Source organism: Pseudomonas sp. Au-Pse12 (assembly GCF_021341665.1).
Classification (GTDB): domain Bacteria; phylum Pseudomonadota; class Gammaproteobacteria; order Pseudomonadales; family Pseudomonadaceae; genus Aquipseudomonas.
Genome location: NZ_JAJTTH010000016.1, coordinates 1 through 56324 on the forward strand (window position 1 = coordinate 1; position 56324 = coordinate 56324).

Consider the following 56324-nt stretch of genomic DNA (forward strand, 5'->3'; position numbering starts at 1 on the left):
TGCGCGGAAAAGAGCCTGGAGACTCATGTGTGCGGGATCGGGTTGTGGCGATGGCAGGGGATGCCGATCAGTTGGTGACACTGAAGCGTTAGTGGCGCGTTGGGCATGCAGTGCCGAGCATGTAGAGCGTTTCTCCAGTGATGCGCAGGGTGGATGCGCAGGGTGCTCATGCATGATCCCCTTTTGACTCCAGGAGGTCGTCGCGAAGATGGGCTCTTGGGTGTCATCTGTTGAGCGGTATGAGCGCAAGTGCAATTCGCTGCACTGGCTTTGCAATTGCCTTTGCAGGGGCTTGTGGGGCGCTTTGGGGCGCGTTCTCCCGTTCTAGGGTCTATATGCCCGTATGAGGTTGAACTCTTTCCATTTGGCCCTGTGGGCCATGCATGGTCGTAAGGCGGTCCAGGTGCAAGGGGAGGGCGGCCTTGGCAGATCGCTTTGGTTCAAAGGGATTTATGGTCATGCGCGGGCCGTTTGCTTCAAGTTCCAGCCTTGCAAGCGGGCATGTAGGGATCCTGCAGGCAAGTGGAGGCAGGAGCAAAAATAGGCAGGCACAAAAAAACCGGCTCAAGTGGCCGGTTTTCCTGGTTCTGAAAGCTTTATGGAGACTTTCAGATACTACTAGATGGTGCCCCGAGGGAGACTCGAACTCCCACTTCTTGCGAAAACGGATTTTGAATCCGCCGCGTCTACCAATTCCGCCATCAGGGCTCAATGGCGGCGAAGTATAGAGAGGTGATTACCGTTGGTCAATCGGCTTTAATGGTCAATTTTTAGTTATTCCGCTAAACTTTCCGGCCCTGCTAGACGAACCCCATCATGCGCGTTGCTGACTTTACCTTCGAGCTCCCTGATTCGCTGATCGCTCGCCATCCTCTGGCCGAGCGTCGCGGTAGTCGTTTGTTGACCCTGGATGGGCCAACCGGCGCCTTGGCCCACCGTCAATTTACCGATCTGTTGGAGCATTTGCGTCCCGGCGATCTGATGGTGTTCAACAATACCCGGGTGATTCCGGCCCGTCTGTTCGGTCAGAAGGCCTCTGGCGGCAAGCTGGAGATCCTCGTTGAGCGGGTGCTGGATAGTCATCGTGTGCTGGCCCATGTGCGTTCCAGCAAGTCGCCCAAGCCAGGCTCGAAGATCCTGATTGAGGGCGGTGGCGAGGCCGAGATGCTGGCTCGCCACGACACTCTGTTCGAGCTGGGCTTTGCCGAGGAGGTGCTGCCGCTGCTGGACCGGGTCGGGCACATGCCGTTGCCTCCTTATATAGACCGCCCGGATGAAGGCGCTGATCGTGAGCGCTATCAGACCGTGTATGCCCAGCGCCTGGGCGCTGTGGCTGCACCGACCGCCGGGCTGCATTTCGACCAGCCGCTGCTGGAGGCGATTGCCGCCAAGGGCGTGGAGACCGCGTTCGTCACCCTGCATGTAGGCGCCGGCACCTTCCAGCCGGTGCGGGTCGAGCGCATCGAAGATCACCACATGCATCACGAGTGGCTGGAAGTCGGCCAGGATGTGGTGGATGCGGTCGCCGCGTGCCGGGCTCGCGGTGGTCGAGTGGTCGCGGTGGGCACCACCAGCGTGCGCTCCCTGGAAAGTGCTGCTCGTGATGGTGTGCTCAAGCCGTTCAGCGGTGACACCGACATCTTTATCTATCCGGGCCGGCCGTTTCATGTGGTCGATGCCCTGGTGACCAACTTCCATTTGCCGGAATCCACGCTGTTGATGCTGGTCTCGGCGTTCGCCGGTTATCCAGAGACCATGGCTGCCTATCGCGCCGCGGTTGAAAATGGGTACCGCTTTTTCAGCTACGGTGATGCGATGTTCATCACCCGTAATCCCGCGCCGACCGCTCCCAAGGATCTGGCCCCCGAGGAAACTGTATGAGTCGCACTTGTCGTATGTCCTTCGAGCTCCTGGCCACTGATGGCAAGGCTCGTCGCGGTCGCCTGACCTTCCCCCGCGGTACGGTGGAAACCCCGGCTTTCATGCCAGTGGGCACCTACGGCACGGTCAAGGGCATGCTGCCGCGGGATATCGTCGCCACTGGCGCTGAGATCATTCTGGGCAACACCTTTCACCTGTGGCTGCGTCCGGGCACCGAAGTGATCAAGGCTCACGGCGATCTGCATGATTTCATGCAGTGGAACGGCCCTATTCTGACCGACTCTGGCGGTTTCCAAGTTTTCAGCCTGGGAGCAATGCGCAAGATCAAGGAGGAGGGTGTGACCTTCGCTTCGCCGGTGGACGGTGCCAAGGTGTTCATGGGCCCGGAGGAGTCGATGCAAGTGCAGCGCGACCTCGGGTCGGACATCGTGATGATCTTTGACGAATGCACGCCGTATCCGGCTGATGAGGATGTCGCGCGGATTTCCATGGAATTGTCCCTGCGTTGGGCTCAGCGCTCGAAGAACGCCCACGGCGACAACACGGCGGCGTTGTTCGGTATCGTCCAGGGTGGTATGCACCAGGACCTGCGCATGCGTTCCCTGGAAGGTCTGGACAAGATTGGTTTCGACGGCCTGGCCATCGGCGGTCTGTCGGTGGGCGAGCCCAAGCACGAAATGATCAAGGTTCTGGACTACCTGCCGGGACAGATGCCTGCCGACAAACCTCGTTACCTTATGGGAGTTGGCAAACCGGAAGATCTGGTTGAGGGTGTGCGCCGCGGTGTGGACATGTTCGATTGCGTGATGCCAACCCGCAATGCCCGCAACGGGCATCTGTTCATCGACACAGGCGTGCTGAAGATTCGTAACGCGTTCCATCGCCATGATGATTCGCCGCTCGACCCCGCTTGTGATTGCTATACCTGCCAGAACTTCTCCCGTGCCTATCTGCATCACTTGGACAAGTGCGGGGAAATGCTCGGGAGTATGCTCAATACCATCCATAATTTGCGCCATTACCAGCGTCTTATGGCTGGTTTGCGCGAGGCTATTCAACAAGGTACATTGGCCGCCTTTGTCGATTCCTTCTATGCCAAACGCGGGTTACCCGTGCCGCCTTTAGAATAAGTTCTAAAGACGTTAAGACACTAATTCTGAAATTATCGGAGTGTTATATGAGCTTTTTGATCCCTGCCGCGTATGCGGACGCCGCTGCACCTGCTGCTGCCGGTCCTGCTGGCACTGGTTTCGAGTGGATTTTCCTGGTCGGTTTCCTGGTCATCTTCTACCTGATGATCTGGCGTCCACAGGCCAAGCGCGCCAAAGAGCAGAAGAACCTGCTGGGTAGCCTGCAGAAAGGCGACGAAGTTGTGACCACCGGTGGTATCGCCGGCAAGATCAACAAAGTGACCGACGACTTCGTGGTTCTGGAAGTGTCGGACTCCGTTGAGCTGAAGTTCCAGAAGGGCGCGATCGCTGCCACGCTGCCAAAAGGCACGCTGAAAGCCATCTAAGTTTCATCTTTTACCAATCGACGGGGCGCGCAAGGCGCCCCGCGTCATAAACGGGCGGCGTGATGCTGAACAAATATCCTCTGTGGAAGTACCTACTGATCCTGGCGGTGCTGGCGATCGGTTTTATTTATTCCGCTCCCAATCTATACCCTGATGATCCGGCCATTCAGGTCAGCGGTGCGAGCACTGCGTTGCAGGTCACTCAGGCGGATCTGGATCGTGCGAGCAAAGCGCTCACCGACGCCGGCATCAACGTCAAGGCTTCCTCCATTGCCGCCAACGGCAAGGGCGGCCTTTTGCGCTTGATCAACAAGGAAGACCAGCTTCCGGCCAAGGATGTAGTGCGCAAGGCGCTGGGCGATGACTATGTGGTGGCGTTGAACCTGGCGCAAACCACCCCGCAATGGCTGCGCAACCTCGGTGCGCACCCGATGAAGCTGGGTCTGGACTTGTCTGGTGGTGTGCACTTCCTGCTGGAAGTGGACATGGACAAAGCCCTCGACGCCCGCCTGAAAGTCTATGAAGGTGACGTCAAGAGCCTGCTGCGCAAAGAGCGCCTGCGCTATCGCAGCCTGCCGCAGCTCAATGGTGCCATCCAGCTGGGCTTCAGCGATGAAGACAGCCGTGAACAGGCGCGTTCGCTGATCCGCAAGAACTTCAATGATTTCGATATCGTACCGGCCGACCTTAATGGCCAACCGGTGCTGCGACTGGCGATGACCCCGGCCAAGCTGGCGGAAATCCGCGAATACTCCATCAAGCAGAACTTGACCACCGTGCGTAACCGGGTCAACGAGCTGGGTGTGGCCGAGCCTCTGGTTCAGCGCCAGGGCGCGAACCGTATCGTGGTTGAGCTGCCGGGCGTCCAGGACACCGCGGAAGCCAAGCGGATCCTGGGCAAGACCGCCAACCTGGAGTTCCGTCTGGCTGCTGAGCCGGGTGCTTCCAAGGCGACTTCCGAGTCCTTCGAATTCCGCGAGGGCAACCGTCCTCCAGCGCTGATCGAGCGTGGCCTGATCATCACCGGTGACCAGGTGACCGATGCCCAGGCCGGCTACGACGAACACGGTCGTCCACAGGTGAACATCAAGCTTGATGGTCACGGTGGCGAACTGATGAACCGTTCGACCCGCAGCAACGTCGGCCGCAGCATGGCGGTGATCTTCATCGAGCAGAAGCCGATCACTACCTACACCAAGCAGATGGTCGACGGCGTCGAGAAAGACGTGCCGGTCCAGGCGTTCAAGGAAGAGAAGAAAATCATCAGCCTGGCGACCATCCAGTCGCCACTGGGCAGCCAGTTCCGTATCACTGGCCTGAACGGCCAGGGCGAGTCCTCCGAGTTGGCGTTGCTGCTGCGTGCCGGCGGTCTGGCGGCGCCGATGTACTTCGCCGAAGAGCGCACCATCGGTCCAAGTCTGGGTGCTGACAACATCACCAAGGGTATCGATGCGTCGCTGTGGGGCATGTTGTTCGTGTCGCTGTTTATTATCGCGATCTACCGTTTCTTCGGGGTGATTGCGACGGTGGCACTGGCGTTGAACATGGTCCTGCTGCTGGCTCTGATGTCCCTGTTGGGGGCTACGCTGACCCTCCCGGGTATTGCCGGTATCGTGCTGACCATGGGGATGGCGGTGGACGCCAACGTACTGATCTTCTCGCGGATACGTGAAGAGATCGCCGCTGGCATGACTGTGCAGCGGGCAATCAACGAAGGCTTCGGCCGGGCATTCACTGCGATTCTCGATGCCAACCTGACCACCTTGCTGGTGGGCGGCATCCTCTTTGCCATGGGCACCGGCCCGGTCAAGGGCTTTGCTGTGACCATGTCCCTCGGGATCTTTACCTCGATGTTCACGGCCATCTGGCTGACCCGCGCGATGGTCAACCTGATCTTCGGCGGTCGTGACTTCAAGAAGTTGTGGATTTAAGGGGCTGCCATGTTACGTACTATCAACTTCATGGGCGTCCGCAACTTTGCGTTCGGCGTCACTGTGCTCCTCACTGTTCTGGCGTTGTTCAGCTGGTTCCACAAGGGGTTGAACTACGGTCTGGACTTTACCGGCGGTACGCTCATCGAGCTGACCTACGAGCGTCCGGCAGACGTGATGAAGGTGCGTTCGCAACTGAACGACGCCGGTTATCACGAAGCCATCGTGCAGAGTTTCGGTGCTACCACCGACCTGCTGGTGCGGATGCCGGGTGAAGATCCGCAATTGGGCCATCAGGTGGCCGCGGCGCTGCAGAAAGCTGGTAGCGACAACCCGGCGCAGGTCAAGCGCGTCGAGTTCGTCGGCCCGCAAGTGGGTGAAGAGCTGCGCGACCAGGGCGGCCTGGGCATGCTCATGGCGCTGGGTGGCATCCTCATCTACCTGGCTTTCCGCTTCCAGTGGAAGTTCGCGGTGGGTGCCATCGTCTCGCTGATCCACGACGTGATCGTGACCGTGGGTATTCTCTCGTTCTTCCAGATCACCTTCGACCTGACGGTGCTGGCGGCGGTGCTGGCGATCATCGGTTACTCGCTCAACGACACCATCGTGGTGTTCGACCGGGTGCGTGAGAACTTCCGTGTGCTGCGCAAGGCCAGCCTGATCGAGAACATCAACATCTCGACCACTCAGACCCTGCTGCGGACCATGGCGACCTCGATCTCCACGTTGCTGGCGATCGTGGCTCTGCTGTTCTTCGGTGGTGACAACCTGCACGGTTTCTCCATCGCCCTGTTTGTCGGTGTTCTGGCGGGTACCTATTCGTCGATCTACATCGCCAACGTGGTGCTGATCTGGCTGAACCTGAACAGTGAAGACCTGATCCCTCCGGCTAACACCGAGAAGGAAGTGGACGACCGTCCTTGAGGATCTGACCTCTTCCGGTTGTCACTAAAAAGGCGCGAGTGTTGAACTCGCGCCTTTTTTGTTGCTCCAAGGCTGGGAGAAGCGCGGGCTTTGACCCGCATGTATGGTCAGGAGGTTCACGTGAACAAGTCGTTGCTGGTTGGTGCGGTATTGGGTGCTGTCGGTGTCACCGCCGGGGGTGCTGTTGCCACCTACAGCTTGGTTAAAAGCGGCCCTGAGTATGCGCAAGTGCTGGCTGTGCAGCCGGTCAAACAACAGATCAAGACCCCGCGGGAAGTCTGCAAGGACGTCGCAGTGACTCGCCAGCGTCCGGTCAAGGATGAGCATCAGATCCTGGGTACCGTGGCTGGTGCGGTGGGCGGTGGCCTGCTGGGCAGCATGATTGGCAGTGGTAACGGCAAGAAGCTTGCCACTGTGGCGGGTGCCGTTGGTGGTGGTTATGCGGGCAACAAGGTGCAGGAAGGCATGCAGGAGCGTGATACCTACACGACCACGCAGACTCGCTGTAACACGGTCAATGACATCAGCGACAAGATCGTCGGTTATGACGTGAAGTACGATCTGGGTGGCAAGCAGGGCCAGGTGCGTATGGATCGGGATCCGGGCAACCAGATTCCCGTGGATAAAGAAGGGCACCTGATTCTTGGTCAGAACCAGAATCAGCCCGGCCAATAACTCTCGCTTGTAGGCGTCGGCTTGCCGGCAAATGGGCCCTGGAGCCTCGCCGATAAGCCGGCTGCTACAGGTCGGGTTTGCAGGCATAAAAAAAGCACCCCTAGGGGTGCTTTTTTTGTCACTGGCGCTTAGCGCTTCAGTGAGGCCGGCAGGTGCGGCTGGATAGCCGTCAGTACCGCCTTGAAGCATTTGGTGTTGCCTGCCACCACGTGGCCTTTTTCCAGGAAGTCGTGACCGCCGGTGAAGTCGCTCACCAGGCCGCCGGCTTCTTGGATCAGCAGGGCGCCTGCTGCCATGTCCCATTCGGACAGGCCCGACTCCCAGAAGGCGTCGAAACGGCCGGCGGCGACGTAGGCCAGGTCCAGGCTCGCAGCACCGGCGCGGCGAATACCGGCAGTCTGGCCAACCAGGGCGCGGAACATGCCCAGATAGTTGTCAAGGTTGTCCATTTGGTCGTCACGGAACGGGAAGCCGGTGCCCAGCAGGGCGCCGTCGAGGCTGGTGCGACCGCTGACCCGCAGGCGACGGCCGTTCAGCTGTGCGCCACGGCCACGGCTGGCAGTGAATTCTTCCTGGCGAACCGGATCCAGGACCACGGCGTGTTCCAGGCGACCACGGTATTTGCACGCGATGCTTACGGCAAAGTGCGGGATGCCGCGCAGGAAGTTGGTGGTGCCGTCCAGTGGGTCAATGATCCACAGGTAGTCTTCGCCTTCGCCGCTGCCGGCGTGCAGGCCGGTTTCTTCGCCGAGGATGGCGTGGGTCGGATAGGCTTTGCGCAGCGCGTCGATGATCTTCTGCTCGGCAGCGCGATCAACTTCGGATACGTAGTCTTTGGCGTCTTTTTCGTCGACCTTGATGGTATCCAGGCGCTCGATGGAGCGGAAAATCAATTCACTGGCGCTGCGGGCGGCGCGCAGCGCGATATTCAGCATTGGCTGCATGGATAGGTCACCTAAGGTTGTTAAAGAAAGCCGAGCATTCTAGCAGAAAACTTTTGCAGATGAAGAACGCTGTTCGCTTTGATTGCATCGATCCGCTGTGTGGCGCGTTTTGTTGACGATGTTTTTCGGCTGTTAATGAGGGGGCTGATGAGTTCGCGAGATTTCTTCGTGGTTATTTTTGAGGCGAGGGCGCAGCCTGTTCTGTAAGATTTGCTCCCCCTTCCTGTGACCGAGAGCGCCTCCCTTGCTGCAGAACATTCGTGTCGTCCTGGTCAATACCAGTCATCCGGGCAATATCGGCGGGGCTGCGCGTGCCATGAAGAACATGGGCCTGTCGCGGCTGGTGCTGGTGGAGCCGCGAGTATTTCCGTCCCATGAAGCCGATGCGCGTGCTTCCGGTGCCACCGATATTCTGGAGGGCGCCGAGGTGGTTGCGACCCTTGAGGAGGCCCTGGCCGGTTGCACTCTGGTGTTCGGTACCAGTGCCCGTGATCGGCGTATTCCCTGGCCGCTGTTGGATCCTCGTGAGTCCGGCCTGAAAGTGGTGGAGGAGGCCGGGCAGGGCGCGCAGATCGCCCTGGTATTCGGTCGTGAAGATTCCGGCCTGACCAATGACGAGTTGCAGCGATGTCATTTCCACGTGCATATCCCGTCGGACCCTGAGTTCAGTTCGCTGAACCTGGCCACGGCGGTGCAGGTGCTGACTTATGAAGTGCGCATGTCCTGGTTGGCGGCCCAAGGCCAGCCAACCAAGGTCGAGAAGGAAGAAGTGGCTTCGCCGCGCAGTGAAGAGCTGGCGACCATGGATGAGTTGGAGCGGTTCTACGAGCATTTGCAGCAGACGCTGGTGGCCATCGACTTCCTCGATCCGGAAAAACCGCGGCACTTGATGGCGCGCCTGCGTCGGTTATACGGTCGCAGCTCGGTTAGCCGGGCGGAAATGAATATATTGCGTGGCATTCTCACGGAAACCCAGAAGGCGGCCCGTGGAGAGCTACAGAAGCGGAAGGATCAGTGATGTTCGAGCGTCTGCGTGAAGATATCCAAAGCGTATTTCATCGTGACCCGGCGGCGCGCAACGCCTTCGAGGTGCTGACCTGCTATCCGGGCATGCATGCGATCTGGATTCACCGCCTGTCCGGCGCCTTGTGGGGCATGGGCTGGAAATGGCTGGCGCGGTTGGTGTCGAATTTTGGTCGCTGGTTGACCGGAATCGAGATTCACCCGGGGGCCAAGGTCGGTCGTCGCTTCTTTATCGATCACGGCATGGGCATTGTGATTGGCGAGACCGCCGAGATTGGTGATGACGTGACGCTCTATCAAGGCGTAACCCTGGGCGGTACCAGTTGGAACAAAGGCAAGCGCCATCCGACCCTGGAAGATGGTGTGGTCGTGGGGGCTGGCGCCAAAGTGCTGGGGCCTTTCACAGTTGGCGCGGGGGCTAAGGTTGGTTCCAATGCCGTGGTTACCAAGGCGGTGCCGGCGGGCGCTACCGTGGTTGGCATACCTGGGCGGATCATCATGAAGTCCAATGATGAGCAGGAGGCCAAGCGCAAGGCGATGGCGGAAAAGCTCGGTTTCGATGCCTATGGTGTCAGCGAGGACATGCCGGATCCCGTGGCTCGGGCGATTGGTCAGTTGCTTGACCATCTGCAGGCGGTTGATGGTCGCCTGGAAGGGATGTGCGGCGCGTTGAAGGATCTGGGCAGTGATTACTGTGCCAAGGACCTGCCTGCCCTGAGGGCGGAAGACTTCGCTGAAGTCAAAGGCAAGGGCGACAGCCAGGTCGGCTGATAGCCCGGCAATCGGCTCCTCATGTAGGAGCCGGCTTGTCGGCGAAGGGGCGGCTTATGCCCTTGAGTGACCCGCAGGTCAGTTACCGGCAACCCGCTGTGCCATTACGTCGCAGACTTTGCTATGATTCGCGCGCTCTTTTGCGGGTAAATCCGACTAAAGTAGTTGGTCTTATAGTTGACCTGATTACTCGGGTATTGCATACTCGCCTCCATTCCGAAACTCCGTGGTACTTGTCCATGCGACTGACTACTAAAGGCCGATACGCCGTGACCGCCATGCTTGATCTGGCGTTGCACGCGCAACATGGCCCGGTCTCCCTGGCCGATATCTCTGAGCGCCAAGGCATTTCCCTGTCCTATCTCGAACAGCTTTTCGCCAAGTTGCGCCGCAGCAACCTGGTGTCCAGCGTCCGGGGTCCTGGTGGTGGCTATCAGCTGTCGCGCGACATGCAGGGAATTCAGGTGGCTCAGGTGATCGATGCGGTGAACGAATCGGTCGACGCTACCAAATGCCAGGGGCTGGGTGATTGCCATGCCGGCGACACCTGCCTGACTCATCACCTGTGGTGTGACCTGAGCCTGCAGATCCACGAATTTCTAAGCGGTATCAGCTTGGCTGACCTTGTCACTCGCCGTGAGGTGCAAGAAGTAGCCCAGCGTCAGGACCAGCGCCGTTGTAATGGCAAGGCGCCGCGCCTGGACAAGATTGAAGCGTCCGCCGTCGAATGACAGCCAAAGAGCTAGCGGCACGCCAGCCAGCCTGATTTAGGAGAGAGTTCATGAAATTGCCGATTTACCTTGATTACTCAGCGACCACCCCGGTTGATCCGCGTGTTGCGCAAAAGATGAGTGAATGCCTGCTGGTCGACGGAAACTTCGGTAACCCGGCGTCCCGTTCCCACGTGTTTGGCTGGAAAGCCGAAGAGTCGGTGGAGAATGCCCGTCGCCAAGTGGCAGACCTGGTCAACGCCGACCCGCGTGAAATCGTCTGGACTTCCGGTGCCACCGAGTCCGACAACCTGGCCATCAAGGGTGTCGCGCACTTCTACCACACCAAGGGCAAGCACCTGATCACCTCGAAGATCGAGCACAAGGCTGTCCTGGACACCATGCGCCAACTCGAGCGTGAAGGCTTCGAAGTGACCTACATCGAGCCGGGCGAAGATGGCTTGATCACTCCGGCCATGGTCGAGGCAGCCCTGCGTGACGACACCATCCTGGTTTCGATCATGCACGTGAACAACGAAATCGGCACCATCAACGACATCGCCGCCATCGGCGAGTTGACCCGCTCCAAGGGCATTCTGTTCCACGTCGACGGCGCCCAGTCCACCGGCAAGGTCGATATCGACCTGCAGGCCCTGAAAGTCGACCTGATGTCCTTCTCTGCCCACAAGACCTATGGTCCTAAAGGCATCGGCGCGCTGTACGTCAGCCGTAAGCCTCGCGTGCGCCTGGAGGCCACCATGCACGGCGGCGGTCACGAGCGCGGCATGCGTTCCGGTACCCTGGCGACTCACCAGATCGTCGGCATGGGCGAAGCCTTCCGCGTCGCCAAGGAAGACATGGTTGCCGAAAATGCGCGCATCAAGGCCCTGAGCGATCGCTTCTACAAGCAGGTTGAACACCTCGAAGAGCTGTACATCAACGGCAGCATGACGGCCCGTGTACCGCACAACCTGAACCTGAGCTTCAACTACGTTGAAGGCGAGTCGCTGATCATGGCCCTCAAGGACCTGGCAGTGTCTTCCGGTTCGGCCTGTACCTCGGCTTCGCTTGAGCCTTCGTACGTTCTGCGCGCCCTGGGCCGCAACGACGAACTGGCCCACAGCTCGATCCGCTTCACCTTCGGCCGCTTCACCACCGAAGAAGAAATCGATTACGCGGCGCAGAAAGTTTGCGAAGCCGTCACCAAGCTGCGCGCTCTATCGCCGCTGTGGGACATGTACAAAGATGGCGTCGATATCTCGAAGATCGAGTGGGCGGCGCACTGAATATAAGTCGCCGCACAGGGTTCTGTAGAGCGTACCGATAACGGCGATTTGCAGAACCCCAAGAGCGACTCTCTGATGAGTGAGGATTAAGAATCATGGCTTACAGCGAAAAGGTCATCGACCACTACGAGAACCCGCGCAACGTTGGCAAGATGAACGCGGAAGATCCTGATGTCGGCACCGGCATGGTCGGCGCTCCGGCCTGCGGCGACGTGATGCGCCTGCAGATCAAGGTCAACGAGCAGGGCATCATCGAAGACGCCAAGTTCAAGACCTACGGCTGCGGTTCCGCCATTGCTTCCAGCTCCCTGGCCACTGAGTGGATGAAGGGCAAGACGCTGGATGAGGCCGAGACCATCAAGAACACCCAGCTGGCTGAAGAACTGGCCCTGCCTCCAGTGAAGATCCACTGCTCGGTACTCGCCGAAGACGCCATCAAGGCTGCCGTTCGCGACTACAAGCAGAAGAAAGGCCTGATCTGATCGATCGGCTTTCACAGATTTGGCGACAAGTAAGGAGTCACGATGGCTATCAGCATGACAGAAGCGGCTGCTCAACACGTGCGACGCTCCCTCAACGGGCGCGGCAAGGGTGATGGGATTCGTCTGGGTGTTCGCACCACGGGCTGTTCCGGCCTTGCCTATGTGCTGGAGTTCGTCGACGAGATTGGCGAGGACGATCAGGTGTTCGAAAGTCACGGCGAGAAAGTGATCATCGACCCGAAAAGCCTGACCTATCTGGACGGCACCGAGCTTGATTTCGTCAAGGAAGGGTTGAACGAAGGCTTCAAGTTCAACAACCCCAACGTACGCGGTGAATGTGGCTGCGGCGAAAGCTTCAACATCTGAGGCTTCTCGTGGGTACTCCTTGTCATTTCGCTTTATTTGAGCTGCAACCGAGCTTCCGTCTGGATCTCGAGCAGCTGGCCGCGCGCTACCGTGAGTTGGCGCGTGGGGTTCATCCAGATCGTTTTGCCGATGCTTCCGAGCGCGAGCAGCGTCTGGCCCTGGAGCAGTCGGCGAGCCTTAACGAGGCTTATCAGACGCTCAAGAGTCCGCCCAAGCGTGCCCGCTACCTATTGGCTTTGAATGGCGGTGAGTTGCCGCTGGAAGTCACGGTGCATGATCCGGAGTTTCTTCTGCAGCAGATGCAATGGCGCGAAGAACTCGAAGACTTGCAGGACAGCGCCGACCTGGCCGGAGTGGCGGCATTCAAGCGCCGGTTGAAGACGGCTCAGGATGAACTGAACGAAAGCTTCGCAGCCTGTTGGGATGATGCAGCGCAACGCGAGCAGGCCGAGCGCCTGATGCGACGCATGCAGTTCCTCGACAAGCTCACCTACGAAGTGCGCCAGTTAGAAGAGCGCCTCGACGATTAACCCAGTGCCGCTCCGGTCGCACGCCTGATATACAGATAAGTCCAGATAAGCATGGCCCTACTGCAGATCGCCGAACCCGGCCAAAGTCCTCAACCGCACCAGCGTCGCCTGGCTGTGGGGATCGACTTGGGCACTACCAATTCGCTGGTCGCTGCCTTGCGCAGTGGTCTTTCCGAGCCTCTGGCCGACGCGCAGGGTCAGGTGATTCTGCCGTCCGCTGTGCGTTATCACGCCGATCACGTCGAAGTGGGCGAGTCTGCCCGCCTGGCCGCGCCTACCGACCCCTTGAATACCGTGCTTTCGGTCAAGCGCCTGATGGGGCGTGGTTTGGCCGACGTCAAGCAATTGGGCGAGCAGCTGCCTTATCGCTTCGTTGATGGTGAGTCGCACATGCCGTTCATCGAGACCATCCAGGGGCCGAAAAGCCCGGTGGAGGTTTCCGCTGAGGTGCTGAAGGTGTTGCGTCAGCGCGCTGAAGCGACCTTGGGTGGCGAACTGGTGGGGGCGGTGATTACTGTTCCGGCCTATTTCGACGATGCTCAGCGCCAAGCCACCAAGGATGCGGCCAAACTGGCTGGCCTGAATGTGCTGCGCTTGCTCAATGAGCCAACCGCGGCTGCTGTGGCCTACGGTCTGGACCAGCACGCCGAGGGTGTGGTGGCGATCTATGACCTGGGCGGTGGTACGTTCGATATTTCCATTCTGCGCCTGACCGGTGGTGTCTTCGAAGTGCTGGCCACTGGCGGCGATACCGCCCTGGGTGGTGATGACTTCGATCACGCCATTGCCGGCTGGATCATCGAGGGGGCGGGCTTGTCCGCCGACCTGGATCCGGGGACACAGCGCAACCTGTTGCAAACTGCCTGTGCGGCCAAGGAAGCCCTGACCCATGCCGCTTCGGTGGAGGTGGTTTACGGTGACTGGCGCGCAGCGTTGACCCGTGAAACCTTCGACGCCCTGATCGAGCCCATGGTCGCCCGCAGCCTCAAGGCTTGCCGTCGCGCCGTTCGTGACTCCAATGTCGAGTTGGATGAAGTGCAAGCCGTGGTCATGGTTGGCGGTTCGACCCGTGTGCCGCGAGTACGCGAGGCGGTCGCCGAAATGTTCGGTCGCCAGCCGTTGACCGAGATCGACCCGGATCAAGTGGTGGCCATTGGTGCTGCGATCCAGGCCGATACCCTGGCCGGTAACAAGCGCGAAGGTGGCGAGTTGTTGCTGCTGGACGTGATTCCGCTGTCCCTGGGGTTGGAAACCATGGGTGGCCTGATGGAGAAGGTGATTCCGCGCAACACCACCATCCCGGTTGCCCGTGCCCAGGACTTCACCACTTACAAAGATGGCCAGACAGCCATGATGATCCATGTGCTGCAGGGAGAGCGTGAGCTGATCAGTGACTGCCGCTCCCTGGCGCGCTTCGAATTGCGTGGCATTCCGCCGATGGTGGCGGGTGCGGCGAAGATCCGCGTGACCTTCCAGGTCGATGCCGACGGCCTGCTCAGCGTCTCTGCGCGCGAGCTGGGTTCGGGTGTCGAGGCCAGCATCCAGGTCAAGCCGTCCTATGGCCTGACCGACGGCGAGATCGCCAAGATGCTCAAGGATTCTTTCCAGTACGCCGGCGACGACAAGGTGGCTCGTGTACTGCGTGAGCAGCAGGTTGACGCCCAGCGTCTGATCGAGGCCGTGCAAGGTGCCCTGGACGCCGACGGCGAGCGTCTGCTGGATGCCGAAGAGCGCATGGTCATCGAGTTGCAGATGCAGGAATTGAGTGAATTGATGCGTGGTACCGATGGTTACGCCATCGAGCAGCAGACCAAGCGTCTGTCGCAAGTGACCGATGCTTTTGCTGCCCGCCGCCTGGATTCGACGGTGAAAGCCGCGCTGGCGGGGCGCAACCTGAATGAAATCGAGGAATAACTGATGCCGCAGATCATTTTTCTGCCACACGCCGTGTTCTGTCCGGACGGCCTGGTTGTAGAGGTCGAGCCTGGCGTCTCGGTGCTCGAGGTTGCCCATGACAACCACATCGAGATCGAAAGCGCCTGTGGTGGCGTCTGTGCCTGCACCACCTGCCACTGCATCATTCGTGAGGGTTTCGATTCGCTGAATGAGGCTGACGAGCTGGAAGAAGACCTGCTGGACAAGGCCTGGGGCCTGGAAGCGCAGTCGCGCCTGTCGTGCCAGGCGATTGTCGGTGATGAAGACCTGACCATCGAAATTCCCAAATACTCGCTCAACCATGCAGCCGAAGCGCCGCACTGATTTCAAGGAATTGACATGAGCCTCAAGTGGGTTGATGTACTGGAAATCGCGATCCAACTGGCTGAGTCCAAGCCGGATGTGGATCCGCGTTATGTGAACTTTGTCGATCTGCACCAATGGGTTCTGGCACTGCCGGAGTTCAGCGACGATCCGGCTCGCGGAGGCGAGAAGGTTCTTGAAGCAATTCAGGCCGCCTGGATCGACGAAACTGACTGAATCCGCGGGCTACGCAGTTAGGCAATCCCTATAAACCCGCGTATAATTCGCGGGTTTAATTTTTCGCTTTAATCACCGTTTCTGGAGTTACACCATGGCTGTTCAACGTACTTTCTCCATCATCAAGCCTGACGCTGTTGCAAAAAACGTTATCGGCAAGATCGTTTCCCGTTTTGAAGAAGCCGGCCTGCGCGTTGTAGCTTCGAAAATGAAGCAACTGTCCAAGGCTGAAGCTGAAGGCTTCTACGCTGAGCACAGCGAGCGTGGCTTCTTCGGCGAACTGGTTGCCTTCATGACTTCCGGTCCGGTTGTTGTGCAGGTTCTGGAAGGCGAAAACGCTATCGCTCGCAACCGTGAGCTGATGGGCGCTACCAACCCTAAAGAAGCTGCTGCCGGCACCATCCGCGCTGACTTCGCCGAGTCGATCGACGCCAACGCCGTTCACGGTTCGGACTCCGAAGCTGCCGCTGCTCGCGAAATCGCTTACTTCTTCGCAGCTACTGAAGTAACCGCTCGCTGAGTAAGGCTTGCGCGTGAGGGGTGAAACCATGACTGCATCGATCGGCAAAACTAACCTGTTGGGGCTGACTCAACCGGAAATGGAGAAATTCTTCGACTCAATCGGGGAGAAGCGTTTCCGTGCCGGTCAGGTAATGAAATGGATTCACCACTTTGGTGTCGACGATTTCGACGCCATGACGAATGTCGGCAAGGCCTTGCGCGAAAAGCTCAAGGCTGTTGCCGAGATTCGCGGTCCGGAAGTGGTCAGCGAGGACATCTCCAGCGACGGTACCCGTAAATGGGTCGTGCGCGTGGCGTCCGGCAGCTGCGTCGAGACCGTTTATATTCCCCAGGGCAAGCGCGGCACTCTGTGCGTTTCGTCCCAGGCGGGCTGTGCCCTGGATTGCAGTTTCTGCTCCACCGGCAAGCAAGGCTTCAATAGCAACCTCACCGCCGCCGAAGTCATCGGCCAGGTGTGGATTGCCAACAAATCCTTTGGCAGCGTCCCGGCGACCGTCGACCGTGCCATCACCAACGTGGTGATGATGGGCATGGGTGAGCCGCTGCTGAACTTCGACAACGTCATCGCCGCCATGCACCTGATGATGGATGACCTGGGCTACGGCATTTCCAAGCGCCGGGTGACCCTGTCGACCTCCGGCGTGGTACCGATGATCGATGAGCTGGCCAAGCACATCGACGTCTCCCTGGCGTTGTCGCTGCACGCACCCAACGATGCGCTGCGCAACCAGTTGGTACCGATCAACAAGAAGTACCCGCTGAAGATGCTCCTCGAGTCCTGCCAGCGCTACATGTCGGCCCTGGGCGAGAAGCGGGTGCTGACCATCGAGTACACCTTGCTCAAGGACGTCAACGACAAGCTTGAGCACGCGGCGGAAATGATCGAGCTGCTCAAGGACATTCCTTGCAAGATCAACCTGATCCCGTTCAACCCGTTCCCCCATTCCGGGTACGAGCGTCCGAGCAACAACGCCATTCGTCGTTTCCAGGATCAACTGCATCACGCTGGCTTCAACGTCACCGTGCGCACCACCCGTGGTGAAGACATTGATGCTGCCTGTGGTCAGTTGGTCGGGCAGGTGCTGGATCGCACCCGTCGCAGCGAACGTTATATCGCCGTGCGTGAATTGAGCGCCGACGCCGATATGCCGCAAAGCGCCGCGACCCGTACCTGAGAGAGGATCTCCATGGCCCTGCGCTTTGCGCTGCTCCTGCTTGTTGCCAGCCTCTGCGCTGGCTGTGTTTTGTCGGGTGATTCAAACCCGATGAACACCAGCAAGGGCCGTGACGAGGCGCGTGATGCCTATGTGCAGTTGGGCCTGGGCTACTTGCAGCAGGGCATGAGCGAGCGAGCCAAGGTGCCACTGAAGAAGGCTCTGGAGCTGGCACCTGCCGATGCTGACGCCAACGCTGCCCTGGCGCTGGTATTCCAGGCCGAGATGGAGCCGGCGTTGGCCGATGAGCATTTTCGCCGGGCCTTGGCGGCGCGTCCGGACAGTGCCCGGATCCTCAATAACTACGGCAGCTTCCTGTTCCAGGAAAAACATTACAAAGAGGCTTATCAGCGTTTCGAGCAAGCAGCTGCTGATACTCTGTACCCGGAGCGTTCCCGGGTGTTTGAAAACCTCGGCATGACAGCTTCAAGGCTCGGTCAGCGTGATCTGGCACAGCTGCAACTGGAGAAAGCCCTGCGGCTCAATCACCAACAGCCTCGCGCGTTGCTGGAAATGGCTGAGTTGTCTTACGAAGACAGGCATTATGTGCCCGCGCGCGATTATTACGATCGTTTTAGCCTGCTCGGCGAGCAAAATGCACGTAGTCTATTGCTCGGCGTTCGGCTGGCAACGGTGTTCGAAGATCGCGACAAGGCCGCCAGTTACGGTCTGCAACTAAAACGACTTTATCCCGGTACGCCGGAATATCAGCAATACCTGTCGGAGCAATGATGAAAGCGGCGCATCCCGAAGTTCAAGCAGTGACCCGCGTAAACCCCGGTGAGACCCTGCGCCAGGGCCGCGAAAGCAATGGTTGGTCGCTGGCCGAAGTGGCCCACAAGCTCAACCTCACCGTGAGCTCCCTGAGCAATCTGGAAGCCGGCGCCTTCGACAAGCTGCCGGGGCACACCTTTGCCCGTGGCTATATCCGCGCCTACGCCAAGTTGCTGGGCATGGATCAGGCAATACTGGTCCAGGCGTTCGATCAATACACCGGCACCGACTCCCAGGGCAGCAACGTTCATGCGCTCGGCCGTATCGAAGAGCCGGTGCGGGTTTCCCACACCATCCTGCGTATCGTCAGCTTGCTGCTGCTGGTGGCGGTGGTCGGTGGCGGCTTCATCTGGTGGCAGGATCAGTCCTCCCAGCGAGGCAAGGAGCCAGTATCGCTGAGCCCCGAGCATGTCGAGGTCGAAGGGGCCGACGGCACCACCCAGATTCATCCGATCGACGAGCCTGAAGACCAGGCGGTTGCCGAAGGGCAAAGCGAAGCTGCGGACAACGCTGCGCAAGCCGAGAGCCAGGCCGCCGCCGAAGTGGCCGCCAATCAGGCGGCGCCGGTTGCAACCGCCCCGGCCGCGGCCCCGGTTGCGCCGGTTGTTCCTGCACATACCGCAGCGACCACCACTCCGGCCGTTACGGCTCCAGTGGTTCCAGCGCCTGCTCCGGCCAGCGTGCCTGTGGCGCCAGTCAATCCTGCCAGTGCAGCGGCGCCGAGTGCTCCAGTCGCCGGTTCGGGTCAGGTGCAGATCCAGTTCAATGCCGATTGCTGGGCTCAGGTCATCGATGGTAACGGCAAGATTCTGCTCAGCGCCCTCAAGCGCAAGGGCGAGAACGTTGATGTCAGCGGCAAGCCGCCTTTTGCCGTGCGTCTGGGGTATGCCCGTGGCGCACAAATCACTTACAACGGTCAGGCGGTGGATATCGCCCCGTTCACCAGTGGCGAGACCGCTCGCCTGAAGTTAGGTCAATAAGTCATGCACGGCGAATCTCCAATCAAACGTCGCGAGTCCCGCAAGATCTGGGTCGGCTCGGTACCGGTCGGCGGCGATGCACCGATCGCGGTGCAGAGCATGACCAACAGCGACACCAACGACGTGGCGGCAACCGTCGCCCAGATCAACCGCCTGGAAGCTGCCGGCGTCGACATCGTGCGGGTCTCGGTGCCGGACATGGACGCCGCCGAGGCGTTCGGCCGGATCAAGCAGCAGGTCAAGGTACCGCTGGTGGCCGATATTCACTTCGACTACAAGATCGCTTTGCGCGTAGCCGAACTGGGTGTCGACTGCCTGCGGATCAACCCGGGCAACATCGGTCGCGAAGACCGGGTGCGTGCGGTGGTGGATGCCGCACGTGATCGCGGGATTCCGATTCGCATCGGGGTCAACGCCGGTTCCCTGGAAAAAGACCTGCAGAAAAAATACGGCGAACCGACCCCGGCAGCACTGGTAGAGTCGGCGCTGCGTCACGTCGAGCACCTCGAGCGCCTGAATTTCCAGGACTTCAAGGTCAGCGTGAAGGCTTCCGATGTGTTCATGGCCGTCGAAGCCTACCGTTTGCTGGCCAAGGAAATCATCCAGCCGCTGCACCTGGGGATCACTGAAGCCGGTGGATTGCGTTCAGGCACAGTGAAATCCGCCGTCGGCCTCGGTATGCTGCTGGCCGAAGGGATTGGCGATACCATTCGCATCTCGTTGGCGGCCGACCCGGTCGAGGAAGTGAAGGTCGGCTACGACATTCTCAAATCCCTGCACCTGCGTTCCCGTGGCATCAACTTCATCGCCTGCCCGAGCTGCTCGCGGCAGAATTTCGATGTGGTGAAAACCATGAACGAGCTGGAAGGGCGCCTTGAAGACCTGCTGGTGCCGCTGGATGTTGCGGTGATCGGTTGCGTGGTCAACGGCCCGGGTGAAGCCAAAGAGGCGCACATCGGCCTGACCGGCGGTACACCGAATCTGATCTACATCGACGGCAAGCCGGCACAGAAACTGACCAATGACAATCTGGTGGAAGAGCTTGAAAAGCTGATCCGGCAGAAGGCGGCCGAAAAGGTCGAGGCCGACGCAGCGCTGATCGCTCGCGGCTAACCGAACGTATTTAAGGATTTTTTGTGAGCAAGTCTCTGCAAGCCATTCGTGGCATGAATGACATCCTGCCCGAGCAGACGCCCCTGTGGCGTTATTTCGAGGGCACCGTGGCGCGTCTGCTGGATAACTACGGTTACAAGCAGATTCGCATGCCGATCGTCGAGTTCACCGAGCTGTTCAAGCGTTCCATCGGTGAAGTGACCGACATCGTCGAAAAAGAGATGTACACCTTCGAAGACCGCAACGGCGACTCCCTGACCTTGCGTCCGGAAGGGACCGCGGCCTGTGTCCGGGCGGTGCTCGAGCACGGCATCACTGGCGGTGGCCAGGTGCAGAAACTGTGGTACATCGGCCCGATGTTCCGTCACGAGCGCCCGCAGAAAGGCCGTTATCGCCAGTTCCACCAGATCGGTTGCGAGGTTTTCAACCTTGACGGTCCGGACATCGATGCCGAGCTGATCGTGCTGACCTGGCGCCTGTGGGGCGAGCTGGGCATCCGCGATGCGGTCAAGCTTGAACTGAACAGCCTGGGTACCGCCGAGGCCCGTGCGCGTTATCGCGATGCGCTGGTGGCGTTCCTGTCGGCGCGCATGGACAAGCTGGATGAAGACAGCCAGCGGCGCTTGAAGACCAACCCGCTGCGCGTGCTCGATACCAAGAACCCGGACACTCAAGCCGTACTCGTGGACGCGCCGAAGCTGGCCGACTACCTGGACGAAGAGTCCCGTGTGCACTTCGAAGGCCTCAAGGCCCGACTGGATGCCGCGGGTATTCCTTATGTGATCAACCCGAAGCTGGTGCGCGGGCTGGATTACTACAGCAAGACCGTTTTCGAATGGGTTACCGACAAGCTCGGCGCCCAGGGCACTGTCTGCGCCGGCGGCCGTTATGACGGCCTGGTCGAGCAGATGGGGGGCAAGCCTACCTCGGGTGTTGGCTTCGCCATGGGGATCGAGCGCTTGGTACTGCTGCTGGAAACCCTGGAGCAGATCCCGGAAGAAATCTCGCGTCAGGTCGACGTTTACCTCTGCGCTTTCGGCGAGGCGGCTGAACTGGCCGCGTTGGCGTTGAGTGAGCGGGTTCGTGACCAGTTGCCGAACCTGCGTCTGCAGATCAATGCCGGTGCTGGCAGCTTCAAGAGCCAATTCAAGAAGGCCGACAAGAGTGGTGCGCTGTACGCGCTGATCCTCGGTGACGACGAACTGGCCCAGCAAGTGGTAGGTTTCAAACCCCTGCGTGGCCAGGGTGAACAACAAAGCATTGCCTGGGATGCGCTCGCCGCGCACCTGGCCACCTGCGTCGTGCAGGGTTGAAGCTGTCAAACAGCCGATTTAGCGAATAAGGAGTATTGGGGTGTCGAGTACCGAAGATGAACAGCTGGCGGAATTGAAGGACTGGTGGCAGCGTAACGGCAAACCCCTGGTGACTGGCGGCCTGCTGGCCCTGGTTATCGTGTTCGGCTGGCAAGCCTGGCACAAATATCAGAACAATCAGTCGCAAGGCGCTTCGGTGCTCTATCAGCAACTGCTGGAAACTACCCTGACGCCTGATGGCAAGCCGGATGCAGCCCGCGTTGCGGACCTGGCAGGCAAGCTCAACAGCGAGTTCGGTGGTACTGCCTATGCGCAGTACGGCAACCTGTTCGTGGCCAAAGTGGCAGTGGACACCGGCAAGCTGGACGACGCCGCGGCGCAACTCAAGGCCGTAGCCGACAAGCCCGCCAACCCGACCCTGGGTGAAGTGGCGCGTCAGCGTCTGGCCCAGGTGCTGGCGGCGCAGAACAAGGCCGACGAAGCCCTGAAGCTGCTCGATGGCGATGCCGACAAGGCATTCCTGGCGACCCGTGAAGAACTCAAGGGCGATCTGCTGGTCCAGTTGGGCCGTGTTGACGAAGCCCATGCGGCATACCAAAAAGCCAAGGCGGCGCTTTCGGATGAAGCGGCAGTCGGTGGCTTACAAATCAAGCTGGACGACCTGGCCAAAGGGGATGCATGACGTGATCCGTTGGAAACATGCAGCATTGCTGGCTCTGGCCTTGTTGGCCGCGGGTTGCAGCAGCAACAGCAAGAAAGAACTGCCGCCGGCGGAGCTGGTCGACTTCAAAGAAGAAGTGGTCCTGCACAAGCAGTGGAGCCGTTCGATCGGTGACGGTCAGGGCGAAACCTACAACATGCTGGTGCCGGCCATCGATGGTGACACCATCTATGCCGCCGACGTGACCGGTGTGGTGGTTTCCATGGATCGCATGAACGGCGACGTCAAATGGAAGAAAGATCTTGAACTGCCTGTTTCCGGCGCCGTGGGCGTGGGTTATGGCCTGGTCATGATCGGTACCCTGAAAGGCGAAGTGGTTGCCCTGGATGCTTCCAGCGGTGAAGAGAAATGGCGCGCCCGTGTCACCAGTGAAGTGCTGGCTCCGCCAGCCACCAACGGTGACGTGGTGGTGGTGCAGACCCAGGATGATCGGGTGATTGGTCTTGAAGCCAGCACCGGCCATCAGATCTGGTTGTACGACAGCACCCCGGCGGTCCTGACCCTGCGTGGCACCAGTGCCCCGCTGGCGACCAACCGCCTGGCCCTGGCCGGCTTGTCGACCGGCAAGGTGGTGGCCCTGGATATCCGCAACGGCGTGCCGGTGTGGGAGCAGCGTATCGCTATTCCACAAGGTCGTTCCGAACTCGATCGCGTAGTGGACATCGACGGCGGCCTGCTGCTGTCCGGTGGCACCTTGTATGTCGCCAGCTACCAGGGGCGTGTGGTTGCCCTGGACCTGGAGAGCGGTCGTCCGCTGTGGCAGCGTGATGCCTCCAGCTACGCCGGTGTTGCTCAGGGGTTCGGCAGTGTTTATGTCAGCCTGTCCTCGGGTACCGTGGAAGGCGTGGATGAGCGCTCGACCACTGCCCTGTGGAGCAACGATTCCCTGGCTCGCCGTCAACTCTCGGCACCGGAAGTTTTCTCCAGCTACGTAGCGGTGGGCGACCTGGAAGGTTACCTGCACCTGCTGAGCCAGGTTGACGGTCGTTTCGTCGGCCGTGAGCGCATCGACAGCGATGGCCTGCGGGCCCGTCCGCTGGTGGTGGGCGACATGATCTATGTGTATGGCAACAGCGGCAAACTGGAAGCCCTGACCATCAAGTAATGGTTTGACTATGCTTGGGGGGACCCCCAAGCGAACTGCAGGAGCGGGCTTGCTCGCGATGGATGCCAAAGGTGACGCCAGCTTGCTGGACGAGCGCGGCGCCATGGAGTTAATCGCGAGCAAGCTCGCTCCTACAGTGCTGCCCCGAGCACCAGCCGCTGCCACGCAGCGGCTTTTGTATTTTCTGAATTAACGCAGTGGAGAGCCGCATGGTTCCCGTAATCGCCCTGGTGGGCCGACCTAACGTCGGCAAGTCCACCTTGTTCAACCGCCTGACTCGGACTCGCGACGCCATTGTCGGCGACCTGTCCGGTCTGACCCGTGATCGCCAATACGGTGAGGCCAAGTGGCAAGGGCGTACCTATATTCTGATCGACACCGGTGGTATTTCCGGTGACGAGCATGGCATGGACGAAAAGATGGCTGAGCAGTCGCTGCTGGCCATTGAAGAAGCTGATGTGGTGTTGTTCCTGGTGGACGCCAAGGCCGGGTTTACCGCGGCCGACCAGATGATCGGCGAGCACCTGCGCAAACGTAACAAGACCTCCTACGTGATTGCCAACAAGGTCGACAACATTGACCCGGACATGGCCCGCGCCGAGTTCGCGCCACTGGGCATGGGCGATGCGATCCCGATCGCCGGTGCTCATGGCCGCGGCATCACCCAGATGCTGGAAATCGCCCTGCGCGAATTCCCCAAGGATGACGCCGACGAGCCGGAAGAAGGCGAGGAAGAGATCGTCGCTGAAGGCGAGGAAGCCAAGCGCATTCCGGGCCCGAGCGAGAAAGACGGAATCAAGATCGCCATCATCGGTCGTCCCAACGTGGGCAAATCCACTCTGGTCAACCGCATGCTTGGTGAAGACCGGGTAATCGTCTACGACCAACCCGGTACCACCCGCGACAGCATCTACATCCCGTTCGAGCGCAACGACGAGAAGTACACGCTGATCGACACCGCCGGTGTGCGCAAGCGCGGCAAGATCCACGAGGAAGTCGAAAAATTCTCGGTGGTCAAAACCCTGCAAGCGATCAAAGACGCCAACGTGGTGATCTTCGTCATGGACGCCCGCGAAGGCGTGGTGGATCACGACCTGAACCTGCTGGGCTTCGCCCTGGAAGCCGGGCGGGCCCTGGTGATCGCTCTGAACAAGTGGGACGGCATGCAGCCGAGCGAACGCGACTACGTGAAGACCGAGCTGCAACGCCGGTTGTTCTTCGTCGACTTCGCCGATATCCACTTCATTTCGGCGCTGCACGGCACGGGCGTGGGCAACCTCTACCAGTCGGTGCAGAACTCGTTCAAGTCGGCGGTGACCCGCTGGCCGACCAGCCGCCTGACGCAGATCCTCGAAGACGCTGTTGGCGAGCACGCGCCGCCCATGGTCAACAACCGTCGGATCAAGCTGCGCTACGCCCACTTGGGCGGTGCCAACCCGCCACTGATCGTGATCCACGGCAACCAGGTGGAGAAGGTGCCGAAGTCCTACGTGCGCTACCTGGAAAACACCTACCGCCGGGTGTTGAAGCTGGTGGGCACGCCGATCCGTATCGAGTTCAAAGGTGGCGAGAACCCGTACGAAGGCAACAAGAACACGCTCACCGACCGCCAGGTCAACAAGAAGCGTCGCTTGATGTCGCACCACAAGAAGGCCGACAAGAAGCGCCGCGACAAGCGCTAAAAAGCAGCAGCGAGCTGCAAGGGACGAGCTGCAAGTGAGGGTAGCGAAGTCTTGCCGCTCGTGGCTTGTAGCTTGAAGCAGCGACTAAAGAAGGGGCCTTGGGGCCCCTTTTTTAATCGCCGCGCTTTGGGCTATTCTCGGGACCTCCCGCGCCGCCGTAGAGCCGGGTGTTCAGCAGGGAACCCTCATGATCACCAGTAAGCTGCCGAATGTCGGCACCACCATCTTCACGCAAATGTCCCAGCTCGCGGTGGAAACCGGAGCGCTCAACCTGTCCCAGGGTTTTCCTGATTTCGATGGCCCGCAAGCCTTGCGCGATGCGGTTGGCTGGCATATCGCCAATGGCCATAACCAGTACGCCCCCATGACTGGCCTGCCGGCCTTGCGTCAGCAGGTAGCGGCAAAGATCGCCCGCAGTTATGGCGTCCAGGTCGATGCAGACGCTGAAGTGACCATCACCCCGGGCGCGACCCAGGCGATCTTTTGCGCGATCCATGCGGTGATCCAGCGCGGTGACGAAGTCATTGTGTTCGACCCCAGTTATGACAGCTATGAACCGGCGGTGGAGCTGGCAGGCGGGCGCTGCGTGCATGTGCCGTTGGCAGGGCAGGGCTTTGCCCTCGATTGGCAGAAGCTCGGCGAAGCCCTGAGTTCGCGCACGCGGATGATCATCCTCAACTCGCCGCACAATCCCAGTGGCGCCTTGATCAGCCGGGCCGAACTGGACCAACTGGCGGCGTTGATCCGTGATCGCGATATCTACCTGGTCAGTGACGAGGTCTATGAACACCTGGTGTTCGATGGCGTGCCTCATGTCAGTGTGCTGGCCCATGAGGAGCTGTATCAGCGTGCCTTTGTAGTCAGTTCGTTCGGTAAAACCTATCACGTGACTGGCTGGAAGACCGGCTATGTCGTGGCGCCACCGGCCTTGAGCGCCGAGCTGCGCAAGGTGCATCAATATGTCAGCTTCTGCGGCGTGACCCCTTTGCAGTACGCTCTGGCGGACTTCATGGCCGAGCACCCGGAGCATGTCGAGGAATTGCCGGCTTTTTACCAGGCCAAGCGTGATCTGTTCTGCGATCTGTTGAGCGCATCGCGCTTCGGTTTTACCCGGGTGACCGGTACCTACTTTCAACTGGTGGACTATTCGCAGATTCGTCCAGACTTGAACGATGTCGACATGGCGAAATGGATGACCCGCGAACATGGCGTGGCAGCCATTCCGGTGTCGGTGTTCTATCAGCAGCCGCCGCAGGGGCAGCGTCTGGTACGGCTGTGTTTCGCCAAACGCGAGGAGACGCTGCGTCAGGCAGCGGAGAAGCTATGCGTGATCTGAGTGCATTACCCGATCTGAATCTGGCGTTGATTCAGACCACCCTGGCCTGGCATGACCGTCAGGCCAACTTCGAGCATTTCGAGCAGTTGCTGGAGCAGGCCCGGGGTGCGGATCTGATCATCCTGCCGGAGATGTTCACTACCGGATTTTCCATGGAGTCCGCGACCCTTGCGGAAGCGGAGAATGGCCCCACCAGCAAATGGCTGCGCAGCCAGGCGAAAAAGCTGGATGCAGTGATTACCGGCAGTGTGATCATCCAGGCCGCAGACGGCAGCCACCGTAATCGCCTGCTCTGGGCACGTCCTGACGGTGAGGTCTGGCACTACGACAAGCGACATCTCTTTCGCATGGCCGGCGAGCACAATCACTACACGCCGGGCGAGCGGCAGGTGCAGTTCGAGCTCAAGGGCTGGCGTGTGCGCCCGTTGATTTGCTACGACCTGCGGTTCCCGGTTTGGAGTCGCGACGCGCAGGACACCGATCTGCTGCTCTACACCGCCAACTGGCCGGGTGCCCGGCGCCTGCACTGGAACCGTCTGCTGCCGGCCCGGGCCATTGAAAACCTCTGCTACGTTGCGGCAGTGAACCGGGTAGGCACTGACGGCAAAGGCTTTGTCTATACCGGGGACAGCCAGGTACTGGATTACCAGGGCGAAACCCTGCTCAGCGCCGGAGAAGCCGATGGTGTGTTCCAGGTGTGCCTGAGCGCGGGTGAACTGGCGGACTACCGTGCACGTTTTCCGGCGAATCTTGACGCCGATACCTTCATGTTCACTTAGGATCGCTTCAGCTCAGCACAATTTTTTACACGTTGTGAATATCAAGCTTCAAGGATGAAGGCCGATAGCCGGATCAGTTCAGGAGGAATCAAGCATGACCACCATTACCGCCAACATCGTCAATCCTTACCCGTTGTCCGCGCCCAAAGCGGCATCGGCTGAAGCCGAAGGCACCAACCCGCTGGCGCCAGTGGACGAAAGCCAGGACAAGGAGCTGCGGGTCAACTCTGGCGACGCCAGTATCGATGCCATCACGGCGGGTGGTGATCCGGTCAAGGCGCTGCAGAAACAGATCGAGCAGACCCAGAAAATCCTGACTGAACAGCAAGCACAACTGGCCAATGTGCAGAAAGGCCAGGCCAGTGACGAGCAGAAAGCCCAGCAAATGATGGAAGTCCAGGCGCAGATCGCCGTGACCAATAGCACCTTGCAGGTGCTGCAAGCGGCTTTGCTGCAGGCCATGTTCAGTGTCGATGTGCATGCCTGAAGCAAGCAGCAGGTTCTAGCGGACGCGTTTCTGGCCCGACATGAAAAAGGCCCCGAGGAGTCAGACTCCTCGGGGCCTTTTGCTACGGCCGCTTTAAGCCGCCTTGGCTTCCTGCTCGCTCAGGGAGCGGTTCAGGGCACTGAACAGCGCCTTGAAGCTGGCCGTGGTGATGTTTTCGTCGATGCCCACGCCGTGGACCGCACGTTCACCGTTGACCCGCAGTTCGATGTAGGCCGCTGCCTTGGCGTTGGTGCCGGCGCCGATGGCGTGTTCGTTGTAGTCCATGATCTCCACCGGAACCGGCAGGCCGGCCACCAGGGCTTCCAGGGCACCGTTGCCCTTGCCGCGCCAGTGCAGGTTGGTTTCGCCCTGGCCCTTGCTCGACACTTCCACTTCCACGGCGCTGTGGCCGTTTTCTTCTTGCAGGCGATGGCTGACCAGCGCGTACGGGGTGTTGGCCTGCAAGTACTCGCTGTGCAACAGCGCGTGGATCTGCTGGGCGGTCATTTCCAGGCCCAGGCGATCGGTTTCCCGCTGCACCACCTGGCTGAATTCGATCTGCATGCGGCGCGGCAAGCTGATGCCGTATTCCTGCTCCAGCAGGTAGGCGATACCGCCCTTGCCCGACTGACTGTTGACGCGGATGACCGCCTCGTAGCTGCGACCGATGTCGGCCGGGTCGATCGGCAAGTACGGCACTTCCCACAAGCCGTCGGCCTTCTGTTGGGCGAAGCCCTTGCGAATCGCGTCCTGGTGAGAGCCGGAGAAGGCGGTGTGGACCAGGTCACCGACATATGGGTGACGCGGGTGCACGGCAATCTGGTTGCACTCTTCCACCACTTTGCGCACGCCGTCGATGTCGGAGAAATCCAGCTCCGGGTTGACGCCCTGGGTGTAGAGGTTCAAGGCCACGGTGACCAGGTCGACGTTGCCGGTACGTTCGCCATTGCCGAACAGGCAGCCTTCGACACGGTCGGCGCCGGCCATCAGGCCCAACTCGGTGGCGGCTACGCCGGTGCCACGGTCGTTGTGGGTGTGCAGGCTGATGAGCACGCTGTTGCGACGATTGATGTGGCGGCAGAACCACTCGATCTGGTCGGCGTAGATGTTCGGCGTTGCCACTTCAACGGTGGCCGGCAGGTTGAGGATCACCTTGTTGGTCGGTGTCGCGTTCCAGACTTCCACCACGGCGTCGCAGACTTCCTTGGCAAACTCCAGTTCGGTGGCGCTGAAGGTCTCTGGCGAGTACTCGAACTGCCACTGGGTTTCCGGCTGCTGAGCGGCGTATTTGACGAACAGCTTGGCGGCGTTTACCGCGATTTCCTTCACACCGGCCTTGTCCTGATTGAAGACAATGCGGCGGAACGACGGGCTGGTGGCGTTGTACAGGTGGACGATGGCTTTCTTCGCCCCACGCAAGGATTCGAACGTACGGGCAATCAGGTCTTCACGGGCCTGGGTCAACACCTGGATGGTGGTGTCGTCCGGGATGTGGCCGCCTTCGATCAGGGTGCGCACGAAGTCGAAGTCGGTTTGCGAAGCCGCTGGGAACGACGCTTCGATTTCCTTCACGCCCACGGCTACCAGGGTCTTCCAGAAGCGCAGTTTCTTGACCGCATCCATCGGCTCGATCAGCGACTGGTTGCCATCACGCAAGTCCGAGCTGCACCAGATCGGCGCGCGGGTGATGGTCTTCGACGGCCAGGTGCGGTCAGGCAAGTTGATGGTCGGAAACGCGCGGTACTTGGACGATGGGTCTTTGAGCATGGTCATGGAGAAATCCTTATGGTCCGGGCCGAGAAGAGGCGGCCTGCCGGTGAGTCAAGAGTGAGGTTGACGCAGGGGGATGAGGCACCGCGATTCAGCCTGGCAGTCGTGCGCTGACGAGGCAGAGGCTCCGGTGTTGACGACGCTGAATGAGGGTGTGAGAGGTTTTCATGTGCTCAACCCTAACCACTGGGGTGAGAGATGGCAAGCAGTCGAAAAAAATTGAGAGGAATACTCGTAATTGAAGCTATATCGAGATTTTATGCTGTCTATTCTTTGAAAGAATACCAGCGATTGCGCAGTCGTCCTGGCCTGCGCAATCCTTGTCGGGGCAGCTTTCCGGCGAACCGGCTTCGCACTCAGGGCTGAAACGCCCCGATAAAGATCGCCGGATCGACCCGAGCATCGTTCAGGCTGACGTTCCAGTGCATGTGCGGGCCCGTGGCGCGCCCGGTCGAACCCACTTTGCCCACCACTGCTCCGCGAGCCAGCGACTGGCCAACCCTCACGTCGATCTTCGACATGTGGCAGAACATGCTGATAAAGCCCTGGCCATGGTCGACGAACACGGTGTTGCCGTTGAAGAAGTAGTTGCCGATCAGGATCACCTTGCCGGCTGCCGGAGTCTTGATCGGCGTGCCTGCCGGCACCGCGAAGTCCAGGCCCGCATGAGGGTTGCGCTCTTCGCCGTTGAAGAACCGGCGCACGCCGAACTTGCTCGACAGGGGCCCGTTCACCGGCTTGTCCAGCAGCAGATTGCTCGGGGTGTTGGGGCTGAAGCTGCGGTAGGCGCGGATCTGCTCCGCCAGTTCGCCATCGATGCGCTTGAGGTCCGCCGGGTTCGGATTGACCTGGCGCTGGTTCTTCAGGGTGATGTGCTGTTCGGGATATTTCTTGCTGCCCACCACGAAGTTCAGGCTGCGCCCATTGGCGTTCACTTGTTGAGGACCAGGCTTGACCGTCAGCGGAATGCCGACAATCGCCAGCCAGTTGTTCTGCTCCTTCACCACCAGCACTGGTTTGCCTTGATAGCTGGCCTTGGGCGCCTGGGCGGCGCTGCCCAGGTCGACCACCGCTACGCCTCCGGGCACAGGTTTGTTCAACAAGCGGGTGATGTAGCTGTCGGCGTGAGCATTGAAGGCCAGGCACAGCAACAGCAGGGAGCAGAGAAAACGCGGCATGGATCAATCCAGTAGAGAAAGGGTGACAGGCGTCAGGTGATTGTCTTCGACCCGCACTTGCAGTTCGCCTTCACCCAGGCGGGCGGTGAGGCGCTGGCCATTGCGGGTCTGCCCGGCGTTGCGAATGGCCTGGCCACGATCGTCCAGCAGGATGCTGTAGCCACGGCCGAGCGTGGCCAGGGGGCTGACCACGTGCAGGGTCTGCATCTGGCTGTGCAATTGCAGGCGGCGGCCCTTGAGGCCTTCGCGCATGGCGCGGGGCAGTCGTTCGGCCAGGCTGTCCAGGCGTTGGCGCAGCAGCGCCAGTTGTCGACCTGGATGCTGCGCCCCGAGGCGAGTTTCCAGGCGGATCAAGCGTTCGCGCCGGATATTGAGGCTGCGTTCGAAGGCCCGGCGCAGGCGCATGTCCAGGTCGTCCAGGCGTTGTGCTTGCTGGCGCAGGCGTTCGCCGGGATGGCGCAGGCGTCGGGCCAGGCCGTCCAGGCGCAAGCGCTCGCGCATCAGCCGGTCGCGCATGCGCATCACCAGGCGCCGATGCAGGCTCTCGATGCGGCGTTGCAGGTCGCTGGAGTCGGGGGCCAGCAGTTCGGCGGCGGCAGAAGGCGTGGGGGCGCGAACATCGGCCACGAAATCGCTGATGGACACGTCGGTTTCATGGCCGACGGCGCTGACGATCGGCGTTACGCAGGCATCCACCGCCCGGGCCACGGCTTCTTCGTTGAAGCACCAGAGGTCTTCCAGCGAGCCGCCGCCACGGGCCAGGATCAGCGCGTCAAAGCCCCGGGCATCGGCCAGTTGCAGGGCGCGGACGATCTGCGCCGTGGCCTCGCGGCCCTGCACGGCTGTGGGAATCAGTGTCAGTACAACCTGCGGCGCGCGGCGGCGGAACACGCTGATGATGTCGCGGATCACCGCGCCGGTAGGGGAACTGATGATGCCGATGCGTTGCGGATGGGCCGGCAGCGGCACTTTGCGCTCGGCGCTGAACAGGCCTTCGGCGCTGAGCTTTTCCTTGAGTGCATCGAAGGCCAGGCGCAGGGCACCGTCACCGGCCGGTTCCACGGTATCGAGGATCAGCTGATAGTCGCCGCGGCCCTCGAACAGCGAGACCTTGCCCCGGACCTTGACCGCCAGGCCGTCCTTCAGCGCCTGGCGGACCCGCACGGCGTTCTGCCGAAACAGCGCACAGCGCACCTGGGCGCCGCTGTCCTTGAGGGTGAAGTACACATGGCCGGAGGCGGGGCGGGCGAGGTTGGAGATCTCGCCTTCGACCCAGATATTGCTGAACACGTCCTCGAGCAGCACCCGGGCGCGGCCGTTGAGCTGGGTGACGGTGAGGACCTCGCGGTCCAGGCCGAGTCGTGCGAAGGGATCTTTAATCATGGGGCGCAGTTTAAAGGCCTGTCTCTGAATGGAACAACGCAAATCAACTACAAGTGATTGCGAAAATGTTCGACGAATTGCGTCACCAGAGGCGTCGGTTCCTGGCGATAGGCGAGGGCGATGGTGCTCTGGCAGTCGGCATCTGCCAGTGGCAGGAAGCGAATGCTGGCGGGCGCGATGTCCTGCATCGATTCGGGCAGCAAGGCAATGCCGAAGCCGGCCTGGATCAGCTGCAATTGGGTGGTCTTGCGCGACATCACCCGCGCGGCCTTGGGAAAGAAACCCTGGCGCATGCACAGCTCGGCCGACAGGTAGCTCAAGCCGCCGCGCTGCGGATGGGGAATGGAAATAAATGCCTCCTCCCTGAGCTGGGCCAGATCCACGCCCGCAGCCGGTGGTTGCAACGCCAGGCGATGCTGTGGCGGCACCGCCAGTAACAGCGGTTCGCTGAACAGCGGGATGATCTGTACCCCTTCCCGCTGGCGCAGCACGGGCAGGCGCAGCAGGCCGATATCCAGGCGCCCTTCAGCCAACTCTTCCAACTGCGCTTCGGAGGACAGTTTGACGATGTCCATGCAGGCGCCGGGGCAGTGTTGCAGGTAGCTGCCGATCCCCTTGAGGAGCCGGCCGCTCATGGGCACGGTGCTGGAGTGGCTGAGGCGCAGGGTCCCCAACTGTCCCTGACCCACCTGAGTGGTCATCTCGGCGGCCTTGTGCAACTCCCCCAGCACATTGCGCGCCTTGAGGAAAAACACCTCGCCCGCCGCGGTCAGTCGTGGCAGGCGCGCGGTGCGTTCGAACAGCGGAGTCTGCAACTGGTTCTCCAGTTCCTTGATCTGCCGGCTGAGGGCTGATTGGGCGATGAACAGACGCTCGGCGGCGGCGCTGAAGCTGCCGCATTCGGCAATCTCCACGAAGTAGCGCAGTTGGCGGGTCGAAATCACGAGGCATGCCTTTTTGCGATGGGTTGGCGACTTTGACGATATTAGTCGCAAGGCTCGCCCCTGGCTAAAGTCATTGCATATTCAACTGGGAAGTCGCGGTGATGAGCGTGGTAATCGAAGGTTTGAACCAGTGGTCTTTTGGCCCGGGTGGTTGGTTGGCGATCGGCCTGGGCATCGCGCTGGCGTACATCGTGTTTGGCATTGCCGGTTTCGGCACGGCGCTGGTGGCGGGGCCGATCCTGATCCTGTTCATGCCATTGTCAAAGATTGTGCCGCTGCTGGTGTTGCTGGATTTCGTCGCCGCCTTTGGCAATCTGCTGCCTTCGCGCAAGGACGTGGCCAAGCCCGAGTTGTTGCGCCTGTTGCCCTGCATGGCGCTGGGCTGCACCTTGGGGGTGATTTTCCTGCTCAACCTCAAGTCCGATCTGCTGCTTCTATTGATGGGGCTGTTTATCAGTGCCTACGCCATCTACAGCTTGTGGGTGAAGGTGCGCCCGGCTCAGCTGGCGGCCGGCTGGGCGGTGCCGATGGGAATAGTGGGCGGAATGTTTGGCGCGTTGTTCGGCAGTGGTGGTTTTCTATATGCCATTTACCTGAACAGCCGTTTGCCCAAGGATCCGGCGCGGGCCACCCAGAGTGCGTTGATCAGTTGCAGCACCGTGGTGCGTCTGAGCCTGTTCGCCCTGGCTGGGGTGTATGCCGAGTTGCCGCTGCTGCTGTTGGCCGGGTGCTTGTTGCCGGCGATGGCGTTGGGCTTGTGGGTGGGGCGGCGCTTGACCATGAAGTTGTCTCGGGAGGCCTTTGTGCGTTTGGTGACCTGGTTGGTGCTGGCCAGTGGTGTTGCCTTGATCGGGCGCTTTCTGAGCACTTGACCTGTCGGGGGCAGGGATTAAGCTGCGGGCCTTTAAATTCGTTCGCCGGCAAGCCGGCTCCTACAATTGACGGTAGGGGCCGGCTTGCCGGCGCAAGCATTCGTACTGTCCCGCACGTTTCAGGCTTATCCATGAACTCGCAAAGCATCCTCGTTCCGAAAATTTCCACCCTGCCGGTGCACGAACCGCGGGCGCGGGCCATCGTGCGCTGGCTGGTGCGCAAGAACATCGTCGAGGAAAACCTGAGCACCTGCGGGCGCACCGGCAATCGCATGGGCCATGCGATTGCGCCGGGGGCGCGGGACGTGGTGCTGCGGCCAGAGGCGCTGCCCTTCGGCGAGCCGATCAACGGCCTGGAGATCATCACCAAGCGCTGTATCTACACCCCGGCCAAGGGCTTTCTCGAAGAAGCCGGTTGTGCCGAATGCCGCCAGGAAATCGGCGAGGCGCTGTTCGAGAGCCTGGAAGACTGGATGCCGGGGCGCACCGATAACTTCACCTGTCCCGAGTGCGGTCATGAAGATGACATCAACGGCTTCCTGTTTCTTCAGGAGTGCGGTTTTTCCAACTTGGGCTTTATCTTCAACAACTGGGCCGAGGCAGGGTTCAAACAGAGCTTTATCGACGAGTTCGCCGACTGGCTGGATCAGCCGGTCAGTTGGGTGAAGGTCGAACTGTAGGAGGGGAGATGTCCCCATCTATCACTCCAGCGATATTAGCCAGAGTTTTACATTGAGCCCGGGTAGGTGTCTGAGTATAATGGCGCGCTTCCATTTTCCCGCCCGGGAGCCCCCGCGATGCTGCGTATCAGCCAAGAAGCCCTCACCTTCGACGACATTCTCCTAGTGCCCGGTTATTCCGAAGTACTGCCTAATGAAGTCAGTCTTAAGACCCGTTTGACCCGTGGCATCGAGCTGAATATTCCACTGGTTTCCGCCGCCATGGACACCGTCACTGAAGCCCGTCTGGCAATCGCCATGGCTCAGGAAGGCGGCATCGGCATCATCCACAAGAACATGACCATCGAGCAGCAAGCTGCCGAAGTGCGCAAGGTCAAGCGTTTCGAAGCCGGTGTGGTCAAGGACCCCATCACCATCGAAGCCGACGCCACCGTGCGTGACCTGCTCGAACTGACCAACATGCACAACATCTCCGGTGTGCCCGTACTGCACAACGGCGACCTGGTGGGCATCGTGACTTCCCGCGACGTGCGTTTCGAAAGCCGTCTGGAAGTCAGCGTTCGCGAAGTGATGACGCCTAAAGAACGTCTGGTCACCGTCAAGGAAGGCGCCGACAAGACCGCCGTCCGCGAGCTGCTGCACAAGCACCGCATCGAGCGCGTACTGATTGTCGACGACGCCTTCGCCCTCAAGGGCATGATGACCGTCAACGACATCGAAAAAGCCAAGGCTTACCCGCTGGCCAGCAAGGACGACCAAGGTCGCCTGCGCGTCGGCGCTGCAGTCGGCACGGGTAAAGACACGGGCGATCGCGTTGCTGCGCTGGTCAACGCCGGTGTCGACGTGGTGGTGGTCGATACCGCCCACGGCCACTCCAAGGGCGTGATCGACCGCGTTCGCTGGGTCAAAGAGAACTTCCCTGAAGTGCAGGTGATCGGCGGCAACATCGCCACCGGCGCTGCCGCCAAGGCCCTGGCCGAAGCTGGCGCCGACGCCGTCAAGGTCGGTATCGGCCCTGGCTCGATCTGCACCACCCGTATCGTTGCTGGTGTCGGCGTGCCGCAAATCAGCGCGATCGCCAATGTTGCAGCGGCACTGGTCGGCACGGGCGTTCCTCTGATCGCCGACGGCGGTATCCGTTTCTCCGGTGACCTGTCCAAGGCCATCGTGGCCGGTGCCTCCTGCGTGATGATGGGTTCGATGTTCGCCGGTACCGAAGAGGCTCCGGGCGAGATCGAACTGTTCCAGGGCCGTTCCTACAAGGCTTACCGTGGCATGGGCTCCCTGGGCGCCATGTCCCAGGCCCAGGGTTCTTCCGACCGCTACTTCCAGGATTCCTCCGCGGGTGCCGAGAAGCTGGTGCCGGAAGGTATCGAAGGTCGCGTGCCGTACAAGGGCACCCTGACCGCCATCATCCATCAACTGATGGGTGGCCTGCGTTCCTCCATGGGCTACACCGGTAGCGCCAACATCGAAGAAATGCGCACCAAGCCGGAGTTTGTCCGCATCACCGGCGCCGGCATGGCTGAATCCCACGTCCACGACGTGCAGATCACCAAGGAAGCGCCAAACTATCGCGTAGGTTGATAGTGATCGCCTCCAGGCCCAGGCCCGGAGGCGATTGACGAATTTAGTAACCGGGGCTGTGTTTTTCAGCCCCGTGTCGTTTCTGAAATTAGACGAGACTGACCATGGCCCTCGACATTCACGCTCACCGCATCCTGATCCTCGACTTCGGTTCCCAGTACACCCAACTGATCGCCCGCCGCGTGCGCGAGATCGGGGTCTACTGCGAACTGCATCCGTTCGACATGGACGACGAAGCGATCCGCGAATTCGCTCCCAAAGGCGTCATCCTCGCCGGCGGCCCCGAGTCCGTGCACGAAGCCAACAGCCCTCGCTGCCCGCAAGCGGTGTTCGACCTGGGCGTTCCGGTCTTCGGCATCTGCTACGGCATGCAGACCATGGCCGAGCAAATGGGTGGCAAGGTCGAAGGCTCCGAGCTGCGTGAGTTCGGTTACGCCCGGGTTGATGTAGTCGGCAAGAGCCGCCTGCTCGATGGCATCGAAGACCACGTTGACGCCGATGGCCTGTTCGGCCTCGACGTGTGGATGAGCCACGGTGACAAGGTCACCAAGATGCCGGAAGACTTCCACATCCTGGCCAGCACCCCGAGCTGCCCGATTGCCGGTATGTTCAACGACGACCTGCGCTACTACGGCGTGCAGTTCCACCCGGAAGTGACCCACACCAAGCAGGGCGGCCGCATCCTGTCGCGCTTCATCCTCGACATCTGCGGCTGCGAAGCGCTGTGGACCCCGTCGAAGATCGCCGAAGACGCCATTGCCCAGATCCGCGCCCAGGTCGGCACCGACAACGTCCTGCTGGGCCTGTCCGGTGGTGTCGACTCCTCGGTGGTGGCGGCCCTGCTGCACAAGGCCATCGGCGATCAGCTGACCTGCGTTTTCGTCGACAACGGCCTGTTGCGCCTGCACGAAGGCGAGCAAGTGATGGCCATGTTCGCCGAGAACATGGGCGTCAAGGTGATCCGCGCCAACGCCGAGGAGCAGTTCCTCAATAACCTGGCCGGCGAAGCCGACCCGGAGAAGAAGCGCAAGATCATCGGCCGTACCTTCATCGACGTGTTCGATGCCGAATCCTGCAAGCTGGAAAACATCAAGTACCTGGCCCAGGGCACCATCTACCCGGACGTGATCGAGTCGGCTGGCGCGAAAAGCGGCAAGGCCCACGTGATCAAGTCGCACCACAACGTGGGCGGCCTGCCGGAAGAGATGAACCTCAAGCTGGTTGAACCGCTGCGCGAGCTGTTCAAGGACGAAGTCCGCCGTCTGGGCCTGGAGCTGGGCCTGCCGTACGACATGGTCTATCGCCACCCGTTCCCGGGCCCGGGCCTGGGCGTGCGCATCCTTGGTGAAGTGAAGAAGGAATACGCCGACCTGCTGCGTCGCGCCGACCACATCTTCATCGAAGAACTGCGCAAGGCCGACTGGTACCACAAGGTCAGCCAGGCATTCGTCGTGTTCCAGCCGGTGAAATCGGTGGGCGTGGTGGGCGATGGCCGTCGTTACGCCTGGGTCGTGGCCCTGCGCGCCGTGGAAACCATCGACTTCATGACCGCACGTTGGGCGCACCTGCCTTACGAGCTGCTGGAAACCGTCAGCGGCCGGATCATCAACGAAATCGAAGGCATCTCCCGCGTCACCTACGACGTGTCGAGCAAGCCGCCGGCCACCATCGAGTGGGAATGATCCCGCAGCCTCACGCTAGTCAGGCTTGGGTGAAATGGACGAGTATTTTCTAGTCCGCTAAGAAGGCCCCTGATCGCGAGATCAGGGGCCTTTTTGTTAAAGAGAACGGGCCGCCCTGCGAGGCGGGTCATCGGATAGGGATGTTGAGATGAGTGTGTTTGGCAAGTTACTGCGAACCTTGGGCCTGGCGGCAGAAGCGCCTGAACCGCCGAGCGCGACGGCGCAGCCATTGTCGCGTTTTGATCGTTTTGCTGCGGACAATCGCGAAGCCTTTGCGCTGATCGGCACCTTGCCGGAGCAGGAGATTGTGGCTGAAGAGCGGCGCCTCGCTGCCGAGGTGACGGACATTCTGCTGTCGCTCAAGCCGTTTATGGTGGAGGGGGTGTCGCGTCTGGAGATTCAGGAACAGGTGCTCCAGCAGCTTGATAGCCGGCAGTTACTGCCTGCGCTGGTGGGCTACAAGGGATACCCCGCAGCCGTTCCTGTCTCGGTGAATGCGGAGCTGATCAGTTGCCTGCCCTCGGAGAAACGCTTGCCGGCCAGTGCATTGGTCAAGGTCGAGGTCGTGGTGTCATCGCGCAAGGGGTATGGGGCGCAGTCCTGGACCTTTGCCACGCCCGGCGCCAGCACAGAACAACTGCGCTTGTTGAGCGCTGCCAAGGACGCTCTGGAGCAGGGCTTGCGACAGGTACGCGGTGGTGAGTCGCTGGGGGCCATCGGCGGTGCGATCCAGGAAGTGCTGGACGCCCAGGGATTCAGTGCAGTGGTTGAATACTGCGGTTATGGCATGGGCAGGCAGCGGATCCAGGCGCCTCAGGTACTGGGTTACCGCGTTGCGGGGTGTTCCGAACCCATGGTGGCCGGTCAGGTATTGAATGTTCAGGTGTTGGCCAAGGCCGGAACCCCACCTGTCCGGGTGATGCCCAATGGCTGGAATGTGGTCGCTCACGATCGGTGCGACGGGGTGGGGGTCAGTGCCATGGTCCGAGTGACGGAGGTGGGGGCAGAACGTCTCAGCCGGTTTGTCGACTGAAGTCTCTGCGTTGCAAGACAAATGGCGATTGCACCTTGGGTGGATCGCCATTTGTATGTCCAGGTATTGGAAAACCCGGGTTTTTCGCGTTCACGCAATACCGGGAAAGACATTGCCCCGTCCAGCCTCTGGGGCGCCGTGTACCTTTGAAGTCGTCCCTCAGTGTTTTGTCCTGGCAGCGAATTATCGCTGGGCGGCATTGATCGGATTGTATTGGGTTGTCAGTTGACAACCTTGTGTTCCTGACGATACTGGAGGCTATGGATGGCTCGTGCAACTCATCCCAAGAAAGACATTGAAATGGCCCTGCGTTACGCCGAATGGCAGGGCTGGCGCATCGAGATTGGCGGTGGTCATGCCTGGGGGCGGATCTACTGCCCGTACAACAACGAAGTGTGTCGCTGTGGCGAGTTCTGCATCACCAGTGTCTGGCGTACACCGAAGAACCCGGCCCAGCACGCCCGGGCGTTGTGCCGGGTAATCGACAACTGCACCGTGAACCAGCTGCGTGGGGCCAAGGCACCGGCAGCCCGTCAGGAGTAAGCACCATGGAATACCTGTTCACCCTCAACTATCTGCTGCCGCTGGAGGGCTGCGATCCGCTGCAACTGGTGGAGCGCCTCGGTGCGGCGGGGTGCACCGACGCCCTGGTCGGCATCGGCCTGGCCGGGCGCCTGGCCCTGGAGTTCAGTCGCGAAGCCGAGAGTGCCGAGGCGGCGCTGCTCAGTGCCCTGGGGGATATCAAGCGGATCATCCCCGAGGCGCGGCTGGTGGAGGCCAGCCCGGATTTTGTCGGCCTCAGCGAGATTGCCGAGATCGTCGGGGTGTCACGGCAGAACATGCGCAAGCTGATGCTCGGCCACGCCGACAGCTTTCCCCTGGCGATCCATGAAGGCAGCACCTCGCTGTGGCATCTGGCGGAGGTCCTGAGCTGGCTGGACAGCAAGGGCGGCTACCCCCTCAAACACCCGGTGATCGAGGTGGCGCGGGTGGCGCAGCAGGTGAATACCGCCAAGGAGTCGCAGCGCATCGGGCCTCTCAGCGGTGAGCTGGTGGCCCTGCTGGGCTGACGGGGCAGCGCTTAGCGGCGGGCCACGTCGGAGAAGTAGAACTTGTCCAGGGTGTGCCGTGATTCGGTGTACTCGAACTGCCGCCCGTCTTGCAGAAAGGTCTGGTTGCTCACCACGATCACATGGCTCTGGCCGTCCAGGTCGAGCAACTGCTGGTCGTCCTTGCTTCGCGGGCTGGCCTCGATGGTGCGCTGGGCATAGCTGATGTTCAGTTGCAGGGTCTGTTCGATGTAGGCGTAGATCGAATGCTCGGCGATCTGCCGGTCCAGCCCCGGAATCAGCTCGGCGACAAAATGGTTGATGTCGAGAATCACCCGTTTGCCATCGATTCGCCGCACGCGCTTGATCCGTGTGATCAGGCTGCCTTCTTCGGCCTGCAGGTGATTGAGCAGGGCGCCTTGCAGGGGGAACTGGCTGAACTCCACCACCTCGGTGCTGACGTCATCCCCCAGGCGCGGATAGGTTTCCTGGAAGCTGACGATGCCGCCCAGTTGGAACTCGATGGGATTGGGCGAGAGCACGAAGGTGCCCTTGCCATGGATCTTCTGCGCGAAGCCACGCTCCTGCAGCAGTTCGATGGCCTTGCGCACGGTGCCGCGGCTGGCCTGGTAGCTGTCCATCAATTCGCTTTCCGAAGGCAGGCGGGCGCCACGCTCCAGGCGTTCGGTGGTGATGCTGGCAAGCAGATCGCTGTAGATCTGGTTGTATTTGCTCATGGGATGGCTCTGTGCCGGACTGTGCTCAAGGCAGGCACCTTAAGGGCTGGACGGGGCATTTGTCCATGCGCCCGGGCCAGGCGTCGCCTGGCGGAAACGGCCCGGCGCAGGGCGTGCCGGAAGAAAATTTCAAACTCGTCTGTACGAGTTGTTGATTTAACTCGTACAGACGAGTAATTTGCCCCTCGGCGTGCTGCCAATAACAAAAACCTCAGGTGGAAGAAAAGCATGAGCCACGACTATTCAACGATCGCCAGCGAGTTGCTGTACAGCCTCGGTGGCGCCGACAACCTCGAACAGGCGGCCCACTGCGTGACCCGCCTGCGCCTGGCCCTCAAGGACCCGAGCCTTGTCGACAGCGCCACCCTCAACCAGATCGACCTGGTCAAGGGCTCGTTCTTCACCGGTGGCCTGTTTCAGGTGGTGATTGGCCCCGGCGAGGTGGAAAAGGTCTATGCGGCCTTGCGCCAGCAGACCGGTCTGGCGGCCTCGACCATTGCCGATGTGAAGGACAAGGGCGCCCAGAAGACCCACGCCATGCAGCGTCTGGTGCGGGTGTTCTCCGATGTGTTCATGCCGATCCTGCCGGCGCTGATCATCGCCGGCCTGCTGATGGGGGTGAACAACCTGCTGGGGGCCAAGGGCATGTTCATCGAAGGCAAGACCCTGCTTGAGGCCTACCCGGGCCTCGACGGGCTCTGGAGCCTGATCAACCTGATGGCCAACACCTCCTTCGTGTTCCTCCCGGCCCTGGTGGGCTGGTCGGCGGCCAAGCGCTTTGGCGGCAGCGAGATCCTTGGCATCGTCCTGGGCCTGATGCTGGTGCACCCGGACCTGCTCAACGCCTGGAACTACGGCAAGGCGGTGGCCGGGCTGGATGGCCAGAGCCTGCCGTACTTCGACATCTTCGGTCTGTTCCAGATCGAGAAGGTCGGCTACCAGGGGCAGATCCTGCCGATCCTGCTGGCGGCCTATGTGATGAGCGTGATCGAAAAATGGCTGCGCGCCCGGGTGCCCAACGCCATCACCCTGCTGGTGGTGCCCATCACCACCATCGTGGTCACCGGCGTGCTGGCCCTGGCGATCATCGGTCCGGTGACCCGGCACCTGGGGATTCTGATCACCGAAGGCGTGGTCACCCTGTTCGAGCTGGCGCCCATGCTCGGCGGCGCGATCTTCGGCCTGCTCTATGCACCGCTGGTGATCACCGGCATGCACCACATGTTCCTGGCGGTCGACCTGCAACTGATTGCCACCCAGGGCGGCACCTTCATCTGGCCGATGATCGTCATGTCCAACCTGGCCCAGGGCAGCGCGGCCCTGGCGGTGTTCACCATGAGCCGCAACGCCCGTGACCGCAGCATGGCCTCGACCTCGGCGATTTCCGCCTACTTCGGCATCACCGAGCCGGCGATGTTCGGCGTCAACCTGCGCTACAAGTTTCCCTTCTATGCCGCGCTGGTCGGCTCGGCCCTGGGCAGCGTGTTCCTGTCGCTGAACAAGGTCCAGGCCTCGGCCATTGGCGTTGGTGGGCTGCCGGGGTTCATCTCGATCATTCCCCAGTACATCCCGCTGTTCGTCATCGGCATGGTCATCGCCCTGGTGGTGCCTTTTGTCCTCACCTGCGGCCTGAGCCTGAAGATCATCCGGCCCGGCTATCGCGTGGCCTGACCCGCCCTGTAGGCGCCGGCTCGCCGGCGAATGTCCTCGTACTCTCCAAAGGATTCCCCCATGCAAGACTGGCAGCGTTCGGTGATCTACCAGATCTACCCGAAGAGTTTTCACAGCCACCAAGGGCAGCCCACCGGCGACCTGCTGGGTGTGGTGGACAAGCTCGACTACCTGCACTGGCTGGGGGTCGACTGCCTGTGGCTGACGCCGTTCCTGCGTTCGCCGCAGCGGGACAATGGCTATGACATCAGCGACTACTACGCCATCGATCCCAGCTACGGCAGCATGGCCGATTGCGAGCTGTTGATCGCCGAAGCCGGCAAGCGCGGGATCAAGCTGATGCTGGATATCGTGGTCAACCACACCTCCATCGAGCACGCCTGGTTCCAGCAGGCCCGCAGCAGCCTGGACAACCCCTACCGGGATTTCTACATCTGGCGTGACGCGCCCAACAACTGGGAATCCAAGTTCGGCGGCTCCGCCTGGGAGTACGAGGCCCAGACCGGGCAGTACTACCTGCACCTGTTCGACCACACCCAGGCCGACCTCAACTGGGACAACCCCCAGGTGCGCGCCGAGGTGTTCAAGATGATGCGCTTCTGGCGCGACAAGGGCGTCGGCGGCTTCCGCCTCGACGTGATCAACCTGATCTCCAAACCGTCGGACTTCCCTGAGGACCAGAGTGACGGCCGCCGCTTCTATACCGACGGTCCCAACGTCCACCAGTACCTGCAGGAAATGCATCGGGAAGTGTTCGCCGGCCACGATCTGGTGAATGTCGGCGAGATGTCCTCCACCCGCCTGGAGCACTGCATCCGCTATTCCCATCCGGAGTCGAAGGAGCTGTCGATGACCTTCAACTTCCATCACCTGAAGGTGGACTACCCCAACCAGCAGAAGTGGCTGCGGGCCGATTTCGACTTCCTCGAACTCAAGCGCATCCTCTCCGATTGGCAAACCGGCATGCAGGCCGGTGGCGGCTGGAATGCGCTGTTCTGGTGTAACCACGACCAGCCGCGGGTGGTCTCGCGCTTTGGCGATGACGGCGAACACCGGGTGGTCTCGGCGAAGATGCTGGCCACCGCGTTGCACCTGCTCCAGGGCACGCCTTTCGTCTATCAGGGCGAAGAGCTGGGCATGACCAATCCGCATTTCGAGCGCATCGAGCAGTACCGCGATGTCGAGACCCTGAACATCCACCGCCTCAAGCGCGAGGCCGGTGAAGACCCGCAGGCCATCATGGCGGCGATCCAGCAGAAATCCCGGGACAACGGACGCACGCCGATGCAGTGGCAGGCCGGGGCCAATGCCGGGTTCAGCAGCGTCGAGCCCTGGATCGGGATACCGGCCAATGCCGGCCAGATCAATGTCGCGGCCCAGCTCGACGACCAGGATTCGGTGCTGCATCACTATCGCCGGCTGATTGCCTTGCGCCGCCATGAGGCGCTGATCCAGCACGGCCTCTATCGCCAACTGCTGTCCGAGCATCGGCAAGTCTGGGCCTATGTGCGCGAGGGCGAGGGCGAGCGCCTGCTGGTGGTGAACAACTTCTACGGCGCGCCGTGCGAGGTCGAGTTGCCGGAAGCGGTAATCGGCGCGGGCATGCAACAGCGCCTGCTGATCAGCAACTACCCGGACCACGAGCCCCGCAGCCAGCACGTGCACCTGCGGCCTTACGAGTCTTTCGTCCTGCACCTGACCCTGTAGGAGCCGGCTGGCCGGCGCCTGCGAATTCGAACAACACAATAAAAATAATGGGTGGCTTATGAGAACAACAATAAATCGCGGTCTGGCGGCGTCCTGCCTGTGCCTGGCCTTGCCCTTTCCGGCCCAGGCCCTGGAGTTTGCCGGCTACCTGCGCAGCGGCCTGGGCACCTCGGTCAACAGTGGCTCGCAGTCCTGCTTCCAGTTGCCCGGCGCGCAGTCCAAGTACCGCCTGGGCAACGAGTGCGAGCAGTACGCCGAGCTGGAACTGCGCCAGGACCTGTACACCCTGGACGACGGCTCGGTGCTCAGCGTCGACGGCATGGCCTCGCTCTACAACCGCTACGACCGCAACCTGACCTTCCAGGGCGAAAACGGTTCGGCGCGGATGCCGCAGATGTACGCCCAGTGGTCGAACCTGCCCAGCCTCAATGGCGGTTCGCTGTGGGCCGGGCGCCGTTACTACAAGCGTAACGACATCCATATTTCCGACTTCTACTACTGGAACCAGAGCGCCACCGGCGGCGGGGTCGAGGACGTGCGCATCGGCGATCTGAAATACAGCTACGCCTTCTCCCGCAAGGACAATCTCTATCAGAAGCAGGCGGTGAGCCGTCATGACTTCAACGTCGCTGGCTTCCAGACCAACCCCGGCGGCGAGCTGGAACTGGGCCTGAGCTACCTGGAAAAGCCCGATCGCCGCGGTGCCCACAATGGCTGGGCGATCACCACCCAGCATGTGCAGAAGGACTTTTTCGGCGGCAAGAACAAACTCGCCCTGCAATACGGCGAAGGCCCCGGCACCGGCCTGGGCTACACCGGCAACACCTACCTGGATGACAGCAACAAGAGCTATCGCCTGGTGGAGTTCTTCGACTGGCAACTGACCCCGCGCTTCGGCGGCCAGGTGGAGGCGGTCTATCAGAAGGACATTCGCCCCGACGGCCAGGATCAGAACTGGATCTCGTTGGGCGTGCGCCCGGCCTACGCCATCACCGAGCAATTCAAGCTGGTGACCGAGTTCGGCCACGATCAGGTGGAGGCCCCCGGGGGCACCCGCAAACTCAGCAAGTTCACCTTCGCGCCCACCTGGTCACCCAAGGGCCCGGACTTCTGGGCCCGACCGGAGGTGCGCCTGTACTACACCTATGCCAGCTGGAACGAGGCCGCCAAGCGCGCGGCCAATGAGCTGGCGGCTGGTTCCGCGCTGTCCGACAGCGGCGTGTTCGGCAGCGCCCGGCACGGCGCGAACGTCGGCTTGCAGGTCGAGTACTGGTGGAAATAAGCGATGCTGTCGGGGCTCGCGCTCCATCGGCACTTCAAGGAATCAACAGCAGGTGACGTCATGGCCATAACCCAACCCTTGCAATTGCTCGCGCCCCTGTCCGGGGTGCTGCTGCCCCTGGAGCAGGTCCCGGACCCGGTGTTTTCCAGCCGGGTGATCGGTGACGGGCTGTGCATCGACCCGACTTCCCAGACGCTCTGCGCACCGCTGTCCGGGGTGGTCAGCAACCTGCAGCGCAGCGGCCATGCGCTGAGCATCACTGGCGAACAGGGCCAGCAGGTGCTGATGCACATCGGGCTGGACACGGTGAACCTGGCAGGCAAGGGCTTCACCTGCCTGATCGAGGAGGGTCAGCAGGTGATGGTTGGCCAGCCGCTGATCGAGTTCGACGCCGACTACCTGGCCCTGCATGCCCGCAGCCTGCTGACCCTGATGCTGGTGGTCAGTGGCGAAGCGGTGACCGGGCTGGTCACCGACAGCGTGCTGGTGGAAGCGGGGCAGCCGGTGTTGCGGCTCGACCCTGCCGCCGCAGCGGCGCAGACCCCGGAGGCCGCGGGGCAGGCGCTGTTTTCCAGACCGCTGATTCTCGGCAACCCCCAGGGCCTGCATGCGCGCCCGGCGGCGCTGCTGGCCCAGGCCGCCAAGGGCTTTGCCGCGAGCATCTGCCTGCATCGGCGCGAGGACTCGGCCAATGCCAAGTCCCTGGTGTCGATCATGGCGTTGCAGACGGTGCAGGGCGATGCCTTGCAGGTCAGCGCCGTGGGCGCGGATGCCGAGCAGGCGATCCAGGCGCTGGTGGAACTGCTGGCGTCCGGTTGTGGCGAAAAGATCAGCGCCGCAGCAAGCCCCGAGCCGCGAGTCGTGGTTGATGAAGCGCGGGATCCGTTGTGGCGAGGCGTTTGCGCGTCCCCGGGCTCGGCATTCGGTCAGGTGTTGCAGGTGGCCGAGCAGCGCCTGCAGATACGCGAAGCGGCAACCCGCCCGCAGCAGGAGCGCGAGTCTCTGGAGCAGGCCCTGACCCAGGCCCGGGAGGCTCTGCAGCTGCTGCGCGACAGCGCCAGCGGTGACGCGCAGCAGGACATCTTCCGGGCCCATCAGGAGCTGCTCGATGACCCGAGCTTGCTGGAGCAGGCCCACGCCCTGATCGCTACCGGCAAGAGCGCGGCCTTTGCCTGGAACAGCGCCATTGAAGTCACCGCCGAGTTGTTCAAGGGCCTGGGCAGCAGCCTGCTGGCCGAGCGCGCGGTGGATCTGGCGGATGTCGGCCAACGGGTGCTCAAGCTGCTTCTCGGGGTGCAGGAGCAAGCCCTGATCCTGCCGGATCAGGCGATCCTGATTGCCGAGCAACTGACCCCGTCGCAGACCGCGAGCCTGGACACGGCCAAGGTGCTGGGGTTTGTCACCGTCGGGGGCGGCGCCACCAGCCATGTGGCGATTCTGGCCCGGGCCCTGGGCCTGCCGGCGATCTGTGGCTTGTCGCCTCGGGTCCTGTCCCTGGTCAACGGCACCCGGGTCCTGCTGGATGCCGATCGCGGCGAGCTGCATACGGACCCGGACCCGCAGCGGGTGCAGCAACTGCAGGCCCTGCGTCAGCAGCAACGCCAGCGCCAGCAGCAGGACCTGGCCCAGGCGGCGCACCCTGCGGTGACCTGCGACGGTCATCACCTGGAGGTGACGGCCAATATTGCCTCCCTGGCCGAGGCCGAGCAGGCAATGAGCCTGGGCGGTGAAGGCGTCGGCCTGTTGCGGTCGGAGTTCCTCTACCAGGACCGCAGCCACGCCCCGAGCCCCGAGGAGCAGGCCGCGACGTACCGGGCCATCGCCCAGGCCCTGGGGCCGACGCGCAATCTGGTGGTGCGGACCTTGGACGTGGGCGGCGACAAGCCCCTGGCCTATGTGCCCATGGATCGCGAAGCCAACCCCTTTCTCGGCCTGCGCGGCATCCGCCTGTGCCTGGAGCGTCCCGAACTGCTGCGCGAGCAGTTCCGGGCGATGCTCGCCTGCGCCGGGCAGGCCCGCCTGCACATCATGCTGCCGATGGTCAGCCAGCTGGCGGAGCTGCGTCAGGCGCGCCAGTTGCTCGATGACGAGGTCCAGGCCCTGGGCCTCGCGGAGCGGCCCAAGCTGGGGATCATGATCGAGGTGCCTTCGGCGGCCTTGATGGCGGATCGTTTTGCCCCGGAGGTGGATTTCTTCTCCATTGGCACCAACGACCTGACCCAGTACACCCTGGCCATGGACCGCGATCATCCGCGCCTGGCCGGCCAGGCCGACAGCTTTCACCCGGCGGTGCTGCGCCTGATCGCCCGCACCGTGCAGGCCGCCCACGCCCACGGCAAGTGGGTCGGAGTCTGCGGCGCCCTGGCTTCCGAGACCCTGGCGGTGCCGCTGTTGCTGGGCCTGGGGGTGGATGAACTGTCGGTGAGCGTGCCGTTGATCCCGGCCATCAAGGCGCGGGTGCGGGAGCTGGACTTGAGCCAGTGCCAGGCCCTGGCAGCCCGGCTCATCGATCTGGAAGACGCCGCCGAGGTGCGTGAATGCCTGCAACGGCAGCTAGTCGCCGCCGACTCACTGGTTCTGGAGAACTGAAGATGTTCGAGAAATTACAGCGGGCGTTCTGGAAAGCCCTGACCCCGGACCTGATCCCAGATCAGCCGAAGGCCCCCAAGGCCAGCACCGGCCCGCTCAATGCCGCGATGCTGCAGGCCTTGGGCGGCAGCGCCAACATCAAGAGCCAGCAACCCCTGGCCCTGACCCGCTTGCGCCTGGAACTGCACGACCCGCAGTTGCTCGATGCCAGTGCCCTGCGGGTGGCCGGGGTGCCGGCGGTGATGCCCCTGGCCGGTGGCGTGGTGCATCTGCTGCTGGGCTTGCAGGGCTGAGGGGGCTTTTTCACCGGCCAGCCGGCTCCTGCAGGAGCAATGCAACCTCCGGTAGGTGCTGGCTTGCCAGCGAGCAGGCCCGCCGCCTGCGTCCCGTCGCCGCGCCGGCCTTACTGTTTCTCAACTGCGGGTGTATCGTATTCGCCTTTTGCGGGCCTGGGTCCGCCGCAGATACGTGAGGTAGTTGAGTCCATGTCCTTTACCCGTCGACAAATACTCGGTGGTCTGGCCGGTCTGGTAGTGGTGGGCGTGGGAGCGGGCGGCGCCTCGCGTTACTGGCTGGGGAAAATGGCCGACGCCGAAGCGGGCCACGACTACGAGCTGATCGCCGCGCCGCTGGATGTGGAACTGGTGCCGGGGCACAAGACCCAAGCCTGGGCCTTTGGCCCATCGGCACCTGGTACCGAACTGCGGGTGCGCCAGGGCGAGTGGCTGCGGGTGCGCTTCATCAACCACCTGCCGGTGGCCACCACCATTCACTGGCATGGCATCCGCCTGCCCCTGGAAATGGACGGCGTGCCTTACGTCTCGCAACTGCCGGTGCTGCCGGGCGAATACTTCGACTACAAGTTCCGCGTGCCGGATGCCGGCAGCTACTGGTATCACCCCCACGTCAACAGCAGCGAGGAACTGGGCCGCGGCCTGGTGGGCCCGTTGATCGTCGAAGAGCGCGAACCCACCGGCTTCCAGTACGAACGCACCCTGAGCCTGAAAAGCTGGCACGTGGATGAAGAGGGCGCATTCATGCCCTTCAGCATCCCCCGCGAAGCGGCGCGGGGCGGCACCGCCGGGCGCCTGTCCACCATCAACGGCGTGTCCCAGGCGGTGATCGACCTGCCGGCGGGGCAGATCACCCGGGTGCGCCTGCTCAACCTCGACAACACCCTGACCTACCGCATCAACATTCCCGATGTCGAAGCGCAGATCTACGCGCTGGATGGCAACCCCATCGAGCCGCGCCCCTTGGGCAAGGAATACTGGCTGGGCCCGGGCATGCGCATCTGCCTGGCGATCAAGGCGCCGGCGGCGGGCCAGGAACTGTCCCTGCGCAACGGGCCGGTGCGCCTGGGCACCTTGCGTTCGGTGGCCAACAGCGATGCGCCGACCCAGTGGCCGCCAGCCCTGCCGGCCAACCCGGTGGCCGAGCCGGATCTCGACAATGCCGAGAAGCTCAACTTCAATTTCGAGTGGGTTGGCTCGGTCTCGGTGAACGTGGACAATGGCCAGCCGCCGAGCCTTTGGCAGATCAACGGCCAGGCCTGGGACATCACCGACAAGACCTGCGCCGATCGGCCGATCGCCACCCTGAAAAAGGGCAAGAGCTACATTTTCGAATTGAAGAACATGACTCAGTACCAACACCCGATCCACTTGCACGGCATGAGCTTCAAGGTCATCGCCTCGAACCGCAAGAAGATCACCCCCTACTTCACCGACACCTACCTGCTGGGCAAGAACGAGCGTGCCCGCGTGGCGCTGGTGGCGGATAACCCCGGGGTCTGGATGTTCCACTGCCACGTGATCGACCACATGGAAACCGGCCTGATGGCCGCCATCGAGGTGGCGTGATGCGCCAGATACGCCCGGCGCCGATCATCGACCGCAGCCGCGACCAGGACTTCATGCGCGAAGCCCTGGCCCTGGCCGCCCAGGGCGCGGCCCTGGGGGAAGTGCCGGTGGGCGCGGTGCTGGTGCTGGATGGCCAGATCATCGGCCGCGGCTACAACTGCCCGATCAGCGGCAGCGACCCCAGCGCCCACGCCGAGATGGTGGCGATCCGCGCGGCGGCCCAAGCGGTGAACAACTATCGCCTGCCCGGCAGCACCCTGTACGTGACCCTGGAACCTTGCAGCATGTGCGCCGGCTTGATCGTCCACTCGCGCATTGCCCGCGTGGTGTACGGCGCCCTAGAACCCAAGGCCGGCATCGTGCAGAGCCAGGGCCAGTTCTTCACCCAGGGGTTTCTCAATCATCGGGTGCTGTACGAGGGCGGGGTGCTGGCCGAAGAGTGCGGCACGGTGTTGAGCGAATTCTTCAAGGCGCGCCGGGCGCGCTGATCCCAAGCCGGTTCGCGGCGTTCGCGAGCAAGCTTGCTCCTGCAAAACCTCAGAGGAGCCGGCTTGCCGGCGAACAGCCCTCGGAGCCCAGCGCCGCTCTGGCGGGCCAGCTCCTACAAGGGAAGGGCGGGGTTATTTTCTGGCGACAATCACCGCGCGCATCGGCGCCGGCAGGCCTTCGATGGTCTTGCTGTGATCGTTGGGGTCGAGGAAATCGCTCAGCGACTGGTACTTCATCCACTCGGTGCCGCGCTGCTCCTCGATGCTGGTCACGCTGACATCCACGCAACGCACGTCGCTGAACCCGGCGCGCCGCAGCCACAGCTCCAGGGCCGGCACCGAGGGCAGGAACCACACGTTGCGCATCTGTGCATAACGATCTTCCGGCACCAGCACCTGATGCTGATCGCCTTCCACCACCAGGGTTTCCAGCACCAGTTCGCCGCCCTTGACCAGGCAGTCCTTGAGCGCCAGCAAATGCTCGATGGGCGAACGGCGGTGGTAGAACACGCCCATGGAAAACACCGTGTCGAAACCTTCCAGGTTGGCCGGCAGGTCCTCGAAGGGGAATGGCAGGTGCCACACCGCAGGCTGCGACAGGTAGCGCTGCACCGCCTGGAACTGGCAGAAGAACAGCCAGTTGGGGTCCACGCCGATCACGCTGTGGGCGCCGGCGCCGAGCATGCGCCACATGTAGTAGCCATTGCCGCAGCCGACATCGAGGATGCGTTTGCCTTCAAGGTTCAGGTGCGGGGCGACCCGTGACCATTTCCAGTCCGAGCGCCATTCGGTGTCCACGTGCACGCCGAACAGGTCGAACGGGCCCTTGCGCCACGGTGACAGGCCCATCAACGCGCTGCGCATCTGCGCCCGAGTGGCGCCGTCGCAGTCAGTGTCCAGTCGCAGGCCGTTGACCAGGTCGACTTCGCTGGGTTGGACGTTCGGCAATGCGTCGAGGGCGCTCTGCCAGCGTTCAAGGTCGCCATGGCCCTTTTCCATCTTGGCATCGAGCTGGGCTTGCAGACCGGCGGCCCAGGCGGCCAGGGGCGTGCCCGCCAGACGGCGGGCGAGGGGGGACAGATCAATCATGGCAGGGCAATCAACGAGGCAAAGTTAAGACACTGGAACCACGGCACGACTTTCGAGAACCCGGCGGCCAGCAGGCGTTCACGGTGTTCTTCGAGGCTGTCGGGCTTCATGACGTTTTCGATGGCGCTGCGCTTCTGGGCAATTTCCAGTTCGCTGTAGCCGTTGGCGCGCTTGAAGGCGATGTGCAGGTCGGTGAGCAGCGCGTGTTCCTCGGTATCGTTGAAGCGCAGCTTCTCCGAGAGGATCAGCGCGCCGCCGGGCAGCAACGACTGGCGGATGCGCCCGAGCAGGGCTAGGCGCTGCTCCGGGGCGATGAACTGCAGGGTGAAGTTCAGCGCCACCACCGAGGCCGGCTGGAACTCCAGGGCCAGGATGTCACCTTCGACCACCTGCACCGGCAGCAGCTCCTGGAACATCGAATCCTGGCCGTTGAGGTATTCCCGGCAGCGCTCGACCATGGCCGCCGAGTTGTCCACGGCGATCACCCGGCAACCGTCCGTGCGCACATGGCGGCGCAGGGCCTGGGTCACCGCGCCCAGGGACGCACCCAAGTCATAGAGCACGCTGTTGGGCTGGGCGAACTGCGCCGCCAGCACCCCGAGGTTCTCGACAATGGTCGGGTAACCCGGCACCGAGCGCTTGATCATGTCCGGGAACACCCGCACCACATCCTCGTTGAAGGCGAAGTCGGGCACCTGGGCCAGGGGCTGGGCGAATAGGCGGTCGGGTTCTTTGCTCACGGCATTTCCAGCGATGGAGATAAAAAAGAGGGCGGCATTGTAGCCGCTGCCGCAGGCTGCGATAAGGCCCGCAGGGCCTTCAGGAGAGCAAGGGCGACGCAAGGTGTGGCCCTTGGCCGGGAAGCCGGCTCCTACCGATCGCAGGGGCCGGCTTGTTGGCGCAGGCTGATCAGCGCGGTTTCTGGCTGAACGCCGAAGCGGCGATGCCCCACTGGCCCAGCCAGTAGAAAATGATGATCAGGTAGGGCGCGGCATCGAAGGCCAGCACGAAGCGGCTGATGCCGATCAGGCTGTCGGAGAACGCGAAGCTCAGGGCCCCCACCGCCGCCAGCGCCGCCGAGCGTTTGGGCACCGCTGAGCCGAGGCGCGCCAGGGCCCGCCAGAGCATGGCGCTGATGGTCAGGGCGTAGACGATCACCGGGATCAGCAGCGGGCCCAGGCCGTGGGCGATCAGGATCGCCAGCAACACCCCGCCGATGGCCAGTGCCACCGCCAGCGGCAGCAGCGCCGGGCGCCGGCAGTCACTGAGATAAGCCTTGAGGTAGGCCAGGTGGGCCACCAGGAAGGCCCCGAGGCCGAACACGAACAGGTCCGAAGGCCAGGCCAGCAGCACGTCACCCAGCACCGAGAACAGCAGGCCGAGGATGATCCAGCGGCGGTAGTCCCCGGACGGCGCATCGTGCAGCCAGCCCAGCAGGGCCAGCACCGGCAGCGGCTTGACCAGCAGGCAGAGCAGCGTGGCATGCACGCTGACCCCGTAGATGAAGGTGGCGGCGCCCATCAGCGCCAGGATCAGCCAGCCCATGTCAGTTCACCGTGATCGAGCAGTCGAAAGCCTTCACCGGGGCCTCTTCCGGGGCCCAGGGTTGCTGGTAGGTCAGCAACAGCCGGCCCTGGCCCGTGGCGAAGGCCTGGAAGCGCCAGGTCGACTGCCCGCCGCTGCCCACCAGGCCGGTGTCCTCGGGGTTGTTGTAGACCTCGGGGCTGACCTTGCGCAGGATGCCGCCGGCCGAATCCTGGATCGCCCAGCGATAGCCGGTGGTGGGGTTGCTCGGCAGGGTCAGGGTCAGGGTTTGCCCGTGGTGCAGTTGCAGTGGGCATTGGTTCTGGTTTTCCACGCTGACGTTTTGCTTGGGCTGGCTGGCGCAAGCGCTCAGCAGGGCGAGGCTGAACAAGGCAAGAAGGCGGTGTGCAGGCATGGGTCAGGAAGCTCCGATCATTCGTGACGAACGGCGAGCATAACTGAAGATGATGGACGGTGTAGGGGAGGGATGGAGGTTGGCGGTTATGGCCTGTTCGCCGGCACGCCGGCTCCTACGTGGGACAACTGTAGGAGCCGGCTTACTGGCGCAGGGCGTTAGAACAGGACCTTGGCCACGTCGGCAAAACGCTTGGCGAAGTGCACGGTGAGGCCTTCCTTGAGGTACTCCGGCAGTTCATCGAAATGCCCGCGGTTAGGCTCCGGCAGGATCAGTTCGTGGATCTTCTGGCGCCGCGCGGCGATGACTTTCTCGCGGACCCCGCCAATCGGCAGCACGTGCCCGGTGAGGGTCAGTTCGCCGGTCATGGCCACGCCTTTTTTCGGCGGCTGGTTGCGCGCCAGGGACAGCAGGGCGCTGGCCATGGTCACCCCGGCGCTCGGGCCGTCCTTGGGCGTGGCGCCTTCCGGTACGTGCAGGTGGACGAAGGCTTCGTCGAAGAACTTGCTGTCGCCGCCGAACTGCTTGAGGTGTGAGCTGACGTAGCTGTAGGCGATCTCCGCCGACTCCTTCATCACGTCCCCCAATTGCCCGGTGAGCTTGAAGCCGCGGTTGTGGGTGTGGATCCGCGTGGCCTCGATCGGCAAGGTGGCGCCGCCCATGCTGGTCCAGGCCAGGCCGGTGATGACCCCGGTACCGCTCAGGACCTGCTCGTTGCGGAACACCGGCATGCCCAGCGAGGCCTCCAGGTCCTTGGGGCCGATCTTGATCGTGGCGTCCGGTTCGTCCAGCAGCTTGACCACCGCCTTGCGTACCAGCTTGCCCAGCTGTTTTTCCAGCTGGCGCACCCCGGCTTCCCGGGCATAGCCGTCGATCACCGTGCGCAGGGCACTGTCGCTGATGCTCAGGCTGGTCTTGGCCACGCCGGCCTTTTCCAGCTGCTTGGGCCACAGGTGGCGCTTGGCAATGGCGAGTTTTTCTTCGGTGATGTAGCCCGACAGGCGAATCACTTCCATACGGTCGAGCAGTGGGCCGGGAATCGAATCCAGGGTGTTGGCGGTGCACACGAACAGCACCTTGGACAGGTCCATGCGCAGGTCCAGGTAATGGTCGAGGAAGTCGACGTTCTGCTCCGGATCGAGGGTCTCCAGAAGCGCCGAGGCCGGGTCGCCCTGGTAGCTCTGGCCCATCTTGTCGATCTCGTCGAGCATGATCACCGGGTTCATCACCTCCACTTCCTTGAGGGCCTGCACCAGCTTGCCCGGCTGGGCGCCGATGTAGGTGCGGCGGTGGCCCTTGATTTCGGCTTCATCACGCATGCCGCCGACGCTGAAGCGGTAGAACGGCCGCCCCAGGGATTCGGCGATGGACTTGCCGACGCTGGTCTTGCCCACACCCGGCGGGCCCACCAGCAGCACGATGGAGCCGCTGATCTCGCCCTTGTAGGCCCCCACCGCGAGGAACTCGAGGATGCGGTTCTTGATGTCGTCGAGCCCGGCGTGGTGCTTGTCCAGCACCTTGCGGGCGTGCTTGAGGTCCAGCTTGTCGGCGCCGTAGATGCCCCACGGCACGGCCGTGGCCCATTCCAGGTAGTTGCGGGTGACGGCGTATTCCGGCGAGCCGGTCTCGAGGATCGACAGCTTGTTCATTTCCTCGGTGATGCGTTTCTGCGCCTGGGGCGGCAGCACCTTGTCGGCCAGGCGCTGCTCGAACTGTTCCAGGTCGGCGCTGCGGTCGTCCTTGGTCAGCCCCAGCTCCTGCTGGATCACCTTGAGCTGTTCCTTGAGGAAGAACTCGCGCTGGTGCTCGCCGATCTTGCGGTTGACCTCGGCGGAAATCTCTTTCTGCAGGCGCGCGACTTCGACTTCCTTGCGCAGCATCGGCAGGACTTTCTCCATGCGCTTGAGCATGGGCACGCAGTCCAGCACTTCCTGCAACTCGTTGCCGGTGGCGGAGGTCAGGGCCGCGGCGAAGTCGGTCAGGGGCGACGGATCGTTGGGGCTGAAGCGGTTGAGGTAGTTCTTCAGTTCTTCGCTGTACAGCGGATTGAGCGGCAGCAGCTCCTTGATCGCATTGATCAGCGCCATACCGTAGGCCTTGACCTCGTCGGTGGGCTCGCTGGGCTGATGCGGGTACTCGACTTCCACCAGGTACGGTGGCCGATGGTGCTTGAGCCAGGTGCGGATGCGCACTCGGGTCAGGCCCTGGGCGACAAATTGCAGCTTGCCGTTCTCGCGGCTGGCGTGGTGGACCTTGACCAGGGTGCCGTACTCCGGCAAGGCGGAGGTGTCGAAGTGGCGCGGGTCCTCTTGGGGGGTGTCCATGAAAAACAGGGCGAGGGAGTGATGATCGGATTTGCTCACCAGCTCCAGGGTTTCGGCCCAGGGTTCTTCATTGACGATGACCGGCAGCACTTGCGCTGGGAAGAACGGTCGATTGTGAATCGGGATGATGTAGACCTTGTCCGGCAGGCTCTGTCCGGGCAAGGCCAGGCCTGTGCCATGGGCAGCCTGTTGTTCAGTGTTTTCCGGATCGACGTAGTCACGCGGATCTTCGGGAAATTCTTGCTGGTCGCTCATGGAGGCTCCTGCGCGATGGACTATGCAACTTAGATGGGGCAGGTCGCCGCGGGTTTCAATGGGGGACAGGTTTCAGCGTTTTTCAGGCCTGCCGGAAATGCTGCCACGCCGCGGATGGCGTGCACTTGGAGCGCTTTTCTGACATGGGTTGTCAATAAAATGACTTGAATGTCACCTGTTTTATTGCGTGATCTTCTGTAGTTTGAGGATTAATCTGAATGCCCGGCATGTCAGCGTGAAACTGGCATTTATTTGACGCGCGCATTCAGCTTCTCAGAGGGATGGGTATGAAGAACGGACTTTTCTGCTCCCGGCGACGGTTATCCGCACCGGTAGGTTCAAGGGACGCCGGGACAGCGGAGCCACTGAGAGCGGCCTCATGAAGTGGCGCCAAACCTTTCAGGCAAGGATTGTCGGGGTGCTGGCGCTATTGCTGTTGGTTCTGATTGGCGCGGTGTATTTCGCGGTGAAGACCGCCACCACCCAGGCGGTGGAGCGCCAGGCGCAGTTGCAGTTGAAGATCGGCACCCGGGTGTTCGAACGGTTGCTGGACCTGCGCGGCCGCAACCTGCAGTACGGGGTCGACTGGCTGGTGGTGGATTCCGAGTTTCGTCGTGCGGTGCTCAGTGGCAAGCCGGTGGATATCCTTGCCGCCCTGGCCCA

General features: G+C 61.8%; 55 protein-coding genes and 1 tRNA gene (1 of these 56 running past the window's edge). 44 read left to right on the forward strand and 12 right to left on the reverse strand.

Features of this window, described 5'->3' with window-relative positions; translation table 11 throughout:
* Positions 1-623 precede the first annotated feature (623 nt).
* A tRNA-Leu gene (locus LXM55_RS30040) sits at positions 624-708 on the reverse strand.
* A 108-nt stretch (positions 709-816) separates the two neighbouring features.
* Between LXM55_RS30040 and queA the strand changes: the two genes are divergently transcribed.
* From queA to LXM55_RS30070, 6 genes are all read left to right on the forward strand, one after another.
* Positions 817-1881, forward strand: coding sequence for a tRNA preQ1(34) S-adenosylmethionine ribosyltransferase-isomerase QueA (queA, locus tag LXM55_RS30045; RefSeq protein ID WP_233323751.1), 1065 nt, complete (start codon positions 817-819; stop codon positions 1879-1881).
* Positions 1882-1895: 14 nt separating this feature from the next.
* Positions 1896-3011 carry a tRNA guanosine(34) transglycosylase Tgt gene (tgt, locus tag LXM55_RS30050; RefSeq protein ID WP_233323798.1) on the forward strand — a complete coding sequence of 372 codons (1116 nt, stop codon included), beginning with the start codon at positions 1896-1898 and terminating at the stop codon, positions 3009-3011.
* 47 nt (positions 3012-3058) lie between these two features.
* On the forward strand, positions 3059-3397 hold the full coding sequence (yajC, locus tag LXM55_RS30055; RefSeq protein ID WP_011063224.1) for a preprotein translocase subunit YajC: 339 nt from the start codon (positions 3059-3061) through the stop codon (positions 3395-3397).
* Positions 3398-3459: 62 nt separating this feature from the next.
* Entirely contained in the window at positions 3460-5328 is a 1869-nt protein-coding gene (gene secD, locus LXM55_RS30060) for a protein translocase subunit SecD (protein ID WP_233323752.1), read from the forward strand.
* Positions 5329-5337: 9 nt separating this feature from the next.
* The gene (secF, locus tag LXM55_RS30065) at positions 5338-6252 is read left to right on the forward strand and encodes a protein translocase subunit SecF (RefSeq protein ID WP_233323753.1); all 915 of its coding nucleotides are present in this window, start codon (positions 5338-5340) and stop codon (positions 6250-6252) included.
* A gap of 120 nt (positions 6253-6372) precedes the next feature.
* Positions 6373-6927 (forward strand): glycine zipper 2TM domain-containing protein, encoded by a 555-nt coding sequence (locus LXM55_RS30070; RefSeq protein ID WP_233323754.1) that lies wholly within the window; start codon positions 6373-6375, stop codon positions 6925-6927.
* Between the two features lie 128 nt (positions 6928-7055).
* Here LXM55_RS30070 and suhB read toward each other — a convergent pair whose 3' ends face one another.
* Positions 7056-7871: a type III secretion system regulator SuhB gene (suhB, locus tag LXM55_RS30075; RefSeq protein ID WP_011063220.1), complete on the reverse strand. Its 816-nt coding sequence runs from the start codon at positions 7869-7871 to the stop codon at positions 7056-7058.
* Between the two features lie 244 nt (positions 7872-8115).
* On the opposite strand from suhB, the gene trmJ reads away from it, so the two are divergent.
* From trmJ to LXM55_RS30190, 23 genes are all read left to right on the forward strand, one after another.
* Positions 8116-8889: a tRNA (cytosine(32)/uridine(32)-2'-O)-methyltransferase TrmJ gene (gene trmJ, locus LXM55_RS30080; protein WP_233323755.1), complete on the forward strand. Its 774-nt coding sequence runs from the start codon at positions 8116-8118 to the stop codon at positions 8887-8889.
* Positions 8889-9665 carry a serine O-acetyltransferase gene (gene cysE, locus LXM55_RS30085; RefSeq protein ID WP_233323756.1) on the forward strand — a complete coding sequence of 259 codons (777 nt, stop codon included), beginning with the start codon at positions 8889-8891 and terminating at the stop codon, positions 9663-9665. Before trmJ ends, cysE begins: the two co-directional genes overlap by 1 nt.
* Positions 9666-9904: 239 nt before the next feature.
* Positions 9905-10396, forward strand: a complete 492-nt coding sequence (iscR, locus tag LXM55_RS30090) for a Fe-S cluster assembly transcriptional regulator IscR (RefSeq protein WP_011063217.1) — start codon at positions 9905-9907, stop codon at positions 10394-10396.
* 50 nt (positions 10397-10446) lie between these two features.
* Positions 10447-11661: an IscS subfamily cysteine desulfurase gene (locus LXM55_RS30095; protein WP_233323757.1), complete on the forward strand. Its 1215-nt coding sequence runs from the start codon at positions 10447-10449 to the stop codon at positions 11659-11661.
* Between the two features lie 95 nt (positions 11662-11756).
* Positions 11757-12143, forward strand: a complete 387-nt coding sequence (gene iscU / locus LXM55_RS30100) for a Fe-S cluster assembly scaffold IscU (protein ID WP_007929523.1) — start codon at positions 11757-11759, stop codon at positions 12141-12143.
* Positions 12144-12185: 42 nt separating this feature from the next.
* Positions 12186-12509: an iron-sulfur cluster assembly protein IscA gene (gene iscA, locus LXM55_RS30105; protein ID WP_007929524.1), complete on the forward strand. Its 324-nt coding sequence runs from the start codon at positions 12186-12188 to the stop codon at positions 12507-12509.
* 8 nt (positions 12510-12517) lie between these two features.
* Positions 12518-13039, forward strand: a complete 522-nt coding sequence (hscB, locus tag LXM55_RS30110; protein ID WP_011063215.1) for a co-chaperone HscB — start codon at positions 12518-12520, stop codon at positions 13037-13039.
* 51 nt (positions 13040-13090) lie between these two features.
* Complete coding sequence (gene hscA / locus LXM55_RS30115) at positions 13091-14953, forward strand: Fe-S protein assembly chaperone HscA (protein WP_233323758.1); 1863 nt, start codon at positions 13091-13093, stop codon at positions 14951-14953.
* 3 nt (positions 14954-14956) lie between these two features.
* Positions 14957-15298, forward strand: coding sequence for an ISC system 2Fe-2S type ferredoxin (fdx, locus tag LXM55_RS30120; protein WP_092310772.1), 342 nt, complete (start codon positions 14957-14959; stop codon positions 15296-15298).
* A 15-nt stretch (positions 15299-15313) separates the two neighbouring features.
* Complete coding sequence (iscX, locus tag LXM55_RS30125) at positions 15314-15514, forward strand: Fe-S cluster assembly protein IscX (RefSeq protein ID WP_047289129.1); 201 nt, start codon at positions 15314-15316, stop codon at positions 15512-15514.
* 94 nt (positions 15515-15608) lie between these two features.
* Complete coding sequence (gene ndk, locus LXM55_RS30130) at positions 15609-16034, forward strand: nucleoside-diphosphate kinase (protein ID WP_025129556.1); 426 nt, start codon at positions 15609-15611, stop codon at positions 16032-16034.
* 28 nt (positions 16035-16062) lie between these two features.
* Positions 16063-17211, forward strand: a complete 1149-nt coding sequence (gene rlmN, locus LXM55_RS30135) for a 23S rRNA (adenine(2503)-C(2))-methyltransferase RlmN (protein ID WP_233323759.1) — start codon at positions 16063-16065, stop codon at positions 17209-17211.
* A gap of 12 nt (positions 17212-17223) precedes the next feature.
* The gene (pilW, locus tag LXM55_RS30140; RefSeq protein WP_233323760.1) at positions 17224-17982 is read left to right on the forward strand and encodes a type IV pilus biogenesis/stability protein PilW; all 759 of its coding nucleotides are present in this window, start codon (positions 17224-17226) and stop codon (positions 17980-17982) included.
* Positions 17982-19004 carry a RodZ domain-containing protein gene (locus LXM55_RS30145; protein ID WP_233323761.1) on the forward strand — a complete coding sequence of 341 codons (1023 nt, stop codon included), beginning with the start codon at positions 17982-17984 and terminating at the stop codon, positions 19002-19004. The genes pilW and LXM55_RS30145 overlap by 1 nt, the downstream gene beginning before the upstream one ends.
* A 3-nt stretch (positions 19005-19007) precedes the next feature.
* Entirely contained in the window at positions 19008-20117 is a 1110-nt protein-coding gene (ispG, locus tag LXM55_RS30150; protein WP_233323762.1) for a flavodoxin-dependent (E)-4-hydroxy-3-methylbut-2-enyl-diphosphate synthase, read from the forward strand.
* Between the two features lie 23 nt (positions 20118-20140).
* The gene (hisS, locus tag LXM55_RS30155) at positions 20141-21430 is read left to right on the forward strand and encodes a histidine--tRNA ligase (RefSeq protein ID WP_233323763.1); all 1290 of its coding nucleotides are present in this window, start codon (positions 20141-20143) and stop codon (positions 21428-21430) included.
* Between the two features lie 40 nt (positions 21431-21470).
* Positions 21471-22112, forward strand: a complete 642-nt coding sequence (locus tag LXM55_RS30160) for a tetratricopeptide repeat protein (RefSeq protein WP_123724699.1) — start codon at positions 21471-21473, stop codon at positions 22110-22112.
* On the forward strand, positions 22105-23256 hold the full coding sequence (gene bamB / locus LXM55_RS30165; RefSeq protein WP_233323764.1) for an outer membrane protein assembly factor BamB: 1152 nt from the start codon (positions 22105-22107) through the stop codon (positions 23254-23256). Before LXM55_RS30160 ends, bamB begins: the two co-directional genes overlap by 8 nt.
* 49 nt (positions 23257-23305) lie before the next feature.
* The gene (locus LXM55_RS30170) at positions 23306-23449 is read left to right on the forward strand and encodes a hypothetical protein (RefSeq protein WP_233323799.1); all 144 of its coding nucleotides are present in this window, start codon (positions 23306-23308) and stop codon (positions 23447-23449) included.
* A gap of 16 nt (positions 23450-23465) precedes the next feature.
* On the forward strand, positions 23466-24938 hold the full coding sequence (gene der, locus LXM55_RS30175) for a ribosome biogenesis GTPase Der (protein WP_016968329.1): 1473 nt from the start codon (positions 23466-23468) through the stop codon (positions 24936-24938).
* 187 nt (positions 24939-25125) lie between these two features.
* The gene (locus LXM55_RS30180) at positions 25126-26274 is read left to right on the forward strand and encodes a pyridoxal phosphate-dependent aminotransferase (protein ID WP_233323765.1); all 1149 of its coding nucleotides are present in this window, start codon (positions 25126-25128) and stop codon (positions 26272-26274) included.
* Complete coding sequence (locus tag LXM55_RS30185; RefSeq protein ID WP_233323766.1) at positions 26262-27053, forward strand: amidohydrolase; 792 nt, start codon at positions 26262-26264, stop codon at positions 27051-27053. The genes LXM55_RS30180 and LXM55_RS30185 overlap by 13 nt, the downstream gene beginning before the upstream one ends.
* 94 nt (positions 27054-27147) lie before the next feature.
* Positions 27148-27540, forward strand: a complete 393-nt coding sequence (locus LXM55_RS30190; RefSeq protein ID WP_233323767.1) for a hypothetical protein — start codon at positions 27148-27150, stop codon at positions 27538-27540.
* A gap of 93 nt (positions 27541-27633) precedes the next feature.
* Here LXM55_RS30190 and leuA read toward each other — a convergent pair whose 3' ends face one another.
* The 4 genes from leuA to LXM55_RS30210 all read right to left on the reverse strand — a co-directional run bounded on the left by leuA (position 27634) and on the right by LXM55_RS30210 (position 32815).
* Entirely contained in the window at positions 27634-29313 is a 1680-nt protein-coding gene (leuA, locus tag LXM55_RS30195) for a 2-isopropylmalate synthase (RefSeq protein ID WP_233323768.1), read from the reverse strand.
* A gap of 353 nt (positions 29314-29666) precedes the next feature.
* Entirely contained in the window at positions 29667-30488 is an 822-nt protein-coding gene (locus LXM55_RS30200; RefSeq protein ID WP_233323769.1) for a peptidoglycan DD-metalloendopeptidase family protein, read from the reverse strand.
* A gap of 3 nt (positions 30489-30491) precedes the next feature.
* The gene (gene xseA, locus LXM55_RS30205) at positions 30492-31871 is read right to left on the reverse strand and encodes an exodeoxyribonuclease VII large subunit (protein WP_233323770.1); all 1380 of its coding nucleotides are present in this window, start codon (positions 31869-31871) and stop codon (positions 30492-30494) included.
* Between the two features lie 47 nt (positions 31872-31918).
* Positions 31919-32815 carry a LysR family transcriptional regulator gene (locus LXM55_RS30210; RefSeq protein ID WP_233323771.1) on the reverse strand — a complete coding sequence of 299 codons (897 nt, stop codon included), beginning with the start codon at positions 32813-32815 and terminating at the stop codon, positions 31919-31921.
* Positions 32816-32916: 101 nt separating this feature from the next.
* Here LXM55_RS30210 and LXM55_RS30215 point away from each other — a divergent pair, with 101 nt between their 5' ends.
* From LXM55_RS30215 to LXM55_RS30245, 7 genes are all read left to right on the forward strand, one after another.
* Positions 32917-33687, forward strand: coding sequence for a sulfite exporter TauE/SafE family protein (locus tag LXM55_RS30215; RefSeq protein WP_233323772.1), 771 nt, complete (start codon positions 32917-32919; stop codon positions 33685-33687).
* A gap of 131 nt (positions 33688-33818) precedes the next feature.
* On the forward strand, positions 33819-34367 hold the full coding sequence (locus LXM55_RS30220) for a sugar ABC transporter ATPase (RefSeq protein ID WP_233323773.1): 549 nt from the start codon (positions 33819-33821) through the stop codon (positions 34365-34367).
* Positions 34368-34484: 117 nt separating this feature from the next.
* On the forward strand, positions 34485-35954 hold the full coding sequence (guaB, locus tag LXM55_RS30225) for an IMP dehydrogenase (RefSeq protein ID WP_233323774.1): 1470 nt from the start codon (positions 34485-34487) through the stop codon (positions 35952-35954).
* A 104-nt stretch (positions 35955-36058) separates the two neighbouring features.
* On the forward strand, positions 36059-37636 hold the full coding sequence (gene guaA, locus LXM55_RS30230) for a glutamine-hydrolyzing GMP synthase (protein WP_233323775.1): 1578 nt from the start codon (positions 36059-36061) through the stop codon (positions 37634-37636).
* A 148-nt stretch (positions 37637-37784) separates the two neighbouring features.
* Entirely contained in the window at positions 37785-38669 is an 885-nt protein-coding gene (locus LXM55_RS30235; protein ID WP_233323776.1) for a M24 family metallopeptidase, read from the forward strand.
* Positions 38670-38933: 264 nt separating this feature from the next.
* The gene (locus tag LXM55_RS30240) at positions 38934-39212 is read left to right on the forward strand and encodes a hypothetical protein (protein ID WP_233323777.1); all 279 of its coding nucleotides are present in this window, start codon (positions 38934-38936) and stop codon (positions 39210-39212) included.
* A gap of 5 nt (positions 39213-39217) precedes the next feature.
* Positions 39218-39739: a helix-turn-helix transcriptional regulator gene (locus LXM55_RS30245; RefSeq protein WP_233323778.1), complete on the forward strand. Its 522-nt coding sequence runs from the start codon at positions 39218-39220 to the stop codon at positions 39737-39739.
* An 11-nt stretch (positions 39740-39750) separates the two neighbouring features.
* Here LXM55_RS30245 and treR read toward each other — a convergent pair whose 3' ends face one another.
* Positions 39751-40455: a trehalose operon repressor gene (gene treR, locus LXM55_RS30250; protein WP_108545279.1), complete on the reverse strand. Its 705-nt coding sequence runs from the start codon at positions 40453-40455 to the stop codon at positions 39751-39753.
* Between the two features lie 228 nt (positions 40456-40683).
* Here treR and treP point away from each other — a divergent pair, with 228 nt between their 5' ends.
* From treP to tadA, 7 genes are all read left to right on the forward strand, one after another.
* On the forward strand, positions 40684-42126 hold the full coding sequence (treP, locus tag LXM55_RS30255; protein ID WP_233323779.1) for a PTS system trehalose-specific EIIBC component: 1443 nt from the start codon (positions 40684-40686) through the stop codon (positions 42124-42126).
* A gap of 60 nt (positions 42127-42186) precedes the next feature.
* A complete protein-coding gene (treC, locus tag LXM55_RS30260) occupies positions 42187-43833 on the forward strand; it encodes an alpha,alpha-phosphotrehalase (protein ID WP_233323780.1) in 1647 nt (548 codons plus the stop codon).
* 58 nt (positions 43834-43891) lie between these two features.
* Positions 43892-45115, forward strand: a complete 1224-nt coding sequence (locus LXM55_RS30265) for a maltoporin (protein WP_233323781.1) — start codon at positions 43892-43894, stop codon at positions 45113-45115.
* Between the two features lie 60 nt (positions 45116-45175).
* Positions 45176-47704: a phosphoenolpyruvate--protein phosphotransferase gene (gene ptsP / locus LXM55_RS30270; RefSeq protein ID WP_233323782.1), complete on the forward strand. Its 2529-nt coding sequence runs from the start codon at positions 45176-45178 to the stop codon at positions 47702-47704.
* A gap of 2 nt (positions 47705-47706) precedes the next feature.
* A complete protein-coding gene (locus LXM55_RS30275; protein ID WP_233323783.1) occupies positions 47707-47997 on the forward strand; it encodes a PTS transporter subunit EIIB in 291 nt (96 codons plus the stop codon).
* Between the two features lie 192 nt (positions 47998-48189).
* A complete protein-coding gene (locus tag LXM55_RS30280) occupies positions 48190-49566 on the forward strand; it encodes a multicopper oxidase family protein (RefSeq protein WP_233323784.1) in 1377 nt (458 codons plus the stop codon).
* The gene (gene tadA, locus LXM55_RS30285) at positions 49566-50054 is read left to right on the forward strand and encodes a tRNA adenosine(34) deaminase TadA (protein ID WP_233323785.1); all 489 of its coding nucleotides are present in this window, start codon (positions 49566-49568) and stop codon (positions 50052-50054) included. Before LXM55_RS30280 ends, tadA begins: the two co-directional genes overlap by 1 nt.
* Positions 50055-50186: 132 nt before the next feature.
* On the opposite strand, the gene cmoB is transcribed toward tadA, so the two are convergent.
* From cmoB to lon, 5 genes are all read right to left on the reverse strand, one after another.
* A complete protein-coding gene (gene cmoB, locus LXM55_RS30290; protein WP_233323786.1) occupies positions 50187-51143 on the reverse strand; it encodes a tRNA 5-methoxyuridine(34)/uridine 5-oxyacetic acid(34) synthase CmoB in 957 nt (318 codons plus the stop codon).
* A complete protein-coding gene (gene cmoA, locus LXM55_RS30295; protein WP_233323787.1) occupies positions 51140-51883 on the reverse strand; it encodes a carboxy-S-adenosyl-L-methionine synthase CmoA in 744 nt (247 codons plus the stop codon). Before cmoA ends, cmoB begins: the two co-directional genes overlap by 4 nt.
* Before the next feature lie 169 nt (positions 51884-52052).
* A complete protein-coding gene (locus LXM55_RS30300) occupies positions 52053-52688 on the reverse strand; it encodes a lysoplasmalogenase (protein WP_233323788.1) in 636 nt (211 codons plus the stop codon).
* Between the two features lies 1 nt (position 52689).
* Positions 52690-53082, reverse strand: a complete 393-nt coding sequence (locus LXM55_RS30305; protein ID WP_233323789.1) for a protease inhibitor I42 family protein — start codon at positions 53080-53082, stop codon at positions 52690-52692.
* Positions 53083-53240: 158 nt separating this feature from the next.
* Positions 53241-55661 carry an endopeptidase La gene (gene lon, locus LXM55_RS30310; RefSeq protein WP_233323790.1) on the reverse strand — a complete coding sequence of 807 codons (2421 nt, stop codon included), beginning with the start codon at positions 55659-55661 and terminating at the stop codon, positions 53241-53243.
* A 379-nt stretch (positions 55662-56040) separates the two neighbouring features.
* Here lon and LXM55_RS30315 point away from each other — a divergent pair, with 379 nt between their 5' ends.
* On the forward strand, positions 56041-56324 hold the beginning of the coding sequence (locus LXM55_RS30315) for a putative bifunctional diguanylate cyclase/phosphodiesterase (protein ID WP_233323791.1). 2059 nt of this gene lie beyond the right edge of the window; the window shows 284 of its 2343 coding nt (coding positions 1-284); it begins with the start codon at positions 56041-56043; its stop codon lies off the right edge, out of view.

What these genes read in the sequence shown, in the direction of transcription:
- queA (WP_233323751.1), top strand. Translation starts at nt 817, where the DNA reads ATGCGCGTTGCTGACTTTACCTTCGAGCTCCCTGATTCGCTGATCGCT.
- tgt (WP_233323798.1), top strand. Translation starts at nt 1,896, where the DNA reads ATGTCCTTCGAGCTCCTGGCCACTGATGGCAAGGCTCGTCGCGGTCGC.
- yajC (WP_011063224.1), top strand. Translation starts at nt 3,059, where the DNA reads ATGAGCTTTTTGATCCCTGCCGCGTATGCGGACGCCGCTGCACCTGCT.
- secD (WP_233323752.1), top strand. Translation starts at nt 3,460, where the DNA reads ATGCTGAACAAATATCCTCTGTGGAAGTACCTACTGATCCTGGCGGTG.
- secF (WP_233323753.1), top strand. Translation starts at nt 5,338, where the DNA reads ATGTTACGTACTATCAACTTCATGGGCGTCCGCAACTTTGCGTTCGGC.
- suhB (WP_011063220.1), bottom strand. Translation starts at nt 7,871, where the DNA reads ATGCAGCCAATGCTGAATATCGCGCTGCGCGCCGCCCGCAGCGCCAGT.
- cysE (WP_233323756.1), top strand. Translation starts at nt 8,889, where the DNA reads ATGTTCGAGCGTCTGCGTGAAGATATCCAAAGCGTATTTCATCGTGAC.
- iscR (WP_011063217.1), top strand. Translation starts at nt 9,905, where the DNA reads ATGCGACTGACTACTAAAGGCCGATACGCCGTGACCGCCATGCTTGAT.
- LXM55_RS30095 (WP_233323757.1), top strand. Translation starts at nt 10,447, where the DNA reads ATGAAATTGCCGATTTACCTTGATTACTCAGCGACCACCCCGGTTGAT.
- iscU (WP_007929523.1), top strand. Translation starts at nt 11,757, where the DNA reads ATGGCTTACAGCGAAAAGGTCATCGACCACTACGAGAACCCGCGCAAC.
- iscA (WP_007929524.1), top strand. Translation starts at nt 12,186, where the DNA reads ATGGCTATCAGCATGACAGAAGCGGCTGCTCAACACGTGCGACGCTCC.
- hscA (WP_233323758.1), top strand. Translation starts at nt 13,091, where the DNA reads ATGGCCCTACTGCAGATCGCCGAACCCGGCCAAAGTCCTCAACCGCAC.
- fdx (WP_092310772.1), top strand. Translation starts at nt 14,957, where the DNA reads ATGCCGCAGATCATTTTTCTGCCACACGCCGTGTTCTGTCCGGACGGC.
- iscX (WP_047289129.1), top strand. Translation starts at nt 15,314, where the DNA reads ATGAGCCTCAAGTGGGTTGATGTACTGGAAATCGCGATCCAACTGGCT.
- ndk (WP_025129556.1), top strand. Translation starts at nt 15,609, where the DNA reads ATGGCTGTTCAACGTACTTTCTCCATCATCAAGCCTGACGCTGTTGCA.
- rlmN (WP_233323759.1), top strand. Translation starts at nt 16,063, where the DNA reads ATGACTGCATCGATCGGCAAAACTAACCTGTTGGGGCTGACTCAACCG.
- pilW (WP_233323760.1), top strand. Translation starts at nt 17,224, where the DNA reads ATGGCCCTGCGCTTTGCGCTGCTCCTGCTTGTTGCCAGCCTCTGCGCT.
- LXM55_RS30145 (WP_233323761.1), top strand. Translation starts at nt 17,982, where the DNA reads ATGAAAGCGGCGCATCCCGAAGTTCAAGCAGTGACCCGCGTAAACCCC.
- ispG (WP_233323762.1), top strand. Translation starts at nt 19,008, where the DNA reads ATGCACGGCGAATCTCCAATCAAACGTCGCGAGTCCCGCAAGATCTGG.
- bamB (WP_233323764.1), top strand. Translation starts at nt 22,105, where the DNA reads ATGCATGACGTGATCCGTTGGAAACATGCAGCATTGCTGGCTCTGGCC.
- der (WP_016968329.1), top strand. Translation starts at nt 23,466, where the DNA reads ATGGTTCCCGTAATCGCCCTGGTGGGCCGACCTAACGTCGGCAAGTCC.
- LXM55_RS30180 (WP_233323765.1), top strand. Translation starts at nt 25,126, where the DNA reads ATGATCACCAGTAAGCTGCCGAATGTCGGCACCACCATCTTCACGCAA.
- LXM55_RS30185 (WP_233323766.1), top strand. Translation starts at nt 26,262, where the DNA reads ATGCGTGATCTGAGTGCATTACCCGATCTGAATCTGGCGTTGATTCAG.
- LXM55_RS30190 (WP_233323767.1), top strand. Translation starts at nt 27,148, where the DNA reads ATGACCACCATTACCGCCAACATCGTCAATCCTTACCCGTTGTCCGCG.
- leuA (WP_233323768.1), bottom strand. Translation starts at nt 29,313, where the DNA reads ATGACCATGCTCAAAGACCCATCGTCCAAGTACCGCGCGTTTCCGACC.
- LXM55_RS30200 (WP_233323769.1), bottom strand. Translation starts at nt 30,488, where the DNA reads ATGCCGCGTTTTCTCTGCTCCCTGCTGTTGCTGTGCCTGGCCTTCAAT.
- xseA (WP_233323770.1), bottom strand. Translation starts at nt 31,871, where the DNA reads ATGATTAAAGATCCCTTCGCACGACTCGGCCTGGACCGCGAGGTCCTC.
- LXM55_RS30215 (WP_233323772.1), top strand. Translation starts at nt 32,917, where the DNA reads ATGAGCGTGGTAATCGAAGGTTTGAACCAGTGGTCTTTTGGCCCGGGT.
- LXM55_RS30220 (WP_233323773.1), top strand. Translation starts at nt 33,819, where the DNA reads ATGAACTCGCAAAGCATCCTCGTTCCGAAAATTTCCACCCTGCCGGTG.
- guaB (WP_233323774.1), top strand. Translation starts at nt 34,485, where the DNA reads ATGCTGCGTATCAGCCAAGAAGCCCTCACCTTCGACGACATTCTCCTA.
- guaA (WP_233323775.1), top strand. Translation starts at nt 36,059, where the DNA reads ATGGCCCTCGACATTCACGCTCACCGCATCCTGATCCTCGACTTCGGT.
- LXM55_RS30235 (WP_233323776.1), top strand. Translation starts at nt 37,785, where the DNA reads ATGAGTGTGTTTGGCAAGTTACTGCGAACCTTGGGCCTGGCGGCAGAA.
- LXM55_RS30240 (WP_233323777.1), top strand. Translation starts at nt 38,934, where the DNA reads ATGGCTCGTGCAACTCATCCCAAGAAAGACATTGAAATGGCCCTGCGT.
- LXM55_RS30245 (WP_233323778.1), top strand. Translation starts at nt 39,218, where the DNA reads ATGGAATACCTGTTCACCCTCAACTATCTGCTGCCGCTGGAGGGCTGC.
- treR (WP_108545279.1), bottom strand. Translation starts at nt 40,455, where the DNA reads ATGAGCAAATACAACCAGATCTACAGCGATCTGCTTGCCAGCATCACC.
- treP (WP_233323779.1), top strand. Translation starts at nt 40,684, where the DNA reads ATGAGCCACGACTATTCAACGATCGCCAGCGAGTTGCTGTACAGCCTC.
- treC (WP_233323780.1), top strand. Translation starts at nt 42,187, where the DNA reads ATGCAAGACTGGCAGCGTTCGGTGATCTACCAGATCTACCCGAAGAGT.
- LXM55_RS30265 (WP_233323781.1), top strand. Translation starts at nt 43,892, where the DNA reads ATGAGAACAACAATAAATCGCGGTCTGGCGGCGTCCTGCCTGTGCCTG.
- ptsP (WP_233323782.1), top strand. Translation starts at nt 45,176, where the DNA reads ATGGCCATAACCCAACCCTTGCAATTGCTCGCGCCCCTGTCCGGGGTG.
- LXM55_RS30275 (WP_233323783.1), top strand. Translation starts at nt 47,707, where the DNA reads ATGTTCGAGAAATTACAGCGGGCGTTCTGGAAAGCCCTGACCCCGGAC.
- LXM55_RS30280 (WP_233323784.1), top strand. Translation starts at nt 48,190, where the DNA reads ATGTCCTTTACCCGTCGACAAATACTCGGTGGTCTGGCCGGTCTGGTA.
- tadA (WP_233323785.1), top strand. Translation starts at nt 49,566, where the DNA reads ATGCGCCAGATACGCCCGGCGCCGATCATCGACCGCAGCCGCGACCAG.
- cmoB (WP_233323786.1), bottom strand. Translation starts at nt 51,143, where the DNA reads ATGATTGATCTGTCCCCCCTCGCCCGCCGTCTGGCGGGCACGCCCCTG.
- LXM55_RS30300 (WP_233323788.1), bottom strand. Translation starts at nt 52,688, where the DNA reads ATGGGCTGGCTGATCCTGGCGCTGATGGGCGCCGCCACCTTCATCTAC.
- LXM55_RS30305 (WP_233323789.1), bottom strand. Translation starts at nt 53,082, where the DNA reads ATGCCTGCACACCGCCTTCTTGCCTTGTTCAGCCTCGCCCTGCTGAGC.
- lon (WP_233323790.1), bottom strand. Translation starts at nt 55,661, where the DNA reads ATGAGCGACCAGCAAGAATTTCCCGAAGATCCGCGTGACTACGTCGAT.